This is a genomic window from Marinobacter sp. DSM 26671, from assembly GCF_900112835.1.
Taxonomy (GTDB): Bacteria; Pseudomonadota; Gammaproteobacteria; order Pseudomonadales; family Oleiphilaceae; genus Marinobacter; species Marinobacter flavimaris.
The window spans coordinates 1-54590 of sequence record NZ_FONF01000023.1 but is presented as its reverse complement, the minus strand read 5'-3'; the positions used below and the strand labels follow the sequence as shown (position 1 = coordinate 54590).

At 57.6% G+C, this 54590-nt stretch carries 54 protein-coding genes, 1 tRNA gene and 1 pseudogene; 31 read left to right on the top strand and 25 right to left on the bottom strand.

Annotated features, from left to right (window positions below; all coding sequences use genetic code 11):
• Window positions 1–203, bottom strand: a 203-nt coding sequence (locus tag BM035_RS22815) for a hypothetical protein (protein ID WP_092033789.1), incomplete at its 3' end; no start/stop codon positions are given.
• Between the two features lie 65 nt (window positions 204–268).
• Complete coding sequence (tyrS, locus tag BM035_RS19110; RefSeq protein WP_092033786.1) at window positions 269–1471, bottom strand: tyrosine--tRNA ligase; 1203 nt, start codon at window positions 1469–1471, stop codon at window positions 269–271.
• A gap of 304 nt (window positions 1472–1775) precedes the next feature.
• Here tyrS and BM035_RS19105 point away from each other — a divergent pair, with 304 nt between their 5' ends.
• Together BM035_RS19105 and BM035_RS19100 are read left to right on the top strand one after the other, a co-directional pair.
• Window positions 1776–3185: an OapA family protein gene (locus BM035_RS19105; RefSeq protein ID WP_008173144.1), complete on the top strand. Its 1410-nt coding sequence runs from the start codon at window positions 1776–1778 to the stop codon at window positions 3183–3185.
• 7 nt (window positions 3186–3192) lie between these two features.
• Window positions 3193–4290 (top strand): anhydro-N-acetylmuramic acid kinase, encoded by a 1098-nt coding sequence (locus BM035_RS19100; RefSeq protein WP_008173145.1) that lies wholly within the window; start codon window positions 3193–3195, stop codon window positions 4288–4290.
• 19 nt (window positions 4291–4309) lie between these two features.
• Here BM035_RS19100 and erpA read toward each other — a convergent pair whose 3' ends face one another.
• From erpA to argC, 4 genes are all read right to left on the bottom strand, one after another.
• Window positions 4310–4663, bottom strand: a complete 354-nt coding sequence (gene erpA, locus BM035_RS19095) for an iron-sulfur cluster insertion protein ErpA (RefSeq protein WP_008173146.1) — start codon at window positions 4661–4663, stop codon at window positions 4310–4312.
• A 63-nt stretch (window positions 4664–4726) separates the two neighbouring features.
• Window positions 4727–5212 (bottom strand): bactofilin family protein, encoded by a 486-nt coding sequence (locus BM035_RS19090; RefSeq protein ID WP_008173148.1) that lies wholly within the window; start codon window positions 5210–5212, stop codon window positions 4727–4729.
• Between the two features lies 1 nt (window position 5213).
• Window positions 5214–5954 carry a DUF6776 family protein gene (locus BM035_RS19085; RefSeq protein ID WP_014575940.1) on the bottom strand — a complete coding sequence of 247 codons (741 nt, stop codon included), beginning with the start codon at window positions 5952–5954 and terminating at the stop codon, window positions 5214–5216.
• A 16-nt stretch (window positions 5955–5970) separates the two neighbouring features.
• Window positions 5971–7008, bottom strand: a complete 1038-nt coding sequence (gene argC, locus BM035_RS19080; RefSeq protein ID WP_092033803.1) for an N-acetyl-gamma-glutamyl-phosphate reductase — start codon at window positions 7006–7008, stop codon at window positions 5971–5973.
• Between the two features lie 154 nt (window positions 7009–7162).
• Between argC and BM035_RS19075 the strand changes: the two genes are divergently transcribed.
• The 6 genes from BM035_RS19075 (at window position 7163) to BM035_RS19050 (ending at window position 13359) form a co-directional block, all read left to right on the top strand.
• Entirely contained in the window at window positions 7163–8938 is a 1776-nt protein-coding gene (locus BM035_RS19075; RefSeq protein ID WP_092033784.1) for a chloride channel protein, read from the top strand.
• A 3-nt stretch (window positions 8939–8941) separates the two neighbouring features.
• Window positions 8942–9364, top strand: coding sequence for a protoporphyrinogen oxidase HemJ (gene hemJ / locus BM035_RS19070; protein ID WP_092033781.1), 423 nt, complete (start codon window positions 8942–8944; stop codon window positions 9362–9364).
• Window positions 9365–9405: 41 nt separating this feature from the next.
• Window positions 9406–10164: a bifunctional hydroxymethylpyrimidine kinase/phosphomethylpyrimidine kinase gene (gene thiD, locus BM035_RS19065; protein ID WP_092033778.1), complete on the top strand. Its 759-nt coding sequence runs from the start codon at window positions 9406–9408 to the stop codon at window positions 10162–10164.
• A complete protein-coding gene (gene thiE, locus BM035_RS19060) occupies window positions 10161–10820 on the top strand; it encodes a thiamine phosphate synthase (protein ID WP_008173154.1) in 660 nt (219 codons plus the stop codon). Before thiD ends, thiE begins: the two co-directional genes overlap by 4 nt.
• A 15-nt stretch (window positions 10821–10835) precedes the next feature.
• Window positions 10836–12116, top strand: coding sequence for a glutamate-1-semialdehyde 2,1-aminomutase (hemL, locus tag BM035_RS19055; protein WP_008173155.1), 1281 nt, complete (start codon window positions 10836–10838; stop codon window positions 12114–12116).
• Between the two features lie 322 nt (window positions 12117–12438).
• On the top strand, window positions 12439–13359 hold the full coding sequence (locus BM035_RS19050; protein WP_041644915.1) for a lipase family alpha/beta hydrolase: 921 nt from the start codon (window positions 12439–12441) through the stop codon (window positions 13357–13359).
• Window positions 13360–13393: 34 nt separating this feature from the next.
• On the opposite strand, the gene BM035_RS19045 is transcribed toward BM035_RS19050, so the two are convergent.
• From BM035_RS19045 to BM035_RS19030, 4 genes are read right to left on the bottom strand one after another with little or no spacing between them, the layout of a single operon-like run.
• Window positions 13394–14716, bottom strand: a complete 1323-nt coding sequence (locus BM035_RS19045) for a tetratricopeptide repeat protein (RefSeq protein ID WP_008173158.1) — start codon at window positions 14714–14716, stop codon at window positions 13394–13396.
• 53 nt (window positions 14717–14769) lie between these two features.
• Window positions 14770–15144, bottom strand: coding sequence for a hypothetical protein (locus BM035_RS19040; RefSeq protein WP_092033775.1), 375 nt, complete (start codon window positions 15142–15144; stop codon window positions 14770–14772).
• Window positions 15141–15842 carry an anti-sigma factor family protein gene (locus BM035_RS19035; protein ID WP_092033773.1) on the bottom strand — a complete coding sequence of 234 codons (702 nt, stop codon included), beginning with the start codon at window positions 15840–15842 and terminating at the stop codon, window positions 15141–15143. The genes BM035_RS19040 and BM035_RS19035 overlap by 4 nt, the downstream gene beginning before the upstream one ends.
• 10 nt (window positions 15843–15852) lie before the next feature.
• Window positions 15853–16440, bottom strand: a complete 588-nt coding sequence (locus BM035_RS19030) for an RNA polymerase sigma factor (protein WP_008173164.1) — start codon at window positions 16438–16440, stop codon at window positions 15853–15855.
• Window positions 16441–16664: 224 nt separating this feature from the next.
• Here BM035_RS19030 and BM035_RS19025 point away from each other — a divergent pair, with 224 nt between their 5' ends.
• Window positions 16665–17582: a DUF4382 domain-containing protein gene (locus BM035_RS19025; RefSeq protein ID WP_092033770.1), complete on the top strand. Its 918-nt coding sequence runs from the start codon at window positions 16665–16667 to the stop codon at window positions 17580–17582.
• A gap of 47 nt (window positions 17583–17629) precedes the next feature.
• On the opposite strand, the gene BM035_RS19020 is transcribed toward BM035_RS19025, so the two are convergent.
• Entirely contained in the window at window positions 17630–18211 is a 582-nt protein-coding gene (locus BM035_RS19020) for a tetratricopeptide repeat protein (RefSeq protein ID WP_008173175.1), read from the bottom strand.
• Complete coding sequence (mrcB, locus tag BM035_RS19015; RefSeq protein ID WP_092033800.1) at window positions 18208–20538, bottom strand: penicillin-binding protein 1B; 2331 nt, start codon at window positions 20536–20538, stop codon at window positions 18208–18210. Before mrcB ends, BM035_RS19020 begins: the two co-directional genes overlap by 4 nt.
• 157 nt (window positions 20539–20695) lie before the next feature.
• On the opposite strand from mrcB, the gene BM035_RS19010 reads away from it, so the two are divergent.
• Genes BM035_RS19010 through BM035_RS19000 form a run of 3 tightly spaced genes read left to right on the top strand, consistent with a single transcriptional unit; the run spans window position 20696 to window position 23023 of the window.
• Window positions 20696–22246, top strand: coding sequence for a bifunctional aminoglycoside phosphotransferase/ATP-binding protein (locus BM035_RS19010; RefSeq protein WP_441295083.1), 1551 nt, complete (start codon window positions 20696–20698; stop codon window positions 22244–22246).
• A gap of 40 nt (window positions 22247–22286) precedes the next feature.
• Entirely contained in the window at window positions 22287–22655 is a 369-nt protein-coding gene (locus BM035_RS19005; RefSeq protein WP_008173179.1) for a pentapeptide repeat-containing protein, read from the top strand.
• A complete protein-coding gene (locus tag BM035_RS19000; protein ID WP_092033766.1) occupies window positions 22652–23023 on the top strand; it encodes a Rieske (2Fe-2S) protein in 372 nt (123 codons plus the stop codon). The genes BM035_RS19005 and BM035_RS19000 overlap by 4 nt, the downstream gene beginning before the upstream one ends.
• On the opposite strand, the gene sfsA is transcribed toward BM035_RS19000, so the two are convergent.
• Window positions 23007–23738: a DNA/RNA nuclease SfsA gene (sfsA, locus tag BM035_RS18995; protein ID WP_092033763.1), complete on the bottom strand. Its 732-nt coding sequence runs from the start codon at window positions 23736–23738 to the stop codon at window positions 23007–23009. The two genes, BM035_RS19000 and sfsA, sit on opposite strands and share 17 nt — an antisense overlap.
• 179 nt (window positions 23739–23917) lie before the next feature.
• On the opposite strand from sfsA, the gene dksA reads away from it, so the two are divergent.
• The 11 genes from dksA (at window position 23918) to pgi (ending at window position 35817) form a co-directional block, all read left to right on the top strand.
• Complete coding sequence (gene dksA, locus BM035_RS18990) at window positions 23918–24358, top strand: RNA polymerase-binding protein DksA (RefSeq protein ID WP_008173182.1); 441 nt, start codon at window positions 23918–23920, stop codon at window positions 24356–24358.
• A 61-nt stretch (window positions 24359–24419) separates the two neighbouring features.
• Window positions 24420–25292 carry a tRNA glutamyl-Q(34) synthetase GluQRS gene (gene gluQRS, locus BM035_RS18985; RefSeq protein WP_008173183.1) on the top strand — a complete coding sequence of 291 codons (873 nt, stop codon included), beginning with the start codon at window positions 24420–24422 and terminating at the stop codon, window positions 25290–25292.
• Between the two features lie 50 nt (window positions 25293–25342).
• Window positions 25343–25519 (top strand): hypothetical protein, encoded by a 177-nt coding sequence (locus BM035_RS22690; protein WP_008173184.1) that lies wholly within the window; start codon window positions 25343–25345, stop codon window positions 25517–25519.
• Window positions 25509–28472 (top strand): ATP-binding protein, encoded by a 2964-nt coding sequence (locus tag BM035_RS18980; protein WP_014575918.1) that lies wholly within the window; start codon window positions 25509–25511, stop codon window positions 28470–28472. The genes BM035_RS22690 and BM035_RS18980 overlap by 11 nt, the downstream gene beginning before the upstream one ends.
• A 7-nt stretch (window positions 28473–28479) precedes the next feature.
• Window positions 28480–29883, top strand: a complete 1404-nt coding sequence (locus BM035_RS18975) for a sigma-54-dependent transcriptional regulator (protein WP_008169641.1) — start codon at window positions 28480–28482, stop codon at window positions 29881–29883.
• A gap of 400 nt (window positions 29884–30283) precedes the next feature.
• Window positions 30284–30562 (top strand): hypothetical protein, encoded by a 279-nt coding sequence (locus tag BM035_RS18970; RefSeq protein ID WP_254775540.1) that lies wholly within the window; start codon window positions 30284–30286, stop codon window positions 30560–30562.
• A gap of 49 nt (window positions 30563–30611) precedes the next feature.
• The gene (gene pcnB / locus BM035_RS18965) at window positions 30612–31940 is read left to right on the top strand and encodes a polynucleotide adenylyltransferase PcnB (protein WP_175497423.1); all 1329 of its coding nucleotides are present in this window, start codon (window positions 30612–30614) and stop codon (window positions 31938–31940) included.
• Window positions 31937–32434: a 2-amino-4-hydroxy-6-hydroxymethyldihydropteridine diphosphokinase gene (folK, locus tag BM035_RS18960; RefSeq protein ID WP_092033756.1), complete on the top strand. Its 498-nt coding sequence runs from the start codon at window positions 31937–31939 to the stop codon at window positions 32432–32434. Before pcnB ends, folK (BM035_RS18960) begins: the two co-directional genes overlap by 4 nt.
• A 59-nt stretch (window positions 32435–32493) precedes the next feature.
• The gene (gene panB, locus BM035_RS18955) at window positions 32494–33288 is read left to right on the top strand and encodes a 3-methyl-2-oxobutanoate hydroxymethyltransferase (RefSeq protein ID WP_008169652.1); all 795 of its coding nucleotides are present in this window, start codon (window positions 32494–32496) and stop codon (window positions 33286–33288) included.
• Window positions 33285–34133: a pantoate--beta-alanine ligase gene (gene panC, locus BM035_RS18950; RefSeq protein WP_053114245.1), complete on the top strand. Its 849-nt coding sequence runs from the start codon at window positions 33285–33287 to the stop codon at window positions 34131–34133. The genes panB and panC overlap by 4 nt, the downstream gene beginning before the upstream one ends.
• A 22-nt stretch (window positions 34134–34155) precedes the next feature.
• Window positions 34156–35817, top strand: a complete 1662-nt coding sequence (gene pgi / locus BM035_RS18945; RefSeq protein WP_092033754.1) for a glucose-6-phosphate isomerase — start codon at window positions 34156–34158, stop codon at window positions 35815–35817.
• Here pgi and folK (BM035_RS18940) read toward each other — a convergent pair.
• Entirely contained in the window at window positions 35800–36324 is a 525-nt protein-coding gene (gene folK, locus BM035_RS18940; protein WP_008169659.1) for a 2-amino-4-hydroxy-6-hydroxymethyldihydropteridine diphosphokinase, read from the bottom strand. The genes pgi and folK (BM035_RS18940) overlap by 18 nt on opposite strands.
• Window positions 36324–36680, bottom strand: a complete 357-nt coding sequence (folB, locus tag BM035_RS18935) for a dihydroneopterin aldolase (protein WP_008169661.1) — start codon at window positions 36678–36680, stop codon at window positions 36324–36326. Before folB ends, folK (BM035_RS18940) begins: the two co-directional genes overlap by 1 nt.
• 140 nt (window positions 36681–36820) lie before the next feature.
• Here folB and plsY point away from each other — a divergent pair, with 140 nt between their 5' ends.
• Window positions 36821–37411, top strand: coding sequence for a glycerol-3-phosphate 1-O-acyltransferase PlsY (gene plsY, locus BM035_RS18930; protein ID WP_092033796.1), 591 nt, complete (start codon window positions 36821–36823; stop codon window positions 37409–37411).
• 3 nt (window positions 37412–37414) lie between these two features.
• Here the strand turns inward: plsY and tsaD are convergent, their stop codons facing one another.
• Window positions 37415–38470, bottom strand: a complete 1056-nt coding sequence (tsaD, locus tag BM035_RS18925) for a tRNA (adenosine(37)-N6)-threonylcarbamoyltransferase complex transferase subunit TsaD (RefSeq protein ID WP_092033794.1) — start codon at window positions 38468–38470, stop codon at window positions 37415–37417.
• A 238-nt stretch (window positions 38471–38708) separates the two neighbouring features.
• Between tsaD and rpsU the strand changes: the two genes are divergently transcribed.
• The 4 genes from rpsU (at window position 38709) to BM035_RS18905 (ending at window position 42955) form a co-directional block, all read left to right on the top strand.
• The gene (rpsU, locus tag BM035_RS18920; protein WP_007153483.1) at window positions 38709–38924 is read left to right on the top strand and encodes a 30S ribosomal protein S21; all 216 of its coding nucleotides are present in this window, start codon (window positions 38709–38711) and stop codon (window positions 38922–38924) included.
• 149 nt (window positions 38925–39073) lie between these two features.
• A complete protein-coding gene (gene dnaG / locus BM035_RS18915) occupies window positions 39074–40801 on the top strand; it encodes a DNA primase (protein WP_092033751.1) in 1728 nt (575 codons plus the stop codon).
• Window positions 40802–40934: 133 nt separating this feature from the next.
• Window positions 40935–42782, top strand: coding sequence for an RNA polymerase sigma factor RpoD (rpoD, locus tag BM035_RS18910; RefSeq protein WP_008169681.1), 1848 nt, complete (start codon window positions 40935–40937; stop codon window positions 42780–42782).
• Between the two features lie 96 nt (window positions 42783–42878).
• A tRNA-Ile gene (locus tag BM035_RS18905) sits at window positions 42879–42955 on the top strand.
• 340 nt (window positions 42956–43295) lie between these two features.
• On the opposite strand, the gene BM035_RS22810 is transcribed toward BM035_RS18905, so the two are convergent.
• Window positions 43296–43487 (bottom strand): hypothetical protein, encoded by a 192-nt coding sequence (locus BM035_RS22810; RefSeq protein WP_008169684.1) that lies wholly within the window; start codon window positions 43485–43487, stop codon window positions 43296–43298.
• A gap of 237 nt (window positions 43488–43724) precedes the next feature.
• Here BM035_RS22810 and istA point away from each other — a divergent pair, with 237 nt between their 5' ends.
• Together istA and istB are read left to right on the top strand one after the other, a co-directional pair.
• A complete protein-coding gene (gene istA, locus BM035_RS18895; RefSeq protein ID WP_092033748.1) occupies window positions 43725–45266 on the top strand; it encodes an IS21 family transposase in 1542 nt (513 codons plus the stop codon).
• 9 nt (window positions 45267–45275) lie between these two features.
• Window positions 45276–46016, top strand: a complete 741-nt coding sequence (gene istB, locus BM035_RS18890) for an IS21-like element helper ATPase IstB (RefSeq protein WP_053113077.1) — start codon at window positions 45276–45278, stop codon at window positions 46014–46016.
• Window positions 46017–46330: 314 nt separating this feature from the next.
• Here the strand turns inward: istB and BM035_RS18885 are convergent, their stop codons facing one another.
• The 7 genes and pseudogenes from BM035_RS18885 to BM035_RS18850 form a co-directional block, all read right to left on the bottom strand.
• A complete protein-coding gene (locus BM035_RS18885; protein ID WP_092033745.1) occupies window positions 46331–47467 on the bottom strand; it encodes a mechanosensitive ion channel family protein in 1137 nt (378 codons plus the stop codon).
• A 42-nt stretch (window positions 47468–47509) separates the two neighbouring features.
• Window positions 47510–48055 carry a sigma-70 family RNA polymerase sigma factor gene (locus BM035_RS18880; RefSeq protein WP_092033743.1) on the bottom strand — a complete coding sequence of 182 codons (546 nt, stop codon included), beginning with the start codon at window positions 48053–48055 and terminating at the stop codon, window positions 47510–47512.
• Entirely contained in the window at window positions 48052–48897 is an 846-nt protein-coding gene (locus BM035_RS18875) for a mechanosensitive ion channel family protein (RefSeq protein ID WP_092033740.1), read from the bottom strand. The genes BM035_RS18880 and BM035_RS18875 overlap by 4 nt, the downstream gene beginning before the upstream one ends.
• Before the next feature lie 304 nt (window positions 48898–49201).
• Complete coding sequence (locus BM035_RS18865; RefSeq protein WP_169054518.1) at window positions 49202–50572, bottom strand: OmpA family protein; 1371 nt, start codon at window positions 50570–50572, stop codon at window positions 49202–49204.
• Window positions 50573–50700: 128 nt separating this feature from the next.
• Entirely contained in the window at window positions 50701–52041 is a 1341-nt protein-coding gene (locus tag BM035_RS18860; RefSeq protein WP_092033732.1) for a magnesium transporter, read from the bottom strand.
• Window positions 52042–52215: 174 nt separating this feature from the next.
• Entirely contained in the window at window positions 52216–52608 is a 393-nt protein-coding gene (locus BM035_RS18855) for an ectoine synthase (RefSeq protein WP_092033729.1), read from the bottom strand.
• Between the two features lie 109 nt (window positions 52609–52717).
• Window positions 52718–53524 (bottom strand): annotated as a pseudogene (locus tag BM035_RS18850) (carboxylate--amine ligase); the annotation flags it as partial.
• On the opposite strand from BM035_RS18850, the gene BM035_RS22455 reads away from it, so the two are divergent.
• Window positions 53429–53683: a hypothetical protein gene (locus tag BM035_RS22455; protein WP_169054516.1), complete on the top strand. Its 255-nt coding sequence runs from the start codon at window positions 53429–53431 to the stop codon at window positions 53681–53683. The pseudogene BM035_RS18850 and the gene BM035_RS22455 sit on opposite strands and share 96 nt — an antisense overlap.
• 616 nt (window positions 53684–54299) lie before the next feature.
• On the opposite strand, the gene BM035_RS18840 is transcribed toward BM035_RS22455, so the two are convergent.
• Window positions 54300–54590, bottom strand: a 291-nt coding sequence (locus BM035_RS18840; RefSeq protein WP_139216069.1) for an IS3 family transposase, incomplete at its 5' end; no start/stop codon positions are given.

The following is a 54590-nucleotide window of genomic DNA, read 5'->3' as shown; positions in this document are numbered from 1 at the left end:
TTTTCGATGTTTTCCGTCTCCGGAAAGCGCCGAAAAATGACCCGGCTTACTGCTTGTTTCGAGGCGCGCATTCTACAGTGAATCGCTTGCCTGTCAACTGCTTTCTGAAGAACTTTGAAACTCATTTTCTTCAGCGCTTTCAAACAGTTATCTTTCGATTTCTGAGCCGCCTCAGCGGTGCCCCCCTCGAAAGAGATGCGCATTCTACAGACCTGCCCGAGGGTGTCAACGGCGATTCTGAAAAAAACTCAAAATCGCCCCAAATCGATCAGACAGTAATCAGAACCCGGGCGATCTTCTTCTTGCCAGCCTGGATTACGCAATCATCGCCTTCCACAAACATCCGATCGCCTTCGAATTTCTGACCATCGACAAATACCGCACCACGCCCCAGGACATCCCGGGCTGCCGCGCCGTTCTTGACCAAACCCGCCAGGCGAAGCACCGCCGCCATCGGAATCTCGGACTGACCCTCTAAAGGCACTTCGACAGTCGGCACATTGTCCGGGATCTCGCCGAGCGCCACTCGGTTACCGGCGGACTTGTGGGCAGTGCGAGCTGCCTCCTCATCGTGGAACCGGGCAATAATCTCTTCCGCCAGCAACTTCTTATAGTCCTGCGGGTTAGCACCATCGGCGACAGCCTTACGGAACTCCTCCACCTCTGCAAGCGGCCGGAAGCTCAACAGCTCGAAGTAACGCCATAGAAGATCATCCGGCATGGAAAGCAACTTGGTGTACATCTCACCTGGCGAGTCATTCACGCCCACATAATTGCCCAGAGACTTGGACATCTTCTGAACACCGTCGAGCCCCTCCAAAATCGGCATGGTAAGGATCACCTGGGGCGATTGACCGTAATGCTTTTGGAGAATTCGCCCCATCAGAAGATTGAACTTCTGGTCGGTCCCGCCCAGCTCAACATCGGCCTCCATGGCGACAGAGTCATACCCCTGAACCAACGGGTAAAGGAACTCGTGAATCGCAATCGCCTGCTCGGCGCGGTAGCGCTTGGTGAAGTCATCCCGCTCCAGCATTCGCGCAACGGTGTATTGCCCGGCAAGCTTGATCATATCGGCGGCGCTCATCTTACCCATCCAGTCGGAATTGAACATGACGCGCGTTTTCGCGGGATCAAGAATCTTGAACACCTGCTCTTTATAGCTGACCGCGTTCTCGGCGACCTGCTGCTCTGTTAGAGGAGGACGCGTGGCGCTTTTCCCGGTGGGGTCACCGATCATTCCGGTGAAATCTCCAATCAGAAACATCACCTCGTGACCAAGATTCTGAAACTGCCGCAGCTTGTTAATAAGAACGGTGTGCCCAAGATGAAGGTCCGGCGCAGTGGGGTCGAAACCCGCCTTAATCCGCAGCGGACGACCTTCCTTCAATTTTTCGATGAGCTCATCTTCCGGAATGAGTTCGTCTACGCCTCGCTTGATTATCGCCAACGCTTCATCAATGGATGCCATGAACAACACGTCCCCGCTTTGATCTTGGAAAGATTCTGTCAGTTACAGAGTTCAACAAAAGAAATCTGTGAGTTACCTGTTCCCCTGCTACTATATGCTGACCAGATTTTGGCCAACACCGACTTTGCAGGGCGGCGTATTATAACAACGCTGTCAAAAGAAATCCGGAGGATGGAGCAGCAACCGTAATGTTCCACGCTGTCCCGCATGCATTTTATACGGTAATCTGTTGGACTATACTTGAACAACAGCTTCAATTAGGTAGTACAAGCTGCCGTAATACCGATTAAAACGGGTGCGATACGTGCTGAAAATGTTTCCTAAAACTCACATTACCATTGCTGCCGCGGCTACCGTTGTTGTTACCGCTGCCATTCTCATGAGCCCCAGCAGCAACGTTGAAGCCAAACGGATGTCCTATGCCCTGGATCTGGAGCAAGGCACCGTTTCCGAAACCGGCGCAGCGCCTGAGCAAGCAATGCCGACAGAGGCTCCCGTTGCGGACACCCAGCCGAAAGCGCCTGAATCCGATGTCCTGACAGAGGCTACGCAGCAGGCAAGCGTTTCCGCTCCCGAGCAACCTGTCGCTCCGAAGTTGCCGGAAATTGAATGGCAAACCTTCGCGATCAAGTCTGGTGACACGCTGTCCTCCCTGTTCAAGAAAGCTGGCTTTAACGACGGCATCATGCTTTCGGTTATTCATGGCGACGGAGAGGCCGAAAAACTCCAGCGCCTGTACGCCGGCGAAACCATTCGTTTTGCGACAACCGAAGACGGTGGGCTTGCTGCCATCGACTTGCAGAGAAACCGCCTGGAAACCCTGAAGATTACCAAAGAAGGCGAAAGCTTTACCGGCGAAACCGAAGTTCGCAAACCGGAAGCGCGGCCAGCCTTTGCATCAGGCACCATTGACGGCTCCCTCTATCTGGCTGCGCGCGAAGCGGGCCTCAACGACAGCCTGACCATGGAGCTGGCAGGCATCTTCGGCTGGGATATCGACTTTGTCTACGACGTCCGGAAGGGCGACCAGTTCGAAGTGGTTTACGAAGAACTCTACCTAGACGGCGAAAAGTTCGACACCGGCCGGATCCTGTCTGCACGATTCGTTAACCGCGGCGAAGAAAACCTCGCACTGCTTTATACCGACAGCAATGGCGACAGCGATTACTACGCTCCCGATGGCAAAAGCATGCGCAAGGCATTCCTGCGAACCCCCATCAATGCCCGGATTTCTTCTCCGTTCAACCTTCAGCGCCGCCATCCCGTTCTGGACGTAGTACGTCCGCATGAAGGCACCGATTACGCAGCGCCTCCCGGAACTCCCATCAAGGCGGCAGGTTCCGGTCGGGTGAAATTCGCAGGCTGGAAAGGTGGTTACGGACGAACTGTCATCCTCCAGCACGGCGACAACATCACCACGCTGTATGCACACATGAGCCGCCTGGGTAAAGGCATCAAGAATGGCACCCGAGTCAAGCAGGGCCAAACCATCGGGCATGTTGGTTCATCGGGCATGGTAACCGGACCTCACCTGCACTATGAGTTCAGGCTGAACGGGTCGCCGCGCAACTCCCGCACGGTCAAGTTGCCGGACGCCAAGCCCATTCCGTCTTCCGAGATGGCCCGATTCAAGCAATTCACCGAACAGCGAATCGCGCAGTTTGACGTGTTCCGCGAGAGCTATCAGCAACTCGCACTGGCTTCAGACGACTGAGAAACAAATGGAAGCCTGGATTGGGTTGATGTCGGGCACCAGCATGGATGGCATTGATGCCGTGCTGGTGTCTTTCCAGAACAACACCGTACATATCCACGCCTCGCACACGACTCCCTACCCCGATCAAATTCGCCACCGGCTGCTGGCCGCCAGCCAGAATCACGCCGCGCCTGACGAAATCGGTGAACTGGATACCCTGGTCGGCACCCTGTTTGCCCAGGCGGCGAACGACGTTATTCAAACGTCCGGCTTTGACCGGGCGACAATTCGCGCCATAGGCAGCCACGGACAAACGCTTCGTCACCAGCCTTCCGGCACAGCACCCTTCTCGATCCAGATTGGCAATCCTTCCGTGGTATCCGAAGTCAACAACATTACGACGGTCGCAGATTTCCGGAGACGGGATATGGCCGCTGGGGGCCAGGGAGCGCCGCTGGTTCCAGCCTTCCACAAGGCATTTTTCAGCTCGGAGACAGAGAACCGCTGTATTCTTAATCTCGGCGGCATTGCCAATATCACCTGGCTCCCGGCCAGCACCACCGCGCCTGCAACCGGTTTCGACACCGGCCCGGCCAATGCACTGATGGATGCCTGGTGCCTGGACCAGACCGGGCTTCCGTTTGACAGCGACGGCCATTGGGCGCGCGAGGGATCGGTTAACGAGGAGCTTCTCGAGGACATGCTTTCCGATGCCTACTTCTCGAAGGCACCCCCGAAAAGCACGGGGAAAGAGCGGTTCAATCTTGACTGGGTCAAAACACTGGTAGGTCGCCACCCTGAGATTCCGACCGAGGACATTCAGAGGACCTTGCTGCAGCTGACCGTCAACAGCGTTGTTAACCAGCTGCCTGAAACCAAGGATGTTCGGATCTACGTATGTGGCGGCGGGGCGCGAAATCCACTCCTGATGGAAGAGCTCGGCAAGGCTCTGCCGGAGGCCAGCCTGTCACTGACCTCGGAACTGGGGGTCGACCCTCAAATGGTGGAGCCTGTGGCGTTTGCCTGGCTGGCAAAACAGGCTTTCGAAGGTAAGCCGGGAAACCTTCCTGACGTAACCGGCGCGGCCGGCCCTCGCATTCTGGGTGCTATCTACCCGGCCTGAAATCTTTTCGGATCAGAGATCAGATAGAGAAGGAACTGCCACACCCGCAGGTGGAACTTGCATTGGGGTTCTGGACCACGAACTGTGAGCCCTGCAGGCCTTCCTGATAATCAATCGTAGCGCCCACCAGATACTGGTAACTCATCGGATCCACCAGAAGAGAAACGCCATCACGCTCGATCACGGTGTCCTCCTCATCCTGGCTTTCATCAAACGAGAAGCCGTACTGAAATCCGGAGCAGCCCCCGCCCGTCACAAAGACGCGGAGTTTGAGTTCGGGATTTTCTTCTTCCTCGATCAACTCACGTACTTTGGCAACGGCACTGTCACTGAAGAACAGCGGTGTAGCTATTTGTTGCTGAACTGCGCTCAAGTTCGCCTCCGGATTATCGTGAACAACTCAGGCGATTATGGTATTCCTGACTAAAACAATCAACTATTCGGACTTTCCACCATCGTCCGCACCGCTGGGCTCCCCTGCCGAATCGCCAGCGGAAGCCTGCTTTTCACCGGACACGGCGGCTTTGGAATCCTGGGATAGCAACCCTACCGGCTCCCGCTGATGCACCAGATTTCCGTTTACAGACGCCCCCATCGCCATTTCAATGAGGTTGTAGTAAACGCTTCCATTGATAGAGGCTTTTTCCGCCAGTTCAAGATGTGCCGAGGCGTAGACATCACCATTCACGGTTCCGTTGATAATGACGTGCGGCGCATTGATATCACCCGTCACTTCGCCAACTTCTGAAATCCTCAGTACCGCGTCGGTGCCCTCATCGGCAACGACCTTGCCACGAATCCGGCCATCCACGTGAAGCCCACCGCTGAAATGCACATCGCCTTCAACCGTCGTACGGGAAGAGATCAGGGTGTCAAAATGGCCCGTGGGCCGGCGCGGCTTCTGCTTTTTCTTGCCAAGCATGTCAGTTCTCCGTTAAATCGTCCCAGTTAAAGGTGCGCTCGGCTTGCGAGGATTTTTTTCCCTCTGCCTGGGCAACCACCTGGATCTCAAGCGGTTCAAATTGTTCCGGCAGTTTCAGGGAGCCTTCGACATCCTGAAAGTACCGGAAACGGAATTTCACACCGAGATCGGCTATGTCCTCCGAGAGATCACGCAAGGCGATGACCTCTTTTTCCTCATCCCGCAAACCAATGACATTGACTGCCACCACACCGGAAATGTAGCTCTTGTTGTTGCCGACCTGGGTCAGCACCAACTTGAAGTCATAACTGTCCTGATTGCGAGCCCGAACCAGTGAAAAGCTGTCTACCTGAAGCCCCTTGCTGGTTTCCGACGGAGCCATGATGTTTTTATAGAAAGTCAGGTCCGATTGCAGTGACACAATGCGGGTTTCCAGATCCACAATGGTTTTTCGCGCCTGGTTCAGGGCCTGCTCGTCAATCGCCTGACCACGCTCAAGGTTGATCAGCTGCTGCCGGGCCTTGCGATAATCATCCCGGAGCTTCTCGACCTCGTTTTCCAGCACCTGGTTCGACTCCTCGGCACTGGAAAAACGGAACCCGCCCTGGGCGAGCCCGGCGGCATACCCCACGACCGCAGCTACCACGGTAAAAACCAGAAGGATGGCGGTTCTGCGCAGGCGATAACCCGGTCGATGCCGGATGACCACATACTCTTCAGCCGGCTTTCGCTGTTCGCTCACAATCTTCCCTTGGGTATCAAGGCAAAAGCGCCGGGGCCTCAAGCCCCATGGTTTCTTTCAGGCCAAACATAATGTTCATATTCTGGACCGCCTGCCCGGCCGCACCTTTCACCAGGTTATCAATGACGGAAGAAACAATAACAATGTTGCTCTGTTCCTGCCTGTGCAGTGCCATGCGACACTGGTTCGCCCCACGCACGCTCCGGGTTTCCGGATGGCTGCCGAAAGGCATCACATCGACAAAAGGCTCGTCATCAAAACGCTGCTCGAACAGGGCCTGGAGCCGATCAAAGTCCGCCGGATTTTTCAGCTCGGCGTAGAGCGTCGCCTCGATGCCGCGGATCATCGGAATCAGGTGGGGCACGAACGTCACACCCACATCCCCGCCAGCAGCACCGCACAAACCCTGGCGGATTTCCGGCAGATGACGATGCCCCGAGGCGCCGTAGGCTTTGAAGCTTTCACCGATCTCCCCGTGGAGCATGCCGATCTTGCTCTGCCTGCCCGCGCCGCTGGCGCCGGACTTGGCATCGGCGATCAGGCGCTTTGGATCCACCAGTCCCTGCTCCAGCAACGGGAGGAATCCCAGCTGAACTGCAGTCGGATAGCAACCCGGATTGGCCACCAGTTGAGCAGTGCGGATTTCATCACGCACCACTTCCGGCAAACCGTAAACCGCCTTCTCCGCCCACTCCGGGCTCTCATGGGCCATGCCATACCAATTGGCCCAGACATCCAGATCTTTAAGACGGAAATCGGCGGACAGATCCACTACACGCACGCCCGCGGACATAAGTTCCGGCACCATCCTCATGGCCACGCCATGGGGCGTGGCGAAGAACACCAGATCGCAGGCCCCAAGCACATTGACGTCCGGCTCTGAAAACGCGAGGTCGTAATGGCCTCGCAAATTGGGGTACATCTCCGCAACCGGCATGCCCGCTTCGGAACGGGAGGTAATGCAACTGACCGAAACTTCAGGGTGAACCGCGAGGATTCTCAGCAGTTCCACACCGGTGTAGCCGGTGCCTCCAACGATGCCTACTCTAATCACCATTTTCTCCAGCGACGTCGTATCAGAATTAAGAGCTTTGACGCCGTAGTCTACCATGATAAACCAATGACTTATTGCAGCCCTCAGGGCGACCGTTACAATGTTGTCAGAATCTTTCTGACAGTCCACCCAAATCCACCGGAACGCTGGCCTCATGCAGAAAATCTGGCACCAGATTACCGAGCATCTGATTCCTGTTTTCCGGCGCCGACTGTCCGGTGTTGATGCATTGCCACAACTGGCCGTACTCGGCCTGTTATCCGGGTTGATTACCGGCGGCGTGATCCTGGTTTTTCGGCTGGCTATCGAATGGCCGCTTGAGCATTTCCTGCCCGGGAATGGCTCCGAATCCTTCGAACAACTGGACCTGATTACCCGCGGGCTCCTGCCTCTGGCTGGCGCCCTCGGTCTGGGGCTGCTGATGCATCGTCTGGCCACCCATGACCGCAAGGTCGGGATTGTGCATGTGATGGAACGCCTGAACTACCACCAGGGCTACATTTCCATGCGCAGCGCGATCGTGCAGTTCATCTCGGGCGTTGCGACCGTGGTCAGTGGGCAGTCGGCCGGTCGTGAGGGGCCTGCCGTGCACCTGGGAGCGGCTTTTTCAAGCCTGATGGGCCAGTGGATGCGGCTTCCGAACAACAGCATCCGGACACTGGTGGCCTGCGGTTGTGCGGCCGCCATTTCAGCCTCTTTCAACACGCCGATCTCCGGCGTCATCTTCGCCATGGAAGTGGTGATGATGGAATACACCATTGCGGGTTTTACACCGATTATCCTGGCCTCTGTCAGCGCTGCCATCGTTACTCAGGCGGTCTATGGCACAGAGCCGGCCTTTAACGTGCCGGCGCTGACCATGAACTCGCTAACGGAAATCCCCTGGATACTCGCCATAGCGGTGATTATCGGCATTTCGGCCGCGCTGTTTATCCAGCTGGTTGACACTATGGGCAAGCATCACCACCGCCCAGTGCTGTTGCGCATCACGTTTGCGGGTCTTCTGATGGTGCCATTTGCCATTTTTATTCCGGAAACCATGGGTATCGGTTACGACACCGTCAACGAAACCATTAACGGCGAACTCGGGTTCTGGCTCCTGCTCGGAGCCGGGGCCGCCAAACTGGTGATTACATCGCTCTCCATCGGGCTGGGCATGCCAAGTGGCGTGATCGGCCCCACCCTGTTTATGGGGGCAACCCTGGGCGGCGCCATGGGGCTGATTGGCGCCCAGATCATGCCGGAGCAGGCTTCCTCTGTTGGCTTCTACGCCATGCTCGGCATGGGAGCCATGATGGGCGCCGTACTGCAGGCGCCACTCGCCGCCCTGATGGCATTGATGGAGCTCACGCGTAACCCCAACATCATCCTCCCGGGCATGCTGATCATCACCACCTCGAGCCTGGTGACCAGCGAGGCGTTCGGAAAGAGGTCACTGTTCCTGACCATTCTCAAGAACCAGGGGCTTAGCTATCAGAATTCCCCGGTTATACAGGCCCTGCGACGAGTGTCGGTTGGTGCCATCATGGACCGCAGCATACTGCGAACTGAACGCCACCTGACGGTGGAAGAGGCCCGCAAGGTTCTGAAATCCGAGCCAAAGTGGCTGGTGGTTGAAGGCAGTAGCGGCCCCACTGCATTGTTGCCGGCCGTGGATCTCGCCAGATATCTGGAGGACACCGAAAAGCTGGTGGCCGAAGAGGAAATCGAACCGCCGGAGTCCATTGATCTGATGGACATCCCCGCGAACCGTCGAGACGTTGCCCCCGTGCAGTACCAGGCCACTCTGGAGGAAGCGTTAAACCAGTTCGATGCAACCAATGCCGAGGCCCTGTACGTACAACGTCACGTGGCGCCCATGATCCAGCGGGTTTATGGCGTGGTACTGAAAGCCGATATCGAGAGTTACTACCAATACCGACGGAGCTGACGAATGCTGTGGGTGAAAGCCTTCCATATTATTTCACTAGTGTGCTGGTTCGCCGGCATTTTCTATCTGCCCAGACTGTTCGTCTACCATGCCGCCTGCGAGGATGAGCCTGGTCGTGAGCGTTTCAAGATCATGGAGCGCAAGCTGTACCGCGGCATTACCACGCCGTCGATGATCGCCACCGTTGTCTTCGGTGTCTGGCTGATCAGTTACAATGCCTCCGGCTATTTCAGCCAGGGCTGGATGCATGCCAAGCTGTTTCTGGTTGCCATTCTGATCGTTTACCATTTCTATTGCGGGCACCTTGTAAAGGTCTTCCGGGACGACCGGAACACCAGAAGCCACGTGTTCTACCGGTGGTTCAACGAACTGCCGGTGCTGATTCTTCTGGCCGTTGTAATCCTGGCTGTTGTCAAACCGTTTTGAGGAGCTGAGTCATCAAACGCTACACCCGACCACAGGTTCTGATTCTTTCCGGCCTTGATCCGTCCGGCGGCGCCGGCATTCAGGCCGACATCCAGGCCGTCACCTCCCTTGGCTGCCATCCCTTGCCGGTTCTTACCTGCCTCACCGTGCAGGACACCCGTAACGTGTATGGCGCCGAGCCCGTATCGGCTGACCTGATCCGAAAACAACTCCAATGTCTCGCCGATGATTCCCCGATCCATGCCATCAAAACCGGTGCACTGGGCAATGCTGCGGTGGTGGATGTGCTCGTGGATTTCATCCGTGAACATCCGGGCATTCCCGTGATTACCGACCCGGTGATCAAAGCCGCAGGGGGCGGTGATCTGGCCGACGACGAACTGGTCAGCGCGATGAAGGAGAAGCTCTTTCCTGTGGCCGAAATGATCACGCCCAATGGCGTCGAACTGGCCATGCTCGGCAACAGTGAAGACGCCGATCAGGCCGCCGACAATCTGCTGAAGGGCGGCTGCGAATCCGTGCTGGCCACTGGTGGACACGGCACCGGCATTCACATTATCAACACGCTCTACAACCACGCCCCTCAGCCCATGCGCTGGGAAATTGAACGAATCGGTGGTGAGTACCATGGCACCGGCTGCACCCTGGCAGCGGCCATTTCTGCCGGCAGAGCCTCCGGGCTATCGCCCCGCGCCGCCATTTCCCAGGCCCAGAACTACGTTCATCGCGCCATACTCCACGCCCTGGAAGTCGGTAAAGGCCAGCCGGTGCCGGATCGAGGTATTCTGTGGGAGCGATGAGTAAAGGGCTGCGCCCGGGGCTCTACGCCATTACCGACAGCGTACTGACACCACCCGAAACACTGATCGAATCGGTTGAGGCTGCGCTTCGGGGCGGCGCGGTCATGGTACAATACCGCGAAAAGAGCGCGCCGATGGCTGAACGGATTTCCCAGGCGGTCAGTTTGCAGGCTGTATGCCGAAATGCGGGCGTTCCGTTGCTGATCAACGACGATCCTGATCTCGCGAAACGGGTCGGGGCTGCCGGGGTACACATGGGTCAGACGGACGGCTCAGTGGCAGCGGCCCGCCGCCTTCTCGGTGATGAGGCCATAATCGGCATAACCTGTCACGCCGATCTCGCACTTGCACAGGCTGCTCTGGGGGCGGGCGCGGACTATCTGGCGTTCGGGCGATTTTATACGTCGTCGACCAAACCCGGCGCCCCGGCAGCGCCTCCCGGTGTGCTGACCGACGCGAAGCGTTTCGGCCTCCCGATCACCGCCATCGGCGGGGTAACCACAGACAACGGCGAACCTCTTATCCGTGCCGGGGCCGACATGCTCGCCGTGGTAGGCGGCCTTTTTGGCGGCGACACACATGACATTGAGATGCGAGCCAAAGCGTTCGAGCGCCTGTTCGCAAGCCATCATCCACTTTTTTCACTTCCGGAATAACAGGAGCCCAGATCCATGACGCACTCCGAAACCCTGTTCGAGCAGGCCCAGAAATACATCCCCGGTGGCGTGAATTCTCCGGTCCGGGCCTTTCGAGGCGTTGGCGGCACGCCGATTTTCTTCAAGCACGCCCAGGGCGCCTATCTTTACGACGAAGACGATCAGCGCTACATCGATTACATCGGCTCCTGGGGCCCCATGATTCTTGGCCACGGTGACCAACGCATCAAAGACGCCCTGCATGCGCAGGTTGATCTGGGCGTTGGCTATGGTGCGCCGACCGCCCTCGAAACCGAGATGGCCAAGAAAGTGTGCGAACTGGTGCCATCCATCGAACTGGTCCGCATGGTGAATTCGGGTACCGAGGCCACCATGAGCACTGTCCGCCTGGCGAGGGGCTACACCGGTCGCGACAAGATCGTGAAGTTCGAGGGCTGCTACCACGGCCACGTGGATTCACTGCTGGTCAAAGCAGGCTCCGGCGCCCTCACCCTGGGCGTGCCGAATTCCCCGGGCATCCCCGCCAGCCTGGCTGAGCACACCATCACGCTGACCTACAACGACATGGACAGCGTTCGCGAATGCTTCCGGGAGATGGGCGACCAGATCGCCGCGATTATCGTAGAGCCGGTCGCTGGCAATATGAACTGCATTCCACCGGTCCCAGGCTTCCTGGAGGGGTTGCGGGAAGTGTGCGACGAGCACGGCACCGTGCTGATCTTCGACGAAGTAATGACCGGGTTCCGGGTTTCCCTTGGCGGCGCGCAGGGGCTGTATGGCGTAACCCCGGACCTCACCGCACTGGGCAAGGTGATTGGTGGCGGACTTCCGGTCGGCGCCTTTGGCGGCAAACGGGAAATCATGGAACACATCTCACCATTGGGACCGGTTTACCAGGCAGGCACCCTGAGCGGTAACCCCCTGGCCATGTGCGCCGGCCTGACGACACTGAACGCAATCTCCGAGCCCGGTTTCCACGACCGGCTGACCGAGAAAACCAATGCCGTTCGCGACGGCCTGAAAGAAGCCGCTGACGCCACTGGCATCCCTTTGACGGTCCAGAGTGCCGGGGCCATGTTCGGATTCTTCTTTACCGAGGAAAGCTCTGTTACCCGCTTTGACCAGGTGATGGGCTGTGATGTCGAACGGTTCAAGAAGTTCTTCCAGGGCATGCTTAAAGAAGGCGTATACCTGGCACCATCCGCCTTTGAGGCTGGCTTTACGACAGCGGCACTGTCCGAACAGGACATCGCCGATACGGTAGCGGCGGCCAAAAAGGTCATGGCCACGCTCTGATACTTCCGCTGTCCCCATCGCTGCCCCGCAGAACATGTCCTGCGGGGCCACCGATGTGATGGGCATCACAGTTCCACGGCGAATACCCCTGCCTGGCCTCTTGTGCCGTTGACTTACCATCCAGCCTGATCAAATGTTGATCTAATCTCTACCGAGATGCTCTGACGGCACCAATCTAACAAACACAAAAATCAAGTCAGCGCACGGAAGCACTCGGTCTGCCTACAGGCAGATGCAGTACGAGCAGGAAGTCTCTGGAGCAACCCGTTAGGTTGAGCCGCAGTTTGAATAACAAACACAACATCAAACTGTAGGAACGACAATGAAACTCTGGATCCAAGCAATGGCCCTGGCCCTGACTGTGGCCTGGTCGGCCCCCTCCGCCGCCTGGTGGTGGGACTCTACCCCTTCAAACTATACGGATACTCGCTACCCGGTTGTGCTGGTGCATGGCATGTTCGGCTTTGATTCGATTGCCGGCGTGGACTACTGGTACGGCGTCGCCGAGGATCTCCGCAAATACGGCGCTGATGTCTACACCACTCAGGTGCCCGCCCTGGACAGCACCATTGCTCGCGGTGAAGCGCTTCTGCCGCAGGTACAGGCGATCGCCGCGGTGCACGGCAAGGTCAATCTGATTGGCCACAGCCACGGGGGCCCCACGGCCCGTTACATCGCCAGGGTGCGGCCGGATCTGGTCGCCTCAGTGACGTCCGTCGGCTCGCCCCATAAAGGCTCGCCGGTCGCCGACCTTATCTACGGCTCCCCTGCCGAAAGCCTGGCGGCCAGTCTGGGTAATGCATTGGGTGGGCTTATCGATCTGCTGTCCGGTGGCGGTTATAACCAGGACCTGCGGTCAAGCCTGGAATCCCTCACCACTCAGGGCAGCGCCGAATTCAACAACTTTGCCCCTGCTGGGATTCCAACCACCGCTTGCGGTGAAGGCGCCTACTCGGCAAATGGTGTCCGCTTCTACTCCTGGGGTGGCACCGGTGTTCTGACCAACGTTCTGGATCCGTCCGACGCGTTGTTGGGCACCACCAGCCTCGCCTTCGGCTTCAGCCAGAACGACGGTCTGGTAGGCCGCTGCAGCAGCCGCTTTGGCAAGGTTATCCGGGATAATTACTTCATGAACCATCTGGATGAAGTGAATCAGGCGTTGGGCCTGCACAGCCTCTTCGAAACTGATCCAAAAGCGGTTTTCAAGCAACACGCCAACCGCCTGAGAAACGCAGGACTGTAACGGGTAGCCCGCCTTCTGGCTTTGCCTTGCAGAGCTAGAAGGCCCCTTCGAGGGTGAACATCAGGGTCTGGCGCTGATAGTCATACTGCGACAGACTGCTTCTGTTATCCCGAACCAACCACTCCCCCCGGACCAGCCAAAGGCTGTCCAGAGACTTTTCCGCCAGCAATCCGATCTCCAGACGGTTATCTGTTCTGCGACCGCTCTCGCCTTCCCCGGACACCACTTGATGGGCGTCCCGGTATCGACTGTGGCGAACAGAGCCCATCGTTCCGAATACGATATCTGGCCGCCAGCGGTAGCGACCGGCAAACTCCAGTGTGTGGTGGGTAGGTGAGACACTGATAAACTCACTGGTTGTTTGCAGATCCCGCCGGTCATTGATTTCCAGTGAGTAGTCGCCGTCCAATCGCCAGGGTCCCAGGTACTTCCGCGCATGAACGCGTGCCCGATACCACTGTCCGTCATAGGCCTCGAAGCCTGAACCACCATTCACGGTAGCCGCCGCCAGGGCAACTCCACACTGATCCGGGGCTACGGGTAGCGAACACTCACGCCAACGATAAAACCCCTCGATGCCGTATCGGGTCTCAAGGGATTCGCTGCCAAACCAGGACTTCACCAACGACACCAGAGCGCCGCGCTCAACTGCAGCGAGGGTCTCAGACCAGGCCAGTCGTCCCTGCAACACCTGAGTGTCGTATTCTTCATCGGACGTATGTTCCCGGGAGTAGGCGGCAGCATCGAGGGCAAGCCGTGAGCGGGTGCCGACTGGCCGCTCGTAGGTTCCGGCAGCCAGCGCCTCGAGGAACACCCCACCTTCACTCGACGCCGTATCCTCGGGCAGGCCGGCAATATTGGAATCGTAACCGCCCGAGATACCCAGATAGCCGCGAATGGAGGGCTGACCGGCCGACGACGGAACTCCGCCGGCCAGTCTATTCAGTTGCGCCCGAGCCAGTGTCCGAATCTTATCCGGAGCGCTCTCGGCCGAGGCCTGCTCGAACCAGCGACGGGCTTCGGCAGACTCCTCCGTGGCAAGCGCGACCAGACCGAGGTTATAACGCGCGAGGGCGCCATTGGAGCCGTCGAGCAAGGAACGGAAGGCAGATTCAGCGGCGCCATAATCGCCCAGCTGGTAGCAGACAACACCGAGGTTATAGAAAAGCGAGGGAGATCTCAGGCCAGCATCAACGGCCCTCTGGAAGCGCTGTTTCGCGGCGTTCAGGTCTCCTGCTTCAAAGGCTTCAACGCCGGCACGGAAATCCTCCATGCCGGCTTCCGTTTCAGCCGCCTGAAGAATCATCGTGGGCATTAACAACAGGATCAGGGACAGGGCGCGCCAAAATACCAGCAAACAGGTTTCTCCGGATTAATCCACGCGGGGCAGGTCCGGTTATGTATCCGGTTTCAGCGATCCAGCCCTGGTGCATCCGGCAGCTCTGGGCGTTCCGGCCGCTCCGGTAACTCAGGCTTACCCTTGATCAGCTCCCGGGATTGCCTGGCTTTTTCGGACATGGACTCACCAAACTCGCGCCCCCTTTCTCGGGCTTCACTCGCCGTATCCAGCCCTCGAGAGCCAGACTCACCCGGATTCTCGGGTTTTTCGATAGCGCGGGGCAACTCGATTTCCCGCACGACCGAATCGGTGAGTTCTGCGTCGTCAGTCACCATTCGCATGGTAACATCCAGATCATCATTAGCCAGTGTTGTTGCAGGGACCCAAAACCCCAACATCAGCAATCCGACCAGCCTGGCACTCAATAAGAACCTGCAACCTGTCATGATTCGGGATCCTCGACCGGGCGTTGTGGATATTCGGGAATCGGGGCCCGAAAGGTTTTCTGGCGATCTCCGGTGTCCAGTCGGGCCACCAACTCACCGGCACCGGGAAAGAGGAGCTTCAGGGGCAGCGACAGGACGTTCTCCCCAGCGTTCAGGCTCACCTGCCAGCTAAGCTCCCGATGCCCCGGCCAGGAAGCCAGTTCCACATTCGGTGGCAGCTCCAAGGTAAGCGTAACGTTTTCCAGAGCCTCACCCGAACGGAAGGCAAGGCGCACGGTTTTCTCAACAGGTTCGGCAATCCCGTTTGCCGACTCTTCAGCGGCACTGTCCGAGGACGCCGAGGACGCGACAACAGGCTGGGCGCTGTCAGTCACATCATCGGGCTGGAACAGAAAGCCCAGGCCGATACCCAGGGCAAGAGCCGCCGCAATGGCGCCACCCAGTGCCCCGTGACTCCATCCGGACTCCGGTTTCGCTTCGCCTCGGACAGAGGACAAAACACGGCTGTGAAAATCAGGAGAAGGCCCAGGGACTCTGAATTGCTCCTGCAACGCCCGGTTCAGAGACCGCTCCGAGGCAAGCCACCCTCTGCACGACGTGCAGGCAGCAACGTGCTCCTGCACCCGGTCACGGGCGGGGGCGGAAAGCTCATTGTTGATGTAGTCGGGTAGATCCACCCGGATTTCATTGCAGGACATTGTCTTCACCTCACTCCCCCACACGTCCGGCCGGCTCGGTTGGTTCCAGCTCCCGCTGCAATTTCTTTCGCAGGGCGGCCCGACACCTGTGCAATCGCGATTTCACGGTTCCCAACGGGATGTCCAGCACCTCCGCGATGTCTTCCTGGCGCCAGCCGTCCACATCATGAAGCAACAAAAGAGTTCGCTGATCGGGCGTCAGAGTCATCATGACCCGATCCAACGCCGGTCCAAGGCGCGACTGCTCCAGTTGCAGATCCGGGCCAACACTGTCGGATTCAAGGCTGTCCAGCCAATCGGCCTGGCTTTCACTGCCTACCAGCTCCGTCAACGGGCGGTCACTCTGTCGGTTCTTACGCCGCACCTGATCAATAAACTGCCTGTAGAGCACCCGATTCAGCCAGGGCCTTAGCTGGTCAACGCTTTCCAGCTCATCAAGCTTTGGGAATAGCTTGACCACCACATCCTGAACCAGATCCTCAGCATCCTGTTGCTGACCCGCCAGACGGTAAGCAAACCGGTACATCGCATCCAGATGGGGCCGCACCAGGGCGTCAAAACGCCGGGACTTCGAGGGCTTGAAAGGAAAAATTGCCAAAGCCGTTGTTTACCTGCGTGGGTTCATGCCAGCGGCGCAGTCTATCTCAAGTCGCCGGGCCGATGCATTGGCCGCGTTCCCGATCTGACGATTCAACGGTTGCCCGGACATTAGGGAACGTTAACAAAATTTCCGGAACTCTGCCCTCTACCGCAGCGTGAGGGTGGAGTCAGGTAGCGATGTTGCTTCGCTATGAGTCCAGCAAATAAACCTTGGAGGTTTATATGAAACGTTCGATCCGCATTTTCACCATTTCGGCCCTGGCTGCAGGTATTGCCGCCTGTGGCGGCAGCGGTGACGGAAGCAGCACTGCTTCTACCGGCACGGTTAACGTAGGATTAACCGACGCGCCTGTAGATAACGCCCAAGAAGTCAACATAGAAGTCGAGGCATTGGTACTGCAACACACCAATGGTGACCGGAAACGTTTTGATTTCGACATGGCGGAACCAGTAAACCTACTTACATTGACCGGCGGAACCGTGATGTCCCTCTTGGCAGATGAAGAGGTTACTGCCGGCGATTATTCCTGGATGCGCTTGGAACTAGGCGATGGCAACACGATTGTTATCGATGGTGGCGTATTCGATCTGACAACTCCTTCAGCCCGAGGCGTTCAAACCAGCGGATTCATTGTGCCTGCAGGCGGCGAAATTAATCTGACCATCGACTTTGATGTGAGAAAATCGATCGTAAATCCTCAGAACGATCCTGACGTTTACCGATTAAAACCGGTTATTCGGCTGGTCGACAATTCGGAGGTAGGTACCATTGCGGGAACAGTTGCTACAGAAGTCATCAGCAATCTTTGCAGTGATGCGAGCGTCAGCTCACCGGAAACGTATAACGGCAGCGTGTATATTCATGAAGGCTTCGATGTTGAACCAGATGATATCGGTAGTGATCAAGAGCCTCTTGTTGCCGTTCCGGTAAATTACGATGGCGATCAGTTCGCTTTCACTGCAGCATTTATACCCGAGGGCAATTACACGGTCTCATACACCTGCGATAATGATGAGATCGAAACTGCAGAAGGTGAACCCTCCGATGATGAACTCAGCTTCATCACCGGCGACAGCCAGGTTGAGGTAGTTAGCGGCGAGACCTCCACAGTCGATTTCGAAGCCTCAGCTCCGGAATGACCACAAAAAAGAGGGGCATAAGCCCCTCTTTTTTGTTTACAACATATTTATAGCGCTGCGGCCCTTTCCTCCGCCTGATCCGCACCCGCCACATTACCTCGAGCCCGGCGAATATCCGCCAGCAACAGCCAGCCGGCTCTCTGCAGCCGAATATCACTTCCCGCCAGGGACAACCCCTTCAGGGTGAACTGCTCCGCTGAGCCCAACTTATTACCCGCCACATAGGCCTCGGACAACTTGAAATACACCTCCGCAGATCGGGGGGCGATCCGCTGTGCGCGCTCGAGGCGTGCGATAGCGCCAGAGATGTTACCTTGGGCCAACAGCTGATCGGCCTCACGTACCAGGCTGAGCGCCGCCGGTGAGAGCCCATCCCCGGTTTCCCGATAGCTAGGGGAGCTGGACCGGGCCGGTTCCCGGGTTTCCGGAGCCACCTCTGGCTGTTCGCTCTTGCGCCACACGGGGGCTTCGCTTTCTTCGCTATCAGTACTGGTTCTGGGTGGTTCCGGCGCCTTGGCCGGCTCACTGCCGATCGGCACGTAGATTCCGCCTCCTGGCCCGGAAGCACAACCGGCCACGGACAGCAGCGTGGCGATCAGGGCAGTCCTTAACGAAAGTCGGTCAATCATTGAAACAGTCCTTCAAACCAACCCCGGATTCGACGTTCCAGAGTTCCGGAGCATGAAATTGTCTGCGTGGGTTCACTACCAGCAATGTAGGGCAGCAGACGGGCATTGTCGCAGTATTCGTCTGTGAGTGCCTGCTGCTCCGAATTCACCCAGTGATAACTGACCCCGTCGGGTACCACCGGCGAGAAGCCGTGCTGGGGAACCTGCGCCATAAACCTCGACCACACCGGCAGAGCGCCACTGGCCCCGGTCAGTGAAGTTGGCCCGTTATCATCCCGCCCAACCCAGGCCACCGCAAGCAGGTCGCCACTGAACCCGGCAAACCAGGAGTCCCTACCATCATCGGTGGTGCCGGTCTTGCCGGCAAGACTGAGCTCTTCAGGCACGGTGTAATAGGCAGAGCGTCCTGTCCCCTCCTGCATGGTTTCCTGCATTGCGTATTGCACCAGGTGCACGGCGGCGGGATCGGCCACTTGCTCAACTTCAAGACTGTAACGGGATAGCGCCTCACCGCCGGCGTCCGTGACTTCACGGATCGTGCGCAGCGGCGTATTGAAGCCGGATGTCGCCAGCCCCTGATAGATCTGCGCCACGGTCACCGGGCTCATGGAAACCGAGCCCAGAAGCATCGACGGGTAACGTGAAATCGGGGTATCGACGCCGAACGCTGTCAGCGTCTCCTGCACCCGATCCACTCCGATATCCAGCCCGACACGCACGGCAGGCAGGTTGTAAGAGTGGGACAGGGCCTTGTGCAGGGGTACTTCGCCCCGCTCCTCGCCATCATAGTTCTTGGGCTGCCAGCGTTTGCCATCGTCGAATTCCAGGGTAAAGCTCTTATCCAGCACCGGTGTGGTCAGGGTATACCTCTCCGGCTCCTGCAACGCCGACAGATAGATAAACGGCTTGATCAACGATCCGATGGGACGGTTGGCATCCAGTGCCCGGTTGAACCCGGCAAATTGCGGGTCGCGGCCACCCACAAGTGCCAGCACTTCCCCGGAATCCTTCGCAGTGACTACCAGAGTCGCTTCCAGCGCCTCGGCATTCTGCCCACCGCCCAGCCTCGGGAGGGTATCGGTTACCGCATACTCTGCCGCGTACTGAATCGCCGGGTTCAGGGTCGTGAAAATCCGCAAACCTTCACTGCGCAGATCCTCTTCCTTGTAATCGCGGGCAAGGTGTCGCCGAACCAGATCGATATAGGCCGGGTACCGATTTTCCGAATACGACGGGCGCTCACTGACGCCCAGCGGCAATCCACGAGCCCTGGACGCGCGCCCCGGCTCAATGAGGCCGGCCTGTTCCATTTCAGAAATCACCAGATTCCGCCGCTCGGTTGCGCGCTCCGGGTGGCGGCGCGGATTGTAGTAACTGGGGCCTTTGACCATGCCCACCAGCAAAGCGATCTGGTGCACATCCAGATCCTTGAGGGATTCGCCAAAATAGAACTGGCTGGCAAGACCGAAACCATGAATGCTGCGCGTACCGGCTTGTCCGAGGTAGACCTCGTTCAGATAGGTTTCGAGGATATCGTCTTTTTCATAGTGCAACTCCAGGAGCACCGACATCAGGGCTTCGTTGGCCTTTCTCACCAGCGTCTGCTCTCGAGTCAGAAAGAAGTTTTTCACCAATTGTTGAGTCAGCGTGCTGCCACCCTGAACGATGCGCCCGGCCTGGATGTTGGCAAGCATGGCCCGGCCAATAGAAAGTGGCGCGATGCCGAAATGGTCGTAGAAGTTACGATCCTCCACCGCCATCAGAGTGGTGGGCAACAGGGCCGGCACTTCATCCAGCTGAACCAGCACCCGGTCCTCCTTGTGCGCCGGGTAGATGCCGCCAATCTGCGCCGGCTCAAGCCGCACAATCGGGGCATTATCGCCTTCAATCACCGAAAAGCCCTGAACCCGATCGCCAGATATCATCAGTGAGATCCTGCGCCTGGGTTCATCGCCGTCCGGGAAGGAAAAGCCCCGGGTACTGATCACAAAGCGATTGCCCGTGCGCTGGTAACTGCCGGATTTCCTGCCGTCACCCTTACGGAAACCGGAGAGGCTCAGTTCCCTCTCCAGGGCACCGGCACTGACGCTGGCGCCATCGAAAAGCTCCAGAGGGCGCGCGTAAACCCGGGACGGAACCTCGAAACGCCGGCCCTCGAAACGGGAGGTCACCACGGCATCGAGGTAAACCATCCAGCCAGCCAGCAAAACGAGACCGATGGCACATAACCGGAACATAAAACGCCAGAACCACGGCCGGCGACCGTTGTTGGAGGAACGTCTGGAGGGCTTTCGCCTGGGGCTGGAAGATGCTTTGGATTTTTTCATGCCGCGATTATAACGAAGGGAGCGGTGAGGAAGGCAGGCCATCCGTGTGTTATTTCTGTAATCTGCCCGTTATGATAGAGCAAGAAAAATCAATGGGTTCAGGGAACGCGAGGAGAGCACGGTGAGTGAGACATCCCCAGGCAATCTGATTCTGGCCATGCAGAATCCAGACCTGTACGACCATCCTGTCGATGGTTTCCAGGTTATCGAAACTCACATCTCACAGGTGATCCTGACCGGTGACTACGCCTACAAGATCAAGAAGCCCATGGATTTCGGCTTCCTGAACTTCTCCACCCTCGATCGCCGAAAGCATTTCTGCGAGGAGGAGCTCAGGCTCAATCGGCGACTGGCCAACAAACTGTATCTGGAGGTGGTACCCATCACCGGCACGCCCGACAACCCCATCCTCGGTGGGGAGGGAGAAGCCTTCGAATACGCCATCAAGATGCGTCAGTTCGGCCAGGAGCATCTCTTCGATCGCCTGCAGGAACAGGGAAAGCTGACGCCCGAACCACTCACGGACCTGGCCCGTCAGGTCGCGGCCTTCCATGAGCAGCTACCGCCTGTGCCGGACGACAAGCCGCTTGGCACTCCGGAAGCCGTATTCGCCGCCATGCAGGAAAATTTTGACCAGATCCGGCCGATGATTGACGATTCGGATCTGCTCATGCAGCTGGACAACCTCCAGGCCTGGACCGAATCCACCTTCGAGCGCCACCGGGAGCTGATTGCCCGTCGTCGCGAAAGCGGCATGGTGCGGGAATGCCATGGCGACCTCCATCTCGCCAATATCACCCGCTTCGAGGACGCGGTAACGGTTTTCGACTGCATTGAGTTCAACGAACCGTTCCGATGGATCGACGTGATCAACGATCTCGCGTTCCTGTTGATGGATCTGGAGTCCCGTGGGGAGAGCGCCCTTGCCAATCAGGTGCTCAATACGTACCTGGAATACCGCGACGACTTCGAAGCCCTGCCCTTGTTGCCGCTTTATAAGGCATACCGGGCTATGGTGCGCGCCAAGATAGCCCTGTTTACCATGGGGAACCCGGGGCTCACCGATGCTGAAAAAGCCGACCTGATGCAGCGCTATCGAGCCTACGCCCAGCTGGCCGAGGATTACGGCACTATTCCGAATCACTATCTGCTGGCAACCACCGGGCTGTCCGCCAGCGGCAAGACCTGCGTCAGCGCCGCCATGGCCAATGAACTGGGGCTGATACGCCTGCGCTCCGATGTCGAGCGCAAGCGCCTGCACGGACTGGCCCCTCTCGACAGCTCCCGCTCACCGACCGGTGGCAATCTGTATACCGAGGAAGCGACAGAGAAAACCTATCAGCGGCTGGCGGAGCTTGCCAGTCACGTTCTGGCAGCCGGTTTCCCGGTGATTGTGGACGCCGCCAGCCTGAAACAGAAAGAGCGGGCCCTGCTGGCATCGATAGCCGAAGATCAGGGTGTGCCCTTTGCCCTGATCCATTGCGAGGCGCCGGAAGATCTGCGCCGGGAGTGGATCCGCAATCGCAAGGGCGATGCCTCCGAGGCAACCGAGGAATTGCTGGACGCCCAGCAAACCTGGTTTGAACCGTTAACCGCGGAGGAGAAGAGCCACACCATCCACCTGCACACTGACCAGGAGCATGTGGCAGAGGCGGTGGCCGACCGGATCCGCCAACATCTGGGTATCCCCGGCGGCAAGGCCGACTAAGAACAACAACTGGCTCCCACTGGCGAGCGCGAGGTTCGATATGGACGATAAAAGCGAACACGAAGTACATCAGATCAGCCACCCGCTCTACGATATTCTTCGTAGCGAGGACATGCAGGCGTTCAATGCCGAAAAGGCAAAGCTCACAGAGTTGCCCAGTTTCGCCCATGGCGATTTCCGGGGTCTGGATCTGAGGGGGATGGATGCCAAGGGACTGGATTTCCGCCACGCCTACTTTCGCGGTGCCGACCTGCGAGGTGTGGACTTCTCGAAATCCAGGATGGAAGGCTCAAGCATCGCCAGCGCCAAGATTTCCGGCTGCTATTTCCCGCACCGCCTGGAAGCTGATGAAATCGTCATGTCCCTGAACCACGGGACCCGCATGCGCTACGCCATATTGCCGAAATGAGCAGTAACCCGAATTCCTGGCAGCCCGTCTGTCCGGCATCCGAGCTGACATCGGGCCAGTTTGTCGAATTCCGGCTCCGGGAGAAGGCCCGGGAGCCGGAAGGCATGCCGTTAACCGGCTTCCTGTTCCTCGATGGCAGCACGCCCCGTGCCTATCTGAATATTTGCCCGCACCTGGGCGTTGAACTGAACTGGATGCCGGGGCGATTCATGGATTCCGACAACCTGTTCATCCAGTGCTCGACCCACGGCGCCCTGTTTAAGCCGGCCGACGGCGAGTGCATTGCCGGCCCATGCCAGGGCGATGCGCTCACCCAGCTGGACCTGCGTGAGCGGGACGGTCAGATCGAAATCAGACTTCCAGAATAACCGGCACCGATTCGGTCAGGGTCAACACACCTGTTGGCGTGCCGTCGCTCTCGCTCAGATCGGCACGATAGGCGATCACTTCCACACCCGCATCGCAGGCCTCCCGAAGCAGCTCACCGTATTTGCGATCAATGTGGTCGGCCGGGCGGACGGTTTGAATGCCGGTGTGATTGACCACGAATAACAGCACCGCGCGATCACCCTGCCGGACCTGGGCCATCAGTTCCCGGAGGTGTTTCTGGCCGCGCTCGGTCACCGCATCCGGGAAGAAACCCTGACCATCCTCCGCCAGCGTGACATTCTTGACCTCCACCCAGGCATCGGCGGCGGTGTCGTGGCCAGACAGCAACAGGTCAATCCGGCTTTTCTCGGCGCCATATTTCACCTCGGCGCGGCACTCCGGGTAACCGGCCAACTCAACCACGGTACCCGTCAGCACGGCCTCCCGGGCCTGGCTGTTCGGCCGGGCGGTGTTCACGCAGGCCAGTTGCCCGGGCGAGGTTTCCACCAACTCCCAGGTGTACTGGAGTTTGCGCTTGGGGTTATCGCTATGGCTAAGCCAGACTCGCGCGTCCTCCGGCTGACAGCCCAGCATGGAGCCGGTGTTCGGACAATGGGCCGTAATTTCTGAACCATCCGGCAGACGCACGTCTGCCAGAAAGCGTTTGTAGCGGCGGATAAGCCGGCCTTCAACCAGCGGTTCTGGAAACTTCATGTGATCTCCGTACAAAAGTCGATGTCACAAGGCTGGCACCCCCGTGACTAATCTGCTATTTTCCGCAAATTCCCGTTTCAGGACGAATGCTTCATCCAGGGTACAACCGCGCAGCCACGGGGGCTCACGCGGAGGGAAGCAAACCGTTCTTGTGAAGTACAAACAAGAGGCCGGGTTCAATGGCAACTACTGCAGAACAACCACGCGAACGTTTTACCAACTTCACCCCCTATGAAATGAAGAAGGGTGAAGAGTACATGAGTGCGGAAATGCTCCAGCACTTCAAAGATCTGCTGCTGCAATGGAAGCAGGAGCTGATGGAAGAAGTCGACCGCACCATGCACCACATGCAGGAAGACGCCGCAAATTACGCGGATCCCAGCGATCGCGCAACCCAGGAGGAAGAATTCAGCCTGGAGCTGCGTACCCGCGACCGCGAGCGGAAGCTGATCAAGAAGATTGACCAGACCATCGACCGCATCGACAAAGACGACTATGGCTTCTGCGATCAGTGTGGCGTGGAAATCGGTATCCGCCGTCTGGAAGCTCGACCAACAGCCACCCTGTGCATCGACTGCAAGACACTGGCCGAGATTCGCGAACGCCAGACCGGCATCTGAGCCTACTACGCAACAGCTGCCGGTTGGGGCTCTTCCCAGCCCCGCCGGCTGACTGACCGCCATGAACAACCCTCACTACCGGGGCCGGTTTGCGCCCTCTCCGACAGGCCCGCTGCACTTTGGCTCCCTCGTTACCGCACTTGCCAGCTTTCTGGAAGCCCGCAGCCAGGGCGGCCAGTGGTTTATCCGCATTGAAGACCTGGATCCTCTGAGAGAGCCGCCGGAGGCGACCGGCCAGATCATTGCCAGCCTTGACGCCCACGGGCTGTTTCCCGACGAGCCGGTACGCTTTCAATCCAGACGTCACGACGCCTATCAGCACGCCGTTAACCGGCTGCTTGAAAGCGGCTACGCGTATCGTTGCCAGTGCTCGCGCAAGGAATTGCAGGCCAATGAGGGGCGCCACCCGAACCAGTGCCGCACTCGCACAGAAATCGACGGTGACCGGCCATTCGCAATCCGCTTTGCCCTCGAAGACGAAGACTGCCACTGGCAGGACCAGCTGCTGGGACCCCAGCACCAGACGGTGCAAGCAGAGCTTGACGATCCGGTCATCCTCCGCAAGGAGGGGTTCTACGCCTATCAAATGGCGGTGGTGGTCGATGACATTGATCAGGGCATCACGGACGTGGTGCGTGGTTCGGATCTGCTGGACATGACGGCGCAGCAGCAACAGATTTATCGTGCCCTGGGTGCTCTTCCTCCACGCTGGCTTCACATCCCGGTCATACTCAACGCGCAGGGGCAGAAGCTGAGCAAGCAGACCCATGCGCCAGCTCTTGATGATGACAAGCCTGTCGACAACCTGTTCATGGCGCTCGTTGCTCTTGGTCAGAACCCGCCTGCCAACCTTGCCAGCGGTTCGCTGGATTCGCTGCTGGAGTGGGGCCGGAGTAACTGGCGACGGGGCGCCATCCACCTGACATCCCGGTGAGGGACATGGTATAAAGCCCTTCTCACACCTCAGCGCGGATAGCATGCCTGATGTATATCTACCGTCTGGTCTTCCTGTTGGTACTGGCCATCTATATCTTTTCTCCCAACATCCTTGACTGGTGGACTTCGCCGGGAAACGTCTGGTATAGCCCCTACCTTATCTGGGCCGGGCTGATCGCCATCGGTTTCTGGCTTGAATGGCGGCGGGACCCCAATGAGTTTTAGTCCCTCCGGCCTGCTGCTCGCCAGCCTCCTGTATCTGATTCTGCTGTTCGGCATCGCCTGGTTTACCGAAAAAGGCATGGTCCCCCGGCGCTGGGTTCGCCACCCCCTGGTTTATGTGCTCAGTCTGGGTGTCTATGCCGGCATATGGGCGGTCTACGGCGCGGTTGGTATGGCCGCCGAATCCGGCTACGGCTTTCTGGCTTACTATCTCGGCATCAGCGGCGCTTTCCTGCTGGCGCCTGTGCTTCTGAACCCGGTCATGAGGATCGGACGCGCCTATCAGCTCACGTCCCTCGCCGATCTGTTTGCCTACCGCTACCGAAGCCAGTGGGCTGGCACCCTGGTCACCCTCTGCTCCGGCGGGGCCATTCTGGCCTTGCTGAGCATGCAGATACAGGCCGTCGCCACCTCTGCCAGCATTCTTGCGCCGGACACATCGCCTGCGGTAATCAGCGTGATGTTCAGCTTGATCGTGGTGCTTTTCGCCATGCTATTCGGGGCAAGGCGCGACCAGAACTCGGAAAACCATCAGGGACTGGTGCTGGCCATTGCTTTTGATTCGCTGGTGAAACTTGTGGCATTGCTGGTGCTCGGGGGCGTCATTCTCTTCGGGGTCTTTGACGGCATGAGCGGACTGGAAAGCTGGCTGGACAACCGGACGTCGCCAGCCACAACCATGACCCTGAGCATTGACGACGGCAGTTGGCGGGCACTGATGCTGATGTCCTTTGCTGCTGCTCTGGTACTGCCACACATGTACCACATGACCTTCAGCGAAAACCCCTCGCCCAAGGCCCTGGCAAAAGCCAGCTGGGGCCTGCCACTCTATCTGTTGCTGCTCGGCCTGCCGGTGCCCCTGATTCTCTGGGGAGGCCAGGAGCTGGCGGTGACCACAGGGCCCGGATTCTTTGCCATCGGGGCAGCCCAGGCCATGGAAAGCCCGGCACTGACACTGCTGATGTACATTGCCGGCCTGTCAGCGGCCAGCGGCCTGATGATCGTCAGCACCCTGGCACTGGCGGGCATGGCGTTGAACCACGTGGTGTTGCCCCTGAAAACCCCGAAAGACCAGGGCGATATCTACCGGTGGCTGCAGTGGATCAAGCGCCTGCTCATCGCCGTGATCATTTTCCTGGCGCTGCTGTTTCATGAAGTTGTCGGCAAAAACCTCGACCTGTCCATTCTCGGCGCCATTTCCCTCTCCGGCACTTTGCAACTGCTGCCCGGCGCCCTGGGCGTGATTTACTGGCCCGAGGGCAATCGCCGCGGCCTGATCGCCGGCCTTGTTGTCGGGCTGGCCATCTGGGTGGTGACGCTCGTGCTGCCATTCTCGCACACGGCCAATCTGCTGGCCTGGCTGGATGCGCCACTGATACCGGACTACAGCAACTGGCATATCTTCACGTTCGTAAGCCTGACTGCCAACATTACCGTGTTTGCGCTGATTTCCATCCTCAGCACCAGCACCAGTGAGGAGAACAGCGCAGCCCAAGCCTGCTCACTGGGCGCACTGTCCCGTCCGCAACGCCGTGAATTGCTGGCCACGTCCTCCAGTGACTTTGTGAGACAGTTAGCGGAGCCGCTGGGCTACGGTGTGGCGCGGCGAGAAGTGGAGCGGGCACTGGGCCAGTTGAAACTGCCCAATGTGGAGTATCGGCCGTACCAGCTCAGGCGACTGCGCGACCAGGTGGAAATAAACCTGTCTGGCCTGCTCGGCCCCTCCGTGGCCCGGGACATGGTCAAGCGCCATCTCGGCTTCAAGCCCATGGCCCAGGGCGGCACTGCCCAGGACATCCGCTATGTAGAACGCGCCCTCGGCGACTACCAGAACCGATTGACCGGCCTGGCCGGCGAGCTGGACAACCTGCGCCGGCATTACCGCCAGACCCTTCAGAACCTGCCGATTCCTGCCTGCTCCGTGGGCGAGGACGGTGAAATCCTGATGTGGAACCACGCCATGGAGGCGCTCACCGGCATCACCGCCGATGACGTGGTCGGTGCCAGGCTGATGGCACTGCCCGAGCACTGGCACCTGCTGCTTGATGACTTCAACCGTGGCCCGGACCTGCATCGCTACAAGCATCGCCTGGACCTGCGTGGCAAACCCCACTGGCTGAACCTCCACAAAGCGGCCCTGAGCGGACCGGACCACACCGAAGGTGGCAGCATTATCCTGGTCGAGGACCAGACCGAAACCCGGCTACTTGAGGACGAACTGATGCACAGCGAACGGCTGGCATCGGTGGGAAGGCTCGCCGCCGGTGTCGCCCACGAGATCGGGAACCCGGTCACCGGTATCTCATCCCTGGCCCAGAACCTGAAACTGGAAACCGACAACCCGGACATCCTGGACACCGCTGACCAGATCCAGCAGCAGACCCGGCGCATCTCTACCATTTTGCAGTCGCTGATGAACTTTGCCCGCACCGGCAATCATGCCCAGGCCAACCGGTACGAGCCGGTAGCGATTCATCGCTGTGTGGAAGAATCGATCAACCTGCTGTCGCTCAGCGACAAGGGCCTGGGGATTCACTATGTCAACGACTGCCCGCCCTCTTTGCAGGTTCTGGGAGATGAGCAGCGTCTGGTCCAGGTATTCGTCAACCTGCTGGCGAACGCCCGCGATGCCTCACCGGAAGGCGGTACCATCCGGGTCAGTGGAAAGGGCGATGGCTACTCCGCTATCATCGAGGTGGTTGATGAGGGCTCCGGTATTCCCGGGGATCAACTCGATCATATCTTCGAGCCGTTTTACACCACCAAGGCCCCCAACAAGGGAACCGGTCTTGGCCTGTCGCTGGTGTACAGCATTATTGAAGAGCACTATGGCAACGTTCAGGTGGAAAGCCCGGCTAATGCCGACACCGGCCGCGGAACCTGCGTGAGGCTGAGATTGCCAGCCTACGAACCGGAAACCGGCACTATTGCCATCAGCCAGAACCAAAGGTCTTGAGACTGTTATGCCTCGCATTCTGATCGTGGAAGACGAAGACATTATTCGCTCGGCAGTGCGCAAACTGTTGTTGCATGCCGGCTATGAGGTCGCCGATGCGGCCTCCGTTGAGGAAGCCGAGCAGAACCACGAACCCGATCAGTTCGATCTGATCATTTCCGACCTGCGCCTGCCAGGCGCAGCGGGCACCGAACTGATCAATCGCGCACCCAACACGCCAGTGCTGATCATGACCAGCTATGCCAGCCTGAGATCAGCGGTGGACTCCATGAAAATGGGCGCCGTTGAGTACATCGCCAAACCGTTTGATCACGATGAAATGCTGGCCGCGGTCGAAAACATTCTGGCCCGGAAACCCGCCGGCCGGAATTCGGGTGACGACTCGGCACCAGCCCTGGAAACGCCGGAAAGCAGCGATCCTGCCAACATCATGTTCGGCCAGTGTGAGCCAATGCAGCGGGTGTTCACGCTGATCCGTAAAGTAGCGCCGACAGAAACCACTGTCCTGATCCAGGGCGAATCAGGAACCGGCAAGGAGTTGGCGGCCCGCGCCCTGCACCTGCTCAGCCCCCGCGCTGCCAAGCCGCTGATTTCGGTCAACTGCGCGGCCATCCCCGAAAGCCTGATTGAATCGGAACTGTTCGGGCACGAAAAGGGCGCTTTCACCGGCGCGGTATCGGCCAGGACCGGCCTGATCGAGGCCGCCGATGGAGGCAGCCTGTTTCTGGACGAAATCGGCGAACTGCCGGCCGAAGCCCAGGCACGCCTGCTACGGGTTCTGCAAGAGAGCGAGATCCGGAAAGTCGGCTCCACCCAGAGCCGTACCGTCAACGTGCGGATGATTGCCGCCACCCACCGAAACCTCAAGGCCATGACGCGTACCGGGGAATTCCGGGAAGACCTCTACTACCGGTTGAACGTCATGCAGATCCGTATCCCGCCGCTGCGTGAGCGCCAGAGCGATATCCTGGGACTGGCCCGCCGCTTCCTGAAGCGCCAGGGCGAGAGAATGGGCAAGCCCGATCTCAATCTAAGCCCCGAAGCCATGCGCGCCCTCGAACGCCATCGCTGGCCGGGAAACGTACGGGAACTGGAGAACGCCATTGAGCGCGCAACCATCCTGTGTGACGGCGACGTGATCACGCCCTCATTGCTGGACCTGGACAGCGAAGGCAGCGACGAATACATCCCCGAGACTCTCGTGGACGGCAACAACGAGCAGACACATACCCGGGAGGTAGACGCGTCCAACGATCTCTCCCTCGAAGATTACTTCCAGCATTTTGTTCTCGAGAACCAGGACCGCATGAGCGAGACAGAATTGGCCCAGAAACTGGGCATCAGCCGAAAATCGCTCTGGGAACGTCGCCAGCGTCTCGGCATACCCCGGAAAAAATCCTCTGGCAACTGAGTCCGGCATAGTATGAACCCGGGCTCAGTTGTTACCTCATGTTCCTGTCGGTAACACTCCTCACGAAAGTAACGTGACCTCAGTAACACTTAGGTTGAATACGGGGTAACACTTATGGCCTACAAAATCGTAAGGCCCTGTTAATAAAAGAAATTCAAAAACTGGCACATGGACTGCAACCTATTTGGCGCACAACAACAAAAACAAGAGTGACAAAGCAGCGCCAACAACAAGAACAAAAAGCTGCAGGATGCGTTCGGTAACAAAAACAACAACAGAACGTGAGCGAACTGAGTGTTTTGGGTACTTTGCTTTTTAGTGGTCCCATGGCACGTGCGAGTTGTAGATGTAGAGAAGAATCACCTTCCAGGTGACGCTGCAGCTACTGTAGCCCCGCCCGATGTCTCTGACCGCTCTGTGTATTCAAAGCTTTCCGTTTGCACTGCTGAGATGCCCCTACATTGGGGATATGCAGTGGGGTACAAAAATCAAGAAAAATCCCGGCAAAAACAAAAACAATGCAGATCGTCAACGCTTTGAGGGCGGATTCGTGAAAACGGATCCGCCTTTTGGTTTTCTGGGTCCCGGAACGGTAATCCACGGCAAACGTGTGCAAATCCTGCTCAAACCGTTAAACTCTCGGTTTTTGCTCATCGCAACCACGGATTTCAATGCCTAAATCAATTTTTACTCTCGTCGAGCAATCGGTCGAGAAACTCCGTTCCATAATGCCCGGCAACGGAAAAAAGAAAGCCCGCACCTACCAGCGACGGGAAATCCCGAGGGACCAGCACAACGTCTCCCGCTCGGTTATCAGCGACCCTGCCAAGAAAGTTCTGCATCGCCTGAACAAATCAGGCTACGAGGCCTACCTTGTGGGTGGCGGCGTCAGGGATATCCTGCTGGGCGGAAAACCCAAGGATTTTGACATCGCAACCAATGCCACGCCGGAGGAAGTTCACGACCTGTTCCGCAACTCCCGGTTGATCGGACGGCGTTTCCGGATTGTCCACGTGGTGTTTGGCCGTGAAGTCATCGAGGTGACCACCTTCCGGGGCAACGCCACGGAAGCCGATGCCGAGGCGGATGAGGACGACCGCAGAACCAGCGAACATGGACTGCTCCTGCGGGACAACGTCTACGGCAACCAGGAAGAGGACGCCCTGCGTCGCGACTTCACCGTCAACGCGCTTTACTACTGCATTCGCGACTTCACCGTTATAGATTTCGCCAACGGCATTGAGGATTTGCGCAACCGGCAGCTGCGACTGATCGGCGACCCGGAAACCCGCTACCGCGAGGACCCGGTACGCATGCTCCGCGCCATCCGTTTTGCCGCCAAGCTCGACTTCGACATTGAGCCCGAGACTGAGGCCCCCATTGGGGAACTGGCGCCACTGTTGACCCACATCCCGCCGGCTCGTCTGTTTGAGGAAGTACTCAAACTGTTTTCGGCCGGCCATGGTGAGGCCACCTACGACTTGCTTAACCGATACAATCTTCTCGAACCGCTGTTTCCGGAAACGGCCCGCGCCATCGAGAACGGCGAACCCGATGAACTGATACGCCAGGCCCTCAGAAACACGGACGCCCGGATTGCCCAGGGCAAATCGGTCACGCCTTACTTTCTGTTTGCGGCCATGCTCTGGCCGGCACTTCAGGCGGAATGGCATCGCCGGCAGGACAACGGTGATCCCGTGCAGCCGGCACTGCATGGAGCTATCGGAAAAGTGATTGGCCGCCAGGTACAGGCAACCTCCATTCCCAAGCGCTTCTCCGGGCCCATGAAAGAGATCTGGGAGCTCCAGATGCGCCTGCCCCGCCGACAGGGTAAGCGGGCCTTTGCCACCATGACCCACCCCCGGTTCCGTGCAGCCTACGATTTCCTGCTGGTTCGTGAGGCGTCTGGCGAGATTGAGCCAGGGCTTGGTCAGTGGTGGACCGAGTTCCAGCAGGAGGACGAACGTGGCCAGGAACGGATGCTGTCAAAACTGAGCAACGATGCGCCCAAAAAGCGCCGTCGCCGTAAAACGGTCAAGCGCCCCGCACAACAATGATGACAGATGTTTTTATTGGTCTTGGCAGCAACCTGAAAGATCCGGCTGCTCAACTGGCCAGGGCAGTTTCCGCCCTGGCCACCCTGCCGGAAACCGCTCTGGTAGCCCAATCCCCTTTTTATGCCAGCCGCCCGGTCGGTCCCCAGGACCAGCCGGACTTCGTCAACGGTGCCGTCTGGCTGAGAACGTCCCTGCGACCACACCAGCTGCTGGACGAACTGCAGAGCATCGAACAGAAACACGGCCGGGAGCGGCTCAGGCACTGGGGGCCCCGCACCCTCGACCTGGACATACTGGTGTTCGGCGACCAGGTACTCGACGATGAGCGCCTCACCGTACCTCATCGCGAGCTCCCGAACCGGGACTTTGCACTCCAGCCCCTGCTGGACCTGAAGGCCGACCTGACCCTGCCTTATGGCACCTCCATTGCCCAACTGCGCAGCCAATGCCCCGACAACGGCTTGCGCAAGCTTCCACCGGCGGATTACCCTTAACACTTTAATGCCGACACCCCGGCACGCCCAGGCCCATCCACCCAAAAGGCAAGGATTCTATGGCTGTTACCATCAATACCCTGCGTGAGTTCAAGCAGAAGGGCGAAGCCTTCGCTGCCCTTACCTCCTATGACGCCACCTTTTCCCAGGTGGTCAGTGAAGCGGGCGTTCACGTAATCCTTATCGGCGACTCCCTCGGGATGGTGCTTCAGGGGCATGACAGCACCCTGCCGGTGACCATGGACCAGATGGTGTATCACGTCAGCTGCGTGGCCAAAGGAAACCGTGGGTCCCTGATCATGGCCGACATGCCCTTCATGAGCTACGGCACGGTCGAGTCTGCCCTGGAGAACGCAGCGGAACTGATGCGCGCGGGCGCGCACATGGTAAAACTCGAGGGCACGGACTGGATGAAAGAAACCATTACTGCTCTGACCGAGCGCGCCGTGCCCGTGTGCGCACATCTGGGCCTCACGCCGCAATTCGTCAATAAATTTGGCGGCTACAAGGTCCAGGGCCGTGACGAGAAAGCGGCGGAGATGATGATTGAGCACGCCTGCGAACTGGAAGCCGCCGGCGCCGATGCCATCCTGCTGGAGTGCGTTCCCGCGCCGCTGGCGGCACGCATCTCCCAAGCCGTCAAAGCACCGGTCATCGGGATAGGTGCCGGGCCAGACACCGACGGACAGATTCTGGTATTGCACGATATGCTGGGCATTACCACTGGCCGTAAGCCACGATTCGTCAAGAACTTCCTGGCTGAAACAGATTCGGTACAGGAAGCCCTCCAGGCCTACGTGAAAGCCGTAGGCGAGCGCTCATTCCCCGCTGAGGAGCATACGTTCAAGGCATGAGAACTGTACATTCTTTGAAAGAATTGAGAACCATCCTCCGCGGCTACCGGCAGCAGGGCAAAACCATCGGCCTGGTACCCACCATGGGCAACCTGCACGAGGGCCATATCTCCCTCGTGCGCAAAGCAGCGGAGATGGCGGATGTGGTGGTTACCAGCATCTTCGTGAACCCGATGCAGTTCGGAGCCGGCGAAGATCTCGAGACCTACCCGAGAACCCTGGCTGAAGACCAGGACAAGCTCGCCTCGGCCGGTAACACACTGGTATTCGCGCCTTCCGCCGAGGAAATCTATCCGGAAGGGCTGGCAAGTCAGACCCAGGTGGTAGTGCCGGATGTCAGCGACGGCCACTGTGGCGCCAGTCGCCCGGGTCACTTTGAGGGCGTAGCCACGGTGGTCACCATGCTGTTCAATATGGTGCAGCCGGACTTCGCTGTATTCGGCGAGAAGGATTTTCAGCAACTGGCCGTGATCCGGAAAATGGTCCGGGATCTGATGATCCCTGTTGATGTGGTGGGCGGCCCCACGGTGAGAGAGGACGACGGCCTGGCGAAAAGCTCGCGCAATGGTTACCTGACGCCCGAGGAACGGCAGATTGCGCCAGCGGTCTACCAGACTCTGCAGGCCACGGCGGCCAAGATCACCGATGGTCGTACAGACTTCCAGGCCCTGGAAAGCGAAGCTGAGCAGAGTCTCGGGGACGCAGGGCTCAGGCCGGACTACTTCAATATCGTCAACAGTCAGACACTCAAACCGGCCACGGCTGAAGATCGGGAGATTACCATCCTGACGGCAGCTTTCCTGGGCACCACCCGCTTGATCGATAACCTGTCCCTGACCCGATAAGCCAACAGAAAAGGAACCTCTGATGCCCGCACATCCTGAAGTACTGACCTCGAAACCCGAATGGCAGACACTGAAGGAACATCGGCAACGCCTGGACGGCGTTCTCATGAAGGACCTGTTCAACCAGGATCCCGGGCGGGCAAAGCGTTATTTCATTGAAGGCGCAGGGCTGTCACTGGATTTTTCCAAGAATCGGATCACTGACGACGTGCTCGACGCGCTTCTGGCACTGGCCAGCAGCTGTAACCTGGAAGCACGGCGGGAGGCCTTGCTCAGCGGAAAGAGAGTCAACGTTACCGAAGATCGCCCTGCCCTGCACACGGCATTGCGCAACCCGGGAACCGACGCCATCACCGTTGACGGCGAAAACGTGGTCGCCGAGGTGCAGCGCACCCTGCAACGCATGGAAACCCTGGTGGAGGAGGTGTTGGGCCAACACCGCACCGGGTACACCGGCAAACCTTTCACCGATGTGGTAAGCATCGGTATCGGCGGCTCCTACCTGGGCCCGAAGCTGGTTGGCGAAGCCCTTCAACCTTACGCCCAGGCCGGCATTCGCTGCCATTACGTGGCCAACATTGATGGCACCGAGATTTGCGAGGCTCTGCGCCAGGTCAATCCGGAAACCACTCTGTTCCTGATCCAGTCCAAGTCATTCCGCACGCAGGAAACCCTCGAGAACAGCAAAGTCGCGAAACAGTGGTTTCTGGATCATTGCGGGGATGAACAGGCGGTCTCGCAGCATTTCATGGCCGTGACGGCCAATGTGCCGGCGGCGCAGGACTTCGGTATCGATCCGGAGAACGTCTTCCCGATGTGGGACTGGGTGGGCGGCCGTTATTCACTGTGGTCAGCCATCGGCCTGCCCATTGCCTTTAGCGTTGGCATGACCAACTTCCGGGCCCTGCTGGCCGGCGCCCATGCCATGGACCAGCACTTTCGTGAAGCGCCGCTGGCAAAGAATCTGCCGGTGGTTATGGCCATGCTGGGCATCTGGTACAACAATTTCTGGGGTGCCGAGACCCACGCGATACTGCCCTACGATCATTACCTGCGCAGCCTGCCAGACCACCTCCAGCAGCTGGATATGGAAAGCAACGGCAAGAGCGTTACGCAAGCGGGCACCCCACTCGCCTGGCAGTCCGGCCCGGTCATCTGGGGCGGCGTCGGTGCCAATGGCCAGCACGCCTATCACCAGCTGATCCACCAGGGCACCCGCCTGATTCCGGCGGACTTCATCATACCTCTGAAAACCCACAATCCGGTGGCCACCCATCACGCCGACCTGTTTGCCAACTGCCTCAGCCAGTCCAGGGCCATGATGGCCGGAAAATCACTGGAAGAAGCCAGGGCCGAGCTGAAAGCCGAAGGACGGGATGAAAGCGAGATTGAACAGCTTGCGCCACACAAGGTGATCCCAGGCAACAAGCCAAGTAACACGCTGACCATGGAGAAGGTGACACCCGAGACTGTGGGCGCGTTGATCGCGCTCTACGAGCACCGCACCTTTGTGCAGGGGGTTATCTGGGACGTGGATTCGTTTGACCAATGGGGTGTGGAACTCGGCAAGCAACTGGGTAAAGGCATCCTGCCGCGGCTATTGGGCGAGGAAGATGGCACCCAGGCCAGCGACAGCTCGACCGATCACCTCATCGAGCTGTTCCGCTCAACCGGCAGCGTGTGAAATCTGCCGACCCTGCCAGCTGAAGCCCACCGGCCAGAGCTTCTGGCCAGTGTCGTACTCCCGCCATAGCTGGCCATAGGTTTTGCCGCACACCGGGTGCTCTGCTTCAGGCGCTATGTCGGCCAGTGGCCGAAGCACGAAAGCGTTTTTCAGGATTTCACCCCTTGGCAGTTCAACGCCATCGATGCGCCCGACGGCACTGCCATAGGTGAGAATATCGAGGTCCAGCGTTCGCGCACTGAATTTAGGCACATCCCGACGCCGGCCGTTGTCCGCCTCCAACTGTTTGAAACGCTTCGAAAGCTCGGCAACCGACAGGGACGTATCCACGCCCACTACGAGGTTCAGGAAGGGCGAGCCATCAAACCCGACCGCTTCGCTGTCGTAGACCGGGGAGATAATCAGCTCGCCAAACCATGCCGAGAGCGCATCGAGCGCTGCCCTGACGTAGCGTTCCCTGTCGACATTGCTGCCAATACTGATGTAAACCCGAACGGCCGCTGCCATCACCGGACTCCCCTCTCGATTTGCACACCCACCGCCTGTGCCGTAGGTACGGCCCCCGGCTTGCGTATCGCCAACCGAAGCCACGTGATGCCAAATTCATCCTGCAAGGCTCTGGCGAGCACCTCAGCGCCGTGCTCAAGCAGTTGCGGCCTGAGTGCCTGCAGACAGGTCTCCACCCGAGCACTGACGGCCGCATAATCCAGGGCATCGGCGACATCGTCTGTTCGACCCGGCACCCGGTTATCCCAGGCCATTTCCAGATCGACCACCAGGTTCTGGGTGACTTCCCGCTCCCAGTCATAAACGCCGACCACAGTTTCCACAACGAGGCCTTCGATCAATACAGTGTCTGCCAAGGGTACTCCGGAGTTCTTCCACTCTTTGGTGATTGAATAACGCACAACCAGGGGATACTGTGAAGAGCATGGCCCGCGTTTTCAGGGCGGGCATTTTCGCACATATTGGTTGTATACGTCTTTGCTTCCGAGCCCACAGCATGTTTCCCAGTGACCCGGTTTTAACGGTTTTACTCTGCGCCGCCGCTTACCTGGCAGGTTCAGTGCTGTTTGCCCTGCCGGTCTGCCAACTCTGGAAACTCCCGGACCCACGGGCGCAGGGTTCAGGCAATCCCGGCGCCACGAATGTCTACCGAACCGGCGGATGGCCGCCAGCGCTACTCACGCTTGCGCTGGATGCCGCGAAAGGCTGGTTACCCGTTTGGCTGGCCCATGCCGCCGGTCTTTCCGTAATGGTTCAGGCTGTCGTTGCCCTGTTCGCCGTCACCGGCCACATGATCCCGATCTTCTATCGATTCAAGGGTGGAAAAGGGGTCGCGACGGCGCTCGGGGCCGGTCTTGCGCTGGCGCCGGTCACAACGCTGCTGATGGCCGCTATCTGGATGCTGGTAATCTGGCGCTGGCGAATATCCGCCCTCGCCTCACTGATAGCCATTGTCTGCGGCCCGCTGATCAGCGCCTTCCTTGAACCGGAAACCCTGCCACTGTTCGGCCTGCTCGCACTTTTGATTGTGGTTCGCCACCGCAACAACCTCATCCGGCTCGCCCAGGGACGGGAAACCGGACTTTAATGATCAGTCCACCAGACCGGTTGAGCGAGGTTCGTTAATGGGCGGCAGCGTGTTCATTGGCCACCGGGGCACTGCCACAATCCGCTCGCCGTCCTGCTGGCCGGCCTTCATGCGCTGGGCACCGGCGTAGGCAATCATTGCACCGTTATCCGTACAGAATTCCGGCCGGGCGTAGAAAACGCGGGCTTTGAGTTTGTCGGCCATTTTTTCCAGGCCCGCCCGTAACCGTTTATTGGCGCTCACCCCTCCGGCTATGACCAGCCGCTTGCAGCCTGTCTGTTCCAGGGCCCGGCGGCATTTGATAGTGAGCGTATCGACCACGGCGGCCTCGAACGCCAGGGCAATATCCGCGCGGGTCTGGTCCGTCAGCCCCTCCGCCTCACGAGCAGCATTCACGGTATTGAGCGTGAAGGTTTTCAGGCCGCTGAAGCTGAAATCCAGGCCGGGACGGTCAGTCATCGGCCTCGGGAACCGATAACGGCCCTCTGTGCCTTTTTCCGCCAGCGCTGCCACCCGCGGTCCACCCGGGTAGTCCAGACCGAGCATCTTGGCGGTCTTGTCGAAGGCCTCACCAGCGGCGTCGTCTACTGATTCTCCCAGCATTTCGTATTCGCCAATACCATCAACCCTTACCAACTGGGTATGGCCACCCGAAACAAGCAGTGCAACGAAGGGAAACGCGGGTGGATTATCCTCCAGCATGGGCGCCAGAAGGTGGCCCTCCATGTGATGCACACCGAGCACCGGCACTCCAAGGGCAAACCCCAGCGAATGGGCAACCGCGCCCCCAACCATGAGCGCGCCGACCAGGCCCGGACCCGCGGTGTAGGCAATTCCCTCTATATCGGCACGGCCTTTACCGGCATCCGAAAGCACCTGATCGCAGAGGGGCAGGAGCTTGCGAACGTGGTCACGGGACGCCAGTTCAGGGACGACACCCCCGTAATCAGCATGCATGTCGATCTGGCTGAACAGGGCGTGCCCCAGAAGGGCCGCTTCCGTGTCGTAAAGCGCTACACCAGTCTCGTCGCAAGAGGTTTCGATACCTAGAATCAGCATAATTTCGGGCCACATTGGTTGGCAGAAATGAAAACGACGCGCATTTTAGCAGAAACCCGAAACCCACTGGCAGATTCATCGAACAAACATTGACCTTGCCATAACGCAGGCGCTATCATTGCCGCCCTAAAATATGCACTGGTCGAGTTTTAGCCAATCTGACCAGGAATCGAGAACCGGTCTGGCCTCGCCAGACGGACAAAATTGAAACCGAATCTATCAGGTAGGTGATTTTCGAATGCCAGCTGTTAAAGTGAAAGAGAATGAACCGTTTGACGTAGCACTGCGTCGCTTCAAGCGTTCCTGCGAGAAAGCGGGTGTACTTTCCGAAGTACGTCGTCGAGAGCACTACGAGAAGCCGACCGCTGTTCGTAAGCGCAAAGCAGCCGCTGCCGTTAAGCGTCATCTCAAGAAGCTTCAGCGGGAACAGCGCAAGTTCGAGCGTCTGTACTAAGTTTTATCTGACGCCGCTTGACTGCAAAGCACTGATTGCCTGTACAGCCGCAGGCTGCACAGAGCGACTCAAAAATGCCGCCGAGGCCTGGCTTCGGCGGCATTTTTGGCTATTGGCCAACTCCGATGAAGGCCTGATGTGGAGCCCCCATGAGCGGACTGATCCCTCAACAGTTTGTTGAAAACCTGCTGGATCGTATCGACCTGGCGGAACTGATCGGTTCACGCATCACGCTCAAGAAGGCCGGCGCTAACTACAAGGCCTGCTGCCCGTTCCACGACGAGAAAACACCCTCGTTCAACGTTCGGCCAGACAAGGGCTTTTACCATTGCTTCGGGTGCGGCGCCCATGGCGATGCCATCAGCTTTGTCAGGGAGTTTGAAGGCCTGGGTTTTACCGAGGCGGTAGAGGAACTGGCCAAGCGGGTTGGTCTCGAAGTGCCCTACGACCGGGCGGCAAAACAGGAAATCCAGCAGGCGCGAACGCTGACCGATGCACTGGACTTTGCCAGTCGCTTCTATCAATCAGCGCTCAAAGGTCAGCAAGGTGCCTACGCACGGGACTACCTGCAACAAAGGGGTCTGGATAACGCCATCATCGAGCAGTACCAGGTGGGCTATGCGCCCTCCACCGGCACGGCGCTGTTTGATGTTGCCAGCAAGGACCTGCAGGGTCCGCTGATTGAAACCGGCACGGTTTCCGACAAGTACGGCAAACCCAGGGACCTGTTCCGCAACCGGGTGATGTTCCCGATTCGCAATAGCCGGGGCAGAACCGTGGCATTCGGCGGCCGCACCCTGGGCGACGACAAGGCGAAATACATCAACTCCCCGGAGTCGGATGTGTTTCACAAGAGCCGCGAGATTTACGGGCTTTTCGAGGCCAAACAGGCCATCCGGCAGCTGGACAAGCTGCTGGTGGTTGAAGGCTACATGGATGTGATCGCCCTCGCCCAGAACGGCATTCACTATGCGGTTGCGACGCTGGGCACAGCAACGAACCAGGACAGTCTCACAGCATTATTGAAGCAGGTCAGACACATCGTGTTCTGCTTTGACGGCGACCAGGCGGGCTTCCGGGCCGCGGATAAGGCCATGGAAAACGCACTGGAACTTATGGCCGATGGCCTTCACCTCCAGTTCCTGATGCTGCCCCAGGGCGAGGACCCGGACACCCTCGTGCGCAAGGAGGGGCCGGAAGCGTTCCAGAAGCGCATTGAAGGGGCAACGCCTCTGTCCCGCTATCTGTTTGATCGGCAGAGTGAAGGGCTGGACCTGCAACTGCCAGAGCATCGGGGCGAATTGCGAGCCAGGGTCGAACCGCTGCTCAACAAGATGCCCAGAAGCACCCTCCGGGATGCCATGTGGCACGAAATGCTCCGCCTTTGTGGTGGCCGGAACCAGTGGCAGAGCCGCCAGCAGGGGCAGAAAGGGCGCTGGAACGGCGAGCGACGGGATCGGGTGTCCGAGGATCGAATTGATGTGAAACTCAGCAAGGACAGCATTCTGTGCCTTGCCCTACTGGAAGCACCGGACCTGGCTACCGAGGTCACCGAGCTGGCCCGCAGCTCCCGACAATTCAATCAGGCCCGGAATTTTGCCGAGTGGATTCTGGCAAACGACATCCGGGACAGGAAAACCCTGGTGCGTACGCTGGCACTGGACAGGGACGCTCGTGAGCGCTTCTACCACCTGTTTGACGGGATCGAGCATATTCCTGCGCGGGAAAGCACACTGGCCGCCGCCCGTGAGCTTCTGAGCCCGAACGAAGAGGCATCCCGCCAGCAGCGGCTTGCCACACTATTGAGAAATCTGTCGAACCTCACAAGCGAGGAACGACAGGAGCTGAGGGCCCTGAGCAGCGGCACCGGGGACTAGCAGCACTTGAAACTTGAGGCACTGATCACCATCTAACCTTTGAGCCTAGGCTCCTTGGTGGCAGAGCAACTAAGCGACAGCTATAATGGCTGTTTAACTTTTTTCCTTCTAAAAGCGAGTTTACAGGGTGTCTATGTCAGGCAATTCGCAAAAATCACGTTTGAAAGACCTCATTGCACGAGGCAAGGAACAAGGTTACCTGACTTACGCCGAGGTAAACGACCACCTCCCGGAAGACATCGCCGATCCGGATCAGGTCGAAGACATCATTCGCATGATTAACGACATGGGTATCCAGGTGTGCGAAGAAACACCGGACGCCGATACCCTGCTGATGACCGAGGGCGACTCCACCGCTGACGAAGCCGCCGCCGCTGAAGCCGCTGCCGCTCTGGCCGCTGTTGAGACCGACGCCGGCCGCACTACGGATCCTGTTCGCATGTACATGCGCGAAATGGGCACCGTCGAGCTGCTGACTCGCGAAGGCGAAATTGTCATCGCCAAGCGCATCGAGGAAGGCATTCGCGATGTGATGGCCGCCGTTGCCCACTTCCCGGGCACCGCTGGCACCGTTATCCAGGCCTACGACCGCATTCTCGAAAACGAAGGCCGTATCAGCGACATCGTAACCGGCTTCCTGGATCCGGACGATGCCGAGCCGTTCATGGGTGAGGACACCACACCCGAAAGCTCTGATGATTCCGACTCGGATTCAGACGATGACGACGATTCCTCGGAAGAAGAAACCGATAACGGCCCGGATCCGGAAGAGACACGTCTCCGGTTCGAACTGCTCAACGAAAAGCTGGAGGCCGCCAACAAGGCCCTGGCCAAGCACGGTCGGTCCGACAAGAAGACCCAGGAAGCCCTGAACGAGCTGGGACAGGTTTTCGCACCGTTCAAACTCGCCAATAAGGCCTTTGACGAGCTGGTGAACGTGGTTCGCTCCACCAACGACCTGGTTCGTGAGAACGAGCGCGCGATCATGCAGATCTGTGTTCGCGAGTGCAAAATGCCCCGCAAGGACTTCATCAAGTCGTTCCCGGGCAACGAGACCAACCTGGATTGGGCCGACAAAATTGCCAAGAGCAAGAAGCCTTACGCAGCGCCCTTGGCCGAGCGTATCGACGAAGTCGTTCGTCTGCAGAAGCGCATCCAGAACGTGCAGACCGAAGTAGACCTGGACGTTGCCGACATCAAGGAAATCAACCGTCGCGTCTCTATCGGTGAAGCCAAGGCCCGCCGTGCCAAGAAAGAGATGGTAGAGGCCAACCTGCGTCTGGTTATTTCCATCGCCAAGAAATACACCAATCGCGGCCTGCAGTTCCTGGATCTGATCCAGGAGGGCAATATCGGCCTGATGAAGGCCGTCGACAAGTTCGAGTACCGTCGGGGCTACAAGTTTTCGACCTATGCCACCTGGTGGATTCGTCAGGCCATCACCCGCTCTATCGCGGACCAGGCCCGCACCATCCGTATTCCGGTGCACATGATCGAGACCATCAACAAGCTCAACCGCATCTCCCGCCAGATGTTGCAGGAGATGGGTCGCGAACCCACGCCGGAAGAACTGGGCGAGCGCATGGAAATGCCTGAGGACAAGATCCGCAAGGTATTGAAGATCGCCAAAGAGCCGATCTCCATGGAGACTCCGATTGGTGACGACGAAGACAGCCATCTGGGCGACTTCATCGAAGATATCCAGGCCCTCTCCCCGGTGGATTCCGCCACCGCCGAAGGTCTGCGCGAAGCCACCCGCTCGGTACTGGCCGGCCTTACCGCCCGCGAGTCCAAGGTTCTGAGGATGCGCTTTGGTATCGAGATGAACACCGACCATACCCTGGAAGAAGTCGGCAAACAGTTCGACGTAACCCGGGAGCGGATCCGTCAGATCGAAGCCAAGGCCCTGCGCAAACTGCGTCACCCCTCGCGCTCCGATCACCTGCGCGGCTTTATCGACGATCAGGGCAATCAGGGATAATTTCCCAAACAGTAGCGGGCGCCACACCTCACCGGTATAATGGCGCCCGCTTTGTTTCCCCCCAGGAAACACCTTTCAAAACAGCGTTCGCTGAACGGGCCTATAGCTCAGTTGGTTAGAGCAGGGGACTCATAATCCCTTGGTCGCAGGTTCGAGTCCTGCTGGGCCCACCATTTAACTCTTAGTACCGATTCAAATGGTCGTGACACCATAAATTGGCCGGAACGGCCACATTATGGTGTCATAGGTTGGGTGTTGTGGCCGCCTCCTTCTCCCCTCTCCGATAACGTGTTTGCTGTACACAAAGGCCGAAATTCGCGGGCCACTAAGTTTCCCAACTATCTCCTTCCAAAAGTGCTTGAAATCCGTGCTTCCAAAAATACAGAAGCCACATTTGAAAATGTGTGAGGAGCAATTGCCCGCCAAAGAACTGTGCGATCTCAGAAAAAACTGTCTTTTTGATGTATCCGGGAATCCGAATCAAAGCTTCCGGAAGAACTAGAGATGGGCCTATCAAAATTGCTCTCCGCCTGTGAGTAAACGCAGAGAATCCGTCGACTGCTCAGAGAGCATCCAAATCCGCATGTGCGAATAGTGGGTCAAGGCACTGTTCGACTGGACCCTGAAGTTATTCGCCAGTCTGATCAATGCAAAGCATTCATCGAAAAGATGCGTCAGCGCGGTTACATTTAATGCATCAGGCATTCAATCCATGCTCCTGCATATTCCGGCCCATCATGAACACCCATTCCGGACGAACGTGAACACCTATTCTGGTTCAACGTGAACAGTCATTCTGGTCGAAGATGAACACTTTTCGGAAATTTCCGGAATCGGTGTTCACCATGCCGGAATCGGTGTTCACGTTCAACCAGAATCCTTCTTAACGCATTGTTTATTCAACCGCTTGCTACTCTGGTTCTTTTTTTGGGAATCAGGGTCATGGCAGCAAAGAGAATTCCAATGCGCAAAATAAGAGAAGTGCTGCGCCTGAGGCTGGAAGCCGGGCTTTCGATCCGGCAAATCAGCGCCAGCACCAAGACCAGTGTCGGGGCTATCCAGAAGCTCCTGACCCGAGCCCAGGCTTTAGAGATCACCTGGCCCTTACCCGAGGATCTGGACGATGGCCGCCTGGCGGCCATGCTCTATCCCGGTGCTGACCCCACCAGCTCCAGCCGCTATCAGGTACCGGACTGGTTGACCGTCCATCAGAGCCTCAAACACAAGGGCGTTACCAAGCAACTGCTATGGGAGGAATACACCGCCCAATACCCCAATCGCTGTTACAGCTATTCTCAATACTGTGACCGCTTCCGGCACTGGCAAAAGCAGCAAAGGCGCTCTATGCGCCAGATCCACAAGGCCGGTGAAAAGTGCTTCATTGACTACTGTGGCCCCACCGTTCCGATCATTAACCCGCAAACCGGCGAAATCCGCACGGCCCAGGTGTTTGTCGCCGTGCTGGGGGCTTCGAATTACACCTATGCGGAGGCCACCTGGAGCCAGGGCTTGCAGGACTGGTTGATGAGTCACGTGCGCACCTTTGAGTTTTTTGCGGGTGTTCCGGAGATGATTATCCCCGATAATCTGCGTAGCGGTGTCAACAAAGCCTGTCGGTACGATCCGGACCTGAATCCCAGCTACCAGCAACTGGCGGCGCACTACCAGGTCGCGGTGCTGCCTGCGCGGCCCTACAAGCCCAAGGATAAATCCAAGGCGGAGGTGGGTGTACAGGTTGTTGAACGCTGGATACTGGCGCGGTTGCGCCACCACACCTTCTTCACCCTGGCCGACCTGAATCAGTGCATCCGGTCCCTGCTGGACGACCTGAACAGCCGACCATTCCGAGCGCTGCCAGGCAACCGGAAGGAGGCCTTCAAGACGCTCGACCAGCCAGCCCTGAAGGCGCTACCCAAACACCCCTATGAGTACGTCGAGATCCGGCGTTGCCGGGTCAACATCGATTACCACATCGAGTTCAGCCAGCACCACTACTCGGTGCCGCACCAGTATGTGGGCGAGCAGGTGGACCTCCACGCCAGTGAGCGACTGGTACAGATCTACTTCCGGCAACGACAGATCGCCAGCCACCCACGCAGTCATCAGTACGGCATCACGACCGAGTCAGGGCACATGCCCACCCGCCATCAAAAACAACAACAGTGGTCCCCCGGCCGGCTTAAGAACTGGGCCCGGGACATCGGGCCGGACACCCTGATCTGGGTCAGTGACCGACTGGATGAGCGGGAGCATCCGGAGCAGGCCTACCGGGTCTGTCTTGGGCTACTCAATCTGAGCAAGGAATATCCCAGCGAGCGCCTTAACGCCGGTTGCCGCATTGCCAACCGCGAAGGCCTGGACCGGCTGAAACACATCAAGGCCATTCTCCGGAGCAACCGGGACAAGTTGCCCGAACAACTGCCCTTGCACACAGAACTGCCCCAGCACCACGAGAACATCCGTGGCCCGAAGAGCTTCCACTAGGATACCCGCATGAACACCTTGCAAACCCTGACACGATTGAGAGATCTGAAGCTCGGCGGCATGGCTGCCGCCCTGGAACATCAACAAAACCAGCCGGGAACTTATGACGAGCTGTCGTTCACCGAACGCCTGGAGCTGTTGCTCGACCGGGAGTTCCAGACCCGGGATCACCGCAAGCAGGATCGCCTGGTGCGTCAGGCCCGCTTCAAACTCCGGGCCTCGGTTCAGGACATCGACTACCAGCACCCACGCAATCTGAAGAAAACACAGGTAGCCCAACTGGCCCAGACAGACTGGCTCGAACGGGGTCAGAACCTGTTGATTACCGGCCCTTGCGGCAGCGGCAAAACCTATCTGGGTTGCGCCGTGGGGCATCAGGCCTGCCTCAACGGCCTCAGCACCCGGTATTACCGGATCTCCCGATTACTGCTGGAACTGACCCAGGCCAAGGCCGATGGCACCTACCAGAAAACCCTCAGCCAACTAGCCAAAGTAAAGCTGCTGATCCTGGACGACTGGGGGCTGGAAGCTCTGAAACCTGCACACCGGAACGACCTGATGGAGATCATGGATGACCGTCACGGCACTCACTCGACCATGATCATCAGCCAGCTACCCACCGATCAGTGGTACGCCGCCATCGGCGATAACACTCTGGCGGACGCCATTCTGGATCGGTTGATGCACAACGCTCACCGCTGGGCTCTGAAAGGGGAATCGATGAGAAAGCGACTTCAGGAAATTGACTGAACGTGAACACCCAGGGTACAAACTCCGGTGGGTGATGCGTTAAGAAAAAAGGTGTTCACGTTCAGCCAGAATGGGCGTTCACGTTCGCCGGAATATGCAGCTCCGCCAACAGCGAGCTCATGGTGTCAGATCCGAGCCATACGCTAGTTTATACCTGTAATTTTACTCTGGCGGCTTTGATTCAGGAATAAACAGAAGCGAACACTAACAAATGGCCGAATTGACCACAAAGCAGAACTTTTAAAGCATTTGAGCGAGACACTCATCCTCGGCTCGAGGCGCTACAAAGTAGAATTCCCAGTTTCGAATGGAGCTCAATTTTGGGCCAAGGCCAGCTCAACGACGGATTTCAGCCCTTTTGCATCATCAATAAACAGTTGCAGATGGGGGAAAGGAATCTCAATTCCCGCGGTATCCAGGGCCTCTTTCATCTTTTCAAGAATATCGGCCATGATTCTGGGCTGTACATCAAGATTATCTGGCGTAATCCATACCTGGACTTCCAGATTCACCGAAGAGTCCCCCAGGCTTCTGAGCAGAACGCGGGGTTGCATGCCAACGCCCTGAAGAACGTCAGGATGCGCCAGCAAGACAGGCATCAGCACCTCTCTTGCAGCCTTCGCAGATTCCTTATAAGCAATGCCCACCGGGATATTGAGACGGGTCACACCCTCTGCACTGTAATTGACGATATCAGAGGAGGCGACACTGTCGTTTGGAATCATCGTGAAAATATTGTCCCGGGTGCGCAGCCAGGTGGTCCGCAGAGCAATCTTGACCACTTTGCCGTCTTGCCCGTTGATGGTCACCCAATCACCAATGCGGAACGGCCTCTCAATGAGCAGAGTAATACCGGCAATGAAGTTGGACAGGGTTGATTGGGCAGCAAAGCCTACTGCAATACCGACAATACCCAGACCGGCGACGATGGACACCACATCGAAACCAAACTGGGCGAGCAAAGTCACTACAGCCAATGCTGTGATGATCACCGAAAACAGGTTTTCGACCAGCTGACGGATAGACGCGTCTATCTTGTAACGCGTCATGCCCTCTTTCATCAGGCGCCCTGCAATAAGCCAGGCCATATAGAAACCGAAAGCCATGAATCCTGCCCTCGCCATTGCTTTTAGCACCTCAGGGGTCGTTCCGAACTGTGCAAGAATGAAGAGCAGCGCACCTAATCCGGCCAGATAGCGCAGACAGCTGCGGACCTGGATGAATAAAGCCGTTTTCGCCCGCTGCTTACCTAACACCAGCCGGACGGTACTTATCAGGACCAGGTAGCCGCCAAAAAACGCCCCGAGGTAGATAATAGAGACCAACAGCTGGCCAAGAATCTGTGCCAGAAGTGTGCCCCATTCCAAGTCGCCGCCTGATACGGCCTGGAACGCATCGCCAATATTTCGCCGGAGCTGTTCAGCCAGCTCGGCACCGAATGATTCAGCCATCAGGTTCCCGCTCTTGAGATCGCTGTAAATGTCAGTGTTACTTTACTCTATGTAAGGCTTGAGTTTCTCGAGTGCCCGCTTGTAACGCATCTTGACGGCACTCAGGCCACTGCCGGTTAGATTGGCGATTTCCTGAAAGTCCATATCGGAAATCAGTCGCAGCGCCAGTATGCTCCGGTCCTCAAGGTCGAGTCGATCAAGAAGGTCATGGAACGTCACGTCCCCGGACAACCCGACTTTCCCTGAGTCGCGGGTTGCAGGTTCGCGCACCCCATCAAGAGAGTCATGTACTTTGCGCTGTCGGATTAACATTATGCTTTCATTGTAGGCTATCCGGTACACCCAGGTTTTAAAACTGGAGTCACCCCGAAACTTCGGTAAATGGTGAAAAACCCGCAACACCACTTCCTGGTACGCATCCTCTGCGTCTGAGTTATTTCCGCACAGATTACGGCACAGGCTGACCAGCGGCTTTTCATGGCGACACATAAGCTCTTCCCAGGCCGTCGTTGCGTAGGGAAGCTGCTGACGAGCCAAAGCCACCAGTTGAGCATCTGACAGCTTTTTCAGGCTGTTGAGAGCGCTCATTCGTTCGCATCGGGCTCGTCATTTCGAATGGTGAACACCGTTTGAAGCAGAACGGCATTGGGAATGCGGCGCAGGTCAGACCCAACCTGAATCAGGGTGTTAACGTTTCCAACCGCCAGAACGGTACCTGTTTCACCGTTTACAACCAGTGTCTCCCCCGGCGTTAACTGTTCACGGATGTACACGCCGCTGATGAGCTGTTCAGAAATATTCCGTGCGCCCAGCCCGAATGATATAGCAACGGCCAGACCAACGCTTGCAAGCACGATGGCAAACAGAAGATCGAAAAGATCGGTAGCGATCTGAAGCTGGTTGATGGCGATAGAAGCCGTGATAAGTAGCGTAACTCCGTAAACTACCTGAGAGACGGTTCGCGCATAATCAACGCCAAGATGCTCGAGTGTACGCTCTACACTGCGCTTGAAATGATGGGCGAGGAACATCCCAACCACCACAACGATGACAGCGCCGAATAACTTGGGGAGATAGACTACGAATTCGTCCATGACCGAGGAAACCCGCTCCAGGCCCAACGTTTCGGCGGCAGACAGCAGTATCAGGAAAGCCAGGAAAACACGTACCAGAACTGCAAGTGCCTCGCTTGGAGGCACTTGAACACCCGCAGTTTCCAACCAGTTGCTCAGCCCGATTTTTTCAAACAGGGAGTCGGTGCCCAGTTTACGTAACGTCAAAGCAACCGCCTTACCAACCAGACGAACGACCCAGAGTCCTATGAGAACAATGGCCAGCACCGCCAATAAATTGGGCGCAAAGGCCGCAATTTTGCCCCAGAAATTTTCCAGCGCTGTCGTCAACGCCCGGGCCCATGCATCCAGATTCATGATTCACCTCCAGTCGATCGTGTTGCGCTATTCGGGTTGGATGGCCCTCCGGGAGAGCGGGTCAGAAGACGGGCCCCGAAACCAGCGAAGATCACCCAGACAAATGCCATCAGGAATCCCAGGCCGTCCCTGGTTGCCGTTTGCTGAAGAGCGGCTCCACGCGCTCTTCGTAAACGATGCTGACTTTCAACGGACCGGATCTCGGACCGCGCCAGTGCTTCAAGTTTCCGCTCCAACTGATTTTCTGGTTTCATGCCGTAGGCCTTCTCATAGAGAAGGGGGCGCGGTGCGCCCCCTTCGGTGTTCATTCATTAATAATCAGGATTTCAACGCGGCGGTTCGCTGTGCGCCCCTCTTGCGTCTCGTTGGAAGCAAGCGGGCGGGTTTCACCGTAACCTCTGCTTGTCACCCGTTGCTTGGACAGGTCGCCAACATCCACCAGGAAGCGAGCCACTTTTTCAGCACGTTCAGAAGACAACCGCTGGTTCAGCGCATCCGAGCCGCGGCTGTCCGTGTGGCCGGACACTTCAATCCGGGAATCGGGGAACTGATTGATGGCCCTGGTAATCTTGTTCAGTAACGGGAAGTTATCGGACTGGATTTCGCTCTGTCCAGAAGGGAAATCGAAACCATAAGCCCTGATAAGAACATTGCTGCCCTGCCGATAGACTTCGGCTTCATCAGAACTGAACAGTTTCTGAACTGCCCTGAAACGGGCCTCATTGCGGGCCTGCTGTTCGCGGGCTGAATCAGACGAAACACGAAGGCTCTCGAGCTCTTTTTCCATGGCAACGAGTTGAGCTGCATACTTTACCTGCGTGTCAGTCAACTGGGCCAGTTCGATGGCTACAGACCGGACCACTTCACGGTTTGGCTGGCCAAAATCCGGATCGGTAACAACCGGGTTCACCGCTTCGGCGAGCTGCTGTTGATACCATAGGACAATCTGCTCATCCGTCATGTCACTTTGCTTGAAATCCTTAATGATCTCAGCAATCTGAATGGCCTGGTTCGCCAGTTGCATCGCTTGCTGCGCATGCGCTTCAGCCTTGTTACGGGCATTGGCGTCGGCTTCCAGAACCTGATTGGCCAATTGCAATTCAGCTTGTGCGCTGGCCAGGGTACGCGGTGCGTAATCATCAACATCAGCCCTCAGCGCCTGAGCGATTCGCTGCTGCGCATCCTTTGAGGTTACCTGTTTGAGCGCCTTTACCTCGAGGCGGGCGTAACTTGCAGTCATGTCCTGGCGCACTTCACGCGCATCAGACACCCGGCCTTCCGCGATCCAGTTACCACTCTCGGACAGCTGCTCATCGACCTCGGCAAACTCCTGGCTGTATTTGGTGTGGGCGCCTGCACGCATTGCACGATCGCGCGCGGCCAACACACTGGTCAGCTCACGTTTAACAGAACGACTGTTCAGGTTGGCCCGCTCAAGCAGGGCTTCTGCCTGACGCGCCAGCTCATCTGCTTTGTCACTGCCGCCAGCCGCCCACTTCCGCGCTTCCTGCCAGTTAGCCTCGGCCCGCTCATATAAGGCCTGGGAAAGCACATCTACCTCGTTGGCATCGGCGGTGTTCAGAGCCGTTTCAAGAGTCGTGAGCTTGGGATAACGCTCATCGATTTCAGCCTGACTCAGCTTTGCTGTTGAGGCACAGCCGGCAGTTACTAACATTGCCGCTGTTATTGTCCATTTATAGAAGGATTTCATTCCTGTTCTCCGCATTGTTACCTGAAGCCTGGCATTTGATTACGCTTCCCACCTTCGATGCGGTGAGTAACGAAAAAGTCACATTTTCTTCATCAGACCAGAAACCATGTTCCCATACCCAGGAAGGCGACAAAGCCTACAATATCGGTCACCGTGGTGAGAATCACCGAGCCGGACAAAGCAGGATCTATCTTCAGGCGGTCAAGAATAATGGGAATGATGACGCCTGAAAAAGCTGCCGCCAGTATGTTGATCACAATCGCCAGAGCGATAACCATGGCAATCATCAGGTCACCAAACCAAAGACTGGTCACGAGGCCGATAACCACTGCCCAGATCAAGCCATTCAGGGCGCCCACGTTTACTTCCTTTTTCAGAAGAGCCCTGAAGTTCGCATCCGTGATCTGACCCAACGCCAAGCCCCGGATCATCAATGTCAGCGTCTGACTGCCTGCAATGCCGCCCATGCTCGCCACAATAGGCATGAGGACCGCAAGGGCGACAACCTGTTGCAGCGTCGCCTCAAACAGGCCAATGAACCAGGAAGCGGCAAAAGCCGTCAGCAGGTTGATACCCAGCCAGACAGCCCGGCCCCGGGCGCTTTTTCTGACTGGAGCGAACAGATCCTCGTCTTCATCCATACCGGCAGACGACATGATCTGGCCTTCGTAAAATTCGTTCACCAGCTCACAGGCCGTTGCCATATCGATCCGCCCGACCACTTCCCGCTGCTCGTTAACCACCGGGAGTGCCGACAAGCCGGATTTCTGCAACTTCATCGAAGCATCTACGGCGTCTTCTGTGGCCAGAATGCCATTTACGTTTTCCTCGGCGAGCTCCAGGAGAGGTAAATGGTCAGGTTGAGTCCAAAGTCTGGCAATTTTCACCACACCGCTAAACTGGCCTGCCCGATTGCCCAGAAAAATCGCATCACAGTATTCGGGCTGGTTTCGCCTGAGCACCCGAAGCGCATCGCGTACCCTCGCATTCTGTGGCAAAAGGATAAGATCATGATTGACCCAGTGGCCTACTTCATCTTCGGCATATTGATGTGCTCCGTGGAACCATTCACGTTGCTGGGAATCCATTCGCGCGAGAGCCAGCTCCACCAACCGTGGAGGCAGCGATTCTGCGAGCTCGAGAAGTTCTTCGGCATCCAGATCAGTTAGCAGCTGATCAGTTTCCTCCTCGCTCAGGTCATCAAGAATCCGTTCACGGGGATCTGCTCGCATGTATACGAGCGTATCTAGCTGCTTGTCTGTTTTTAGTTTGCGCCAGACATCGACCCGCAGGTCTACCGGCAGCGATTCAAGCAACAAAGCGAGTTCTTCAGAGCTCTGATCTGCGGTAAGGCTTTGGATGTCTTTAGCCGGGGCCTGAGAGGACTCGGCCTCCAGCAGTTCCTGGATCCGGTCCGGAAGTTCGTCCGTCATGCTAAACCTCGCTTCTGGGGAGAGAGGGGGTTTGACGCTAATCGTTATGGATTAGTCACAACTTTTATGGGAGGGGGTATGAGTATATGCCACAGCCAGGGCGGTTATCGCCTGACCGAATGACCGAAAATCAAAGAGAATGGCTGGAGCCCCGCGCGGGGCGGGGCTGGCCTGTTACTCGCCGGTGTCCGGCAGATAAGCCCCGTCTTCGTCATGAACTTCACGTCCTGTGACGGGCGGGTTGAAGGCACAGATCAGGCGCATGTCTTCTGTACCACCGTAAAGCGTATGCTGGTCATGTTTATCAAGCGCATACAGCGTCCCGTCAGTGATCTCGTGGGTTTCACCTGTGGCTTTATCCAGGATCTTGCCGTTGCCAGCAACGCAGTATACCGCTTCAAGGTGGTGCTTGTACCAGAGGTTGAGTTCGGCACCGGCCGGAATGATGGTTTCATGGAAAGAAAATCCCATGCCATCTTTTTTCAGCAGCATCCTGCGGCTTGTCCAACCTGGCCCACTCACCTCACGCTCTGAGCCAATGATGTCCTGAATTCGAACAATTTTCATGAAGTTACTCCAATGTTGAGAGACTGGTTATGTCGTTGTCGAGCACAATCCAGTTGGATGGCCGGGCAATCACCCGGCCATCCGTATCCGATGAACTGACTTTGCGTTTTTAAACGTAGAAATCCAGGTCTTCCTGGGACTTCAGCAAATCGCGCATCTTGATGGGATCATCACCGAAGAAGAACACCAGACCCCAGTGCGTGCCGAACGCGTCTCGTTCCGGAACGGTCTCCTCAGCCGGTGGCACCAACTCGTGGAAGTCAAAGTATGGATGTTCAACGCACTCCTTCGGCATTTCCAGCTTGCTGACTACGCGGCGTTTCGGATAAACGCCAAAGCAGCCGGCGTAACCCTTGGCATCGACCACTTCACGTGGGAAGAAGGCATCCACCTCTTCTTGGGTGCTCTTGGGGTCAAACACCAGCATGGACGCCTGGTAAGCACTGAAGCCATAAGCCCGCTCGATCAGCTCGAAGGCTTTGAACCCAGGCGGACGGTAGGCAATTTCGCCAAAATACATGGTGCCGTCGCTGGTCACAAAGTATTCAGGGTGAATCTGACCAAACTGGATATCGAAGGTTTTGATCAGCAACTCGATTTGCTTGGTAATCGCATCCCGCCAGCTTTCCAGTTCTCTGGTAGCAGGCACAAATACCGAGTAACCGAGAGTGACGTACTCTGAGATATTCAGGAACTTGATTTTGCCATCGTGAATCCAGGCCTCAACCGCAAACTCCCAGCCACTCAGGTGACTCTCCATCAACAGCGGATACTCTTCATCCGGGATGTTGTCAATTTCGTCCACAGTCCGGATCATCCGATGACCAAGGCAGCCTGCTTTGTCGAACGCCTTGACATGGATCGGATCATCCGGATCGCCGTCAAGCTTAAGCAGTGTCTGGTTAACACGCTTCATGTGGCCTGGAACGATTGGGTTGAAGTTGAACGCTTAGCTGCGGATGACAACCGTTTGCAGGCCTGCTGCGAAGCCTATCGCGATTTTCTGGGAAGCCCGCTCAAGGGAATATTCAGTAAATGGGCCACGGTCGTGGATACCAAATGGCTCGACCAGTAACCGCCCTCGTGATGTCGACTTGCCGTGCCATCATTTTGTTCTAAGGAGGTACGCATCTGACGTTTAGCGAATTCGGCCACCGTCGCAGCTTAAAATTTTCCCCAATCTGAATGTTCGCTTTGCGACCTTAGCTTCAGTCGACAGGAGCTAAGGGACGCTTGGCAGTGCCAAAACGAATACCGATGAAAATGACGCCCGTTGGATTTGACTAGCACTTTTCTTCGTATTCAGCGCTCACTGTTTACTGCTATCGATGCACAGGTAAGCACTTTGTATCGCGTGCCTAAGGAGGTGTTTCGGCAACCCCGTTTCTTCTCTTAGAACTTTGTAAGCACGTTTTCTAGATTGTGGCTCATCACTGTATTTCTCTGACAGAAAGAAATCCAAAGCCAACTTTTGCGCCCGATATCTTTTTCGCAGTTGCTGCTGCGAGTGGAAATCCTGGTATTTTGCTTTGATCTCAGAAGCGAGCGCTGGATGCTGATAGTCCATGTAACCAACCGATACGCCCACCTTCGTAGCCAGGGCCTTCAAAGACATTGGTTCAGAACTATTCTTCATCGCCGCTTTGATTCGCCGAAGGATTGCTCGATGATTGTGATGGTGACGATGGGTTCTACCCCGTTTCCACGGACGGTTTTAAAACGGCGAACAGTTTTCTGTCCTGAGCAGCAACTCTACGTCGCATCCTAGGATTATGGAACCGCTCAATGTAATCGAAGACATCAGCTCGTGCTTCATTTTGGGTTCGGTAGCGCCGGTGGTGAATTCGCTCACGCTTGAGCATGCCGAAGAACCCCTCGCAGGCCGCATTATCACCACAATGACCGACCGCGCTCATGCTGCTCACCAGTCGGTTGCTGCCGAGATAGCGCTGGTAATCACCGCTGGTGAATTGACTGCCTCG

Coding starts and splice junctions, on each gene's coding strand:
- tyrS (WP_092033786.1), bottom strand. CDS start 1,471: ATGGCATCCATTGATGAAGCGTTGGCGATAATCAAGCGAGGCGTAGAC.
- BM035_RS19100 (WP_008173145.1), top strand. CDS start 3,193: ATGGAAGCCTGGATTGGGTTGATGTCGGGCACCAGCATGGATGGCATT.
- BM035_RS19090 (WP_008173148.1), bottom strand. CDS start 5,212: ATGCTTGGCAAGAAAAAGCAGAAGCCGCGCCGGCCCACGGGCCATTTT.
- BM035_RS19075 (WP_092033784.1), top strand. CDS start 7,163: ATGCAGAAAATCTGGCACCAGATTACCGAGCATCTGATTCCTGTTTTC.
- hemJ (WP_092033781.1), top strand. CDS start 8,942: ATGCTGTGGGTGAAAGCCTTCCATATTATTTCACTAGTGTGCTGGTTC.
- thiE (WP_008173154.1), top strand. CDS start 10,161: ATGAGTAAAGGGCTGCGCCCGGGGCTCTACGCCATTACCGACAGCGTA.
- hemL (WP_008173155.1), top strand. CDS start 10,836: ATGACGCACTCCGAAACCCTGTTCGAGCAGGCCCAGAAATACATCCCC.
- BM035_RS19050 (WP_041644915.1), top strand. CDS start 12,439: ATGAAACTCTGGATCCAAGCAATGGCCCTGGCCCTGACTGTGGCCTGG.
- BM035_RS19040 (WP_092033775.1), bottom strand. CDS start 15,144: ATGACAGGTTGCAGGTTCTTATTGAGTGCCAGGCTGGTCGGATTGCTG.
- BM035_RS19035 (WP_092033773.1), bottom strand. CDS start 15,842: ATGTCCTGCAATGAAATCCGGGTGGATCTACCCGACTACATCAACAAT.
- BM035_RS19025 (WP_092033770.1), top strand. CDS start 16,665: ATGAAACGTTCGATCCGCATTTTCACCATTTCGGCCCTGGCTGCAGGT.
- BM035_RS19020 (WP_008173175.1), bottom strand. CDS start 18,211: ATGATTGACCGACTTTCGTTAAGGACTGCCCTGATCGCCACGCTGCTG.
- mrcB (WP_092033800.1), bottom strand. CDS start 20,538: ATGAAAAAATCCAAAGCATCTTCCAGCCCCAGGCGAAAGCCCTCCAGA.
- BM035_RS19010 (WP_441295083.1), top strand. CDS start 20,696: ATGCAGAATCCAGACCTGTACGACCATCCTGTCGATGGTTTCCAGGTT.
- BM035_RS19005 (WP_008173179.1), top strand. CDS start 22,287: ATGGACGATAAAAGCGAACACGAAGTACATCAGATCAGCCACCCGCTC.
- BM035_RS19000 (WP_092033766.1), top strand. CDS start 22,652: ATGAGCAGTAACCCGAATTCCTGGCAGCCCGTCTGTCCGGCATCCGAG.
- sfsA (WP_092033763.1), bottom strand. CDS start 23,738: ATGAAGTTTCCAGAACCGCTGGTTGAAGGCCGGCTTATCCGCCGCTAC.
- dksA (WP_008173182.1), top strand. CDS start 23,918: ATGGCAACTACTGCAGAACAACCACGCGAACGTTTTACCAACTTCACC.
- gluQRS (WP_008173183.1), top strand. CDS start 24,420: ATGAACAACCCTCACTACCGGGGCCGGTTTGCGCCCTCTCCGACAGGC.
- BM035_RS22690 (WP_008173184.1), top strand. CDS start 25,343: ATGTATATCTACCGTCTGGTCTTCCTGTTGGTACTGGCCATCTATATC.
- BM035_RS18980 (WP_014575918.1), top strand. CDS start 25,509: ATGAGTTTTAGTCCCTCCGGCCTGCTGCTCGCCAGCCTCCTGTATCTG.
- BM035_RS18975 (WP_008169641.1), top strand. CDS start 28,480: ATGCCTCGCATTCTGATCGTGGAAGACGAAGACATTATTCGCTCGGCA.
- BM035_RS18970 (WP_254775540.1), top strand. CDS start 30,284: ATGTCTCTGACCGCTCTGTGTATTCAAAGCTTTCCGTTTGCACTGCTG.
- pcnB (WP_175497423.1), top strand. CDS start 30,612: ATGCCCGGCAACGGAAAAAAGAAAGCCCGCACCTACCAGCGACGGGAA.
- folK (WP_092033756.1), top strand. CDS start 31,937: ATGATGACAGATGTTTTTATTGGTCTTGGCAGCAACCTGAAAGATCCG.
- panB (WP_008169652.1), top strand. CDS start 32,494: ATGGCTGTTACCATCAATACCCTGCGTGAGTTCAAGCAGAAGGGCGAA.
- panC (WP_053114245.1), top strand. CDS start 33,285: ATGAGAACTGTACATTCTTTGAAAGAATTGAGAACCATCCTCCGCGGC.
- pgi (WP_092033754.1), top strand. CDS start 34,156: ATGCCCGCACATCCTGAAGTACTGACCTCGAAACCCGAATGGCAGACA.
- folK (WP_008169659.1), bottom strand. CDS start 36,324: ATGGCAGCGGCCGTTCGGGTTTACATCAGTATTGGCAGCAATGTCGAC.
- plsY (WP_092033796.1), top strand. CDS start 36,821: ATGTTTCCCAGTGACCCGGTTTTAACGGTTTTACTCTGCGCCGCCGCT.
- tsaD (WP_092033794.1), bottom strand. CDS start 38,470: ATGCTGATTCTAGGTATCGAAACCTCTTGCGACGAGACTGGTGTAGCG.
- rpsU (WP_007153483.1), top strand. CDS start 38,709: ATGCCAGCTGTTAAAGTGAAAGAGAATGAACCGTTTGACGTAGCACTG.
- dnaG (WP_092033751.1), top strand. CDS start 39,074: ATGAGCGGACTGATCCCTCAACAGTTTGTTGAAAACCTGCTGGATCGT.
- rpoD (WP_008169681.1), top strand. CDS start 40,935: ATGTCAGGCAATTCGCAAAAATCACGTTTGAAAGACCTCATTGCACGA.
- BM035_RS22810 (WP_008169684.1), bottom strand. CDS start 43,487: ATGCCTGATGCATTAAATGTAACCGCGCTGACGCATCTTTTCGATGAA.
- istA (WP_092033748.1), top strand. CDS start 43,725: ATGGCAGCAAAGAGAATTCCAATGCGCAAAATAAGAGAAGTGCTGCGC.
- istB (WP_053113077.1), top strand. CDS start 45,276: ATGAACACCTTGCAAACCCTGACACGATTGAGAGATCTGAAGCTCGGC.
- BM035_RS18885 (WP_092033745.1), bottom strand. CDS start 47,467: ATGGCTGAATCATTCGGTGCCGAGCTGGCTGAACAGCTCCGGCGAAAT.
- BM035_RS18880 (WP_092033743.1), bottom strand. CDS start 48,055: ATGAGCGCTCTCAACAGCCTGAAAAAGCTGTCAGATGCTCAACTGGTG.
- BM035_RS18875 (WP_092033740.1), bottom strand. CDS start 48,897: ATGAATCTGGATGCATGGGCCCGGGCGTTGACGACAGCGCTGGAAAAT.
- BM035_RS18865 (WP_169054518.1), bottom strand. CDS start 50,572: ATGTTAGTAACTGCCGGCTGTGCCTCAACAGCAAAGCTGAGTCAGGCT.
- BM035_RS18860 (WP_092033732.1), bottom strand. CDS start 52,041: ATGACGGACGAACTTCCGGACCGGATCCAGGAACTGCTGGAGGCCGAG.
- BM035_RS18855 (WP_092033729.1), bottom strand. CDS start 52,608: ATGAAAATTGTTCGAATTCAGGACATCATTGGCTCAGAGCGTGAGGTG.
- BM035_RS22455 (WP_169054516.1), top strand. CDS start 53,429: ATGACCAAGGCAGCCTGCTTTGTCGAACGCCTTGACATGGATCGGATC.